This window comes from Reticulibacter mediterranei, assembly GCF_016587455.1.
Window position 1 is genome coordinate 6,799,404 of record NZ_BNJK01000001.1, and the last position, 57,671, is coordinate 6,857,074.

General features: G+C 51.8%; 53 protein-coding genes and 1 tRNA gene (2 of these 54 cut by a window edge). 29 read left to right on the top strand and 25 right to left on the bottom strand.

Annotated features, from left to right (window positions below; all coding sequences use genetic code 11):
• Positions 1-1,102, bottom strand: the 5' portion of a protein-coding gene (locus K3T83_RS29400; RefSeq protein ID WP_220206482.1) for a serine hydrolase domain-containing protein. 152 nt of this gene lie to the left of the window's left edge; the window shows 1,102 of its 1,254 coding nt (coding positions 1-1,102); its start codon is at positions 1,100-1,102; its stop codon lies off the left edge, out of view.
• Between the two features lie 835 nt (positions 1,103-1,937).
• On the opposite strand from K3T83_RS29400, the gene K3T83_RS29405 reads away from it, so the two are divergent.
• From K3T83_RS29405 to K3T83_RS29425, 5 genes are all read left to right on the top strand, one after another.
• Positions 1,938-2,960, top strand: coding sequence for a glycosyltransferase family 2 protein (locus K3T83_RS29405; RefSeq protein WP_236065140.1), 1,023 nt, complete (start codon positions 1,938-1,940; stop codon positions 2,958-2,960).
• A gap of 511 nt (positions 2,961-3,471) precedes the next feature.
• Positions 3,472-3,876: a choice-of-anchor Q domain-containing protein gene (locus K3T83_RS29410; RefSeq protein WP_220206484.1), complete on the top strand. Its 405-nt coding sequence runs from the start codon at positions 3,472-3,474 to the stop codon at positions 3,874-3,876.
• Positions 3,857-4,276 (top strand): hypothetical protein, encoded by a 420-nt coding sequence (locus tag K3T83_RS29415; RefSeq protein ID WP_220206485.1) that lies wholly within the window; start codon positions 3,857-3,859, stop codon positions 4,274-4,276. Before K3T83_RS29410 ends, K3T83_RS29415 begins: the two co-directional genes overlap by 20 nt.
• Positions 4,277-4,451: 175 nt before the next feature.
• Entirely contained in the window at positions 4,452-4,730 is a 279-nt protein-coding gene (locus K3T83_RS29420; RefSeq protein ID WP_220206486.1) for an SHOCT domain-containing protein, read from the top strand.
• 28 nt (positions 4,731-4,758) lie between these two features.
• Positions 4,759-5,187, top strand: coding sequence for a DUF302 domain-containing protein (locus tag K3T83_RS29425; RefSeq protein WP_220206487.1), 429 nt, complete (start codon positions 4,759-4,761; stop codon positions 5,185-5,187).
• Between the two features lie 507 nt (positions 5,188-5,694).
• On the opposite strand, the gene K3T83_RS29430 is transcribed toward K3T83_RS29425, so the two are convergent.
• Positions 5,695-6,156, bottom strand: coding sequence for a hypothetical protein (locus tag K3T83_RS29430; RefSeq protein ID WP_220206488.1), 462 nt, complete (start codon positions 6,154-6,156; stop codon positions 5,695-5,697).
• Positions 6,157-6,169: 13 nt separating this feature from the next.
• Here K3T83_RS29430 and K3T83_RS29435 point away from each other — a divergent pair, with 13 nt between their 5' ends.
• The gene (locus tag K3T83_RS29435; RefSeq protein ID WP_220206489.1) at positions 6,170-6,595 is read left to right on the top strand and encodes a nitroreductase/quinone reductase family protein; all 426 of its coding nucleotides are present in this window, start codon (positions 6,170-6,172) and stop codon (positions 6,593-6,595) included.
• A 202-nt stretch (positions 6,596-6,797) separates the two neighbouring features.
• On the opposite strand, the gene K3T83_RS29440 is transcribed toward K3T83_RS29435, so the two are convergent.
• Positions 6,798-7,277 carry an anthrone oxygenase family protein gene (locus K3T83_RS29440; protein WP_220206490.1) on the bottom strand — a complete coding sequence of 160 codons (480 nt, stop codon included), beginning with the start codon at positions 7,275-7,277 and terminating at the stop codon, positions 6,798-6,800.
• A gap of 357 nt (positions 7,278-7,634) precedes the next feature.
• On the opposite strand from K3T83_RS29440, the gene K3T83_RS29445 reads away from it, so the two are divergent.
• Positions 7,635-7,808, top strand: coding sequence for a hypothetical protein (locus K3T83_RS29445; RefSeq protein WP_220206491.1), 174 nt, complete (start codon positions 7,635-7,637; stop codon positions 7,806-7,808).
• A 194-nt stretch (positions 7,809-8,002) separates the two neighbouring features.
• Here the strand turns inward: K3T83_RS29445 and K3T83_RS29450 are convergent, their stop codons facing one another.
• Complete coding sequence (locus K3T83_RS29450) at positions 8,003-8,917, bottom strand: NADP-dependent oxidoreductase (protein WP_220206492.1); 915 nt, start codon at positions 8,915-8,917, stop codon at positions 8,003-8,005.
• A gap of 93 nt (positions 8,918-9,010) precedes the next feature.
• On the bottom strand, positions 9,011-9,838 hold the full coding sequence (locus K3T83_RS29455; RefSeq protein ID WP_220206493.1) for an SDR family oxidoreductase: 828 nt from the start codon (positions 9,836-9,838) through the stop codon (positions 9,011-9,013).
• Between the two features lie 164 nt (positions 9,839-10,002).
• Between K3T83_RS29455 and K3T83_RS29460 the strand changes: the two genes are divergently transcribed.
• Positions 10,003-10,590, top strand: a complete 588-nt coding sequence (locus K3T83_RS29460) for a TetR/AcrR family transcriptional regulator (RefSeq protein ID WP_220206494.1) — start codon at positions 10,003-10,005, stop codon at positions 10,588-10,590.
• A gap of 501 nt (positions 10,591-11,091) precedes the next feature.
• Entirely contained in the window at positions 11,092-11,244 is a 153-nt protein-coding gene (locus tag K3T83_RS29465; protein ID WP_220206495.1) for a transposase, read from the top strand.
• Positions 11,245-11,301: 57 nt separating this feature from the next.
• On the opposite strand, the gene K3T83_RS29470 is transcribed toward K3T83_RS29465, so the two are convergent.
• The 3 genes from K3T83_RS29470 to K3T83_RS29480 are packed head-to-tail and all read right to left on the bottom strand — an operon-like array spanning position 11,302 to position 12,744.
• Positions 11,302-11,613 (bottom strand): hypothetical protein, encoded by a 312-nt coding sequence (locus tag K3T83_RS29470; RefSeq protein WP_220206496.1) that lies wholly within the window; start codon positions 11,611-11,613, stop codon positions 11,302-11,304.
• Positions 11,614-11,666: 53 nt separating this feature from the next.
• A complete protein-coding gene (locus tag K3T83_RS29475) occupies positions 11,667-12,068 on the bottom strand; it encodes a nitroreductase/quinone reductase family protein (protein WP_220206497.1) in 402 nt (133 codons plus the stop codon).
• A gap of 43 nt (positions 12,069-12,111) precedes the next feature.
• Positions 12,112-12,744 (bottom strand): hypothetical protein, encoded by a 633-nt coding sequence (locus K3T83_RS29480; protein WP_220206498.1) that lies wholly within the window; start codon positions 12,742-12,744, stop codon positions 12,112-12,114.
• A 59-nt stretch (positions 12,745-12,803) separates the two neighbouring features.
• Here K3T83_RS29480 and K3T83_RS29485 point away from each other — a divergent pair, with 59 nt between their 5' ends.
• Positions 12,804-13,136: a hypothetical protein gene (locus tag K3T83_RS29485; RefSeq protein WP_220206499.1), complete on the top strand. Its 333-nt coding sequence runs from the start codon at positions 12,804-12,806 to the stop codon at positions 13,134-13,136.
• Here K3T83_RS29485 and K3T83_RS29490 read toward each other — a convergent pair.
• Together K3T83_RS29490 and K3T83_RS29495 are read right to left on the bottom strand one after the other, a co-directional pair.
• Positions 13,133-13,348: a hypothetical protein gene (locus tag K3T83_RS29490; RefSeq protein WP_220206500.1), complete on the bottom strand. Its 216-nt coding sequence runs from the start codon at positions 13,346-13,348 to the stop codon at positions 13,133-13,135. The two genes, K3T83_RS29485 and K3T83_RS29490, sit on opposite strands and share 4 nt — an antisense overlap.
• Positions 13,349-13,631: 283 nt before the next feature.
• A complete protein-coding gene (locus tag K3T83_RS29495; protein ID WP_220206501.1) occupies positions 13,632-14,279 on the bottom strand; it encodes a DsbA family oxidoreductase in 648 nt (215 codons plus the stop codon).
• A 541-nt stretch (positions 14,280-14,820) separates the two neighbouring features.
• Between K3T83_RS29495 and K3T83_RS29500 the strand changes: the two genes are divergently transcribed.
• Positions 14,821-16,071: a PD-(D/E)XK nuclease family protein gene (locus tag K3T83_RS29500; protein WP_220206502.1), complete on the top strand. Its 1,251-nt coding sequence runs from the start codon at positions 14,821-14,823 to the stop codon at positions 16,069-16,071.
• Positions 16,072-16,108: 37 nt separating this feature from the next.
• Here K3T83_RS29500 and K3T83_RS29505 read toward each other — a convergent pair whose 3' ends face one another.
• Both K3T83_RS29505 and K3T83_RS29510 read right to left on the bottom strand, forming a co-directional pair.
• Entirely contained in the window at positions 16,109-16,423 is a 315-nt protein-coding gene (locus K3T83_RS29505; RefSeq protein WP_220206503.1) for a DUF7007 domain-containing protein, read from the bottom strand.
• A gap of 158 nt (positions 16,424-16,581) precedes the next feature.
• Positions 16,582-18,531 (bottom strand): protein kinase domain-containing protein, encoded by a 1,950-nt coding sequence (locus K3T83_RS29510; RefSeq protein ID WP_220206504.1) that lies wholly within the window; start codon positions 18,529-18,531, stop codon positions 16,582-16,584.
• Between the two features lie 368 nt (positions 18,532-18,899).
• Between K3T83_RS29510 and K3T83_RS29515 the strand changes: the two genes are divergently transcribed.
• Positions 18,900-19,886, top strand: a complete 987-nt coding sequence (locus K3T83_RS29515) for a hypothetical protein (RefSeq protein ID WP_220206505.1) — start codon at positions 18,900-18,902, stop codon at positions 19,884-19,886.
• Between the two features lie 74 nt (positions 19,887-19,960).
• Positions 19,961-20,413 (top strand): HIT family protein, encoded by a 453-nt coding sequence (locus K3T83_RS29520; RefSeq protein ID WP_220206506.1) that lies wholly within the window; start codon positions 19,961-19,963, stop codon positions 20,411-20,413.
• Positions 20,414-20,511: 98 nt separating this feature from the next.
• Here K3T83_RS29520 and K3T83_RS29525 read toward each other — a convergent pair whose 3' ends face one another.
• Positions 20,512-22,122 carry a class I adenylate-forming enzyme family protein gene (locus K3T83_RS29525; RefSeq protein ID WP_220206507.1) on the bottom strand — a complete coding sequence of 537 codons (1,611 nt, stop codon included), beginning with the start codon at positions 22,120-22,122 and terminating at the stop codon, positions 20,512-20,514.
• 226 nt (positions 22,123-22,348) lie between these two features.
• Between K3T83_RS29525 and K3T83_RS29530 the strand changes: the two genes are divergently transcribed.
• The 4 genes from K3T83_RS29530 (at position 22,349) to K3T83_RS29545 (ending at position 26,769) form a co-directional block, all read left to right on the top strand.
• Positions 22,349-23,941 carry a GxGYxYP domain-containing protein gene (locus K3T83_RS29530; protein WP_220206508.1) on the top strand — a complete coding sequence of 531 codons (1,593 nt, stop codon included), beginning with the start codon at positions 22,349-22,351 and terminating at the stop codon, positions 23,939-23,941.
• Between the two features lie 36 nt (positions 23,942-23,977).
• Complete coding sequence (locus tag K3T83_RS29535; RefSeq protein WP_220206509.1) at positions 23,978-24,361, top strand: VOC family protein; 384 nt, start codon at positions 23,978-23,980, stop codon at positions 24,359-24,361.
• A 119-nt stretch (positions 24,362-24,480) separates the two neighbouring features.
• Positions 24,481-25,578 (top strand): acyl-CoA dehydrogenase family protein, encoded by a 1,098-nt coding sequence (locus K3T83_RS29540; RefSeq protein WP_220206510.1) that lies wholly within the window; start codon positions 24,481-24,483, stop codon positions 25,576-25,578.
• 6 nt (positions 25,579-25,584) lie between these two features.
• The gene (locus K3T83_RS29545; RefSeq protein ID WP_220206511.1) at positions 25,585-26,769 is read left to right on the top strand and encodes an acyl-CoA dehydrogenase family protein; all 1,185 of its coding nucleotides are present in this window, start codon (positions 25,585-25,587) and stop codon (positions 26,767-26,769) included.
• Positions 26,770-26,846: 77 nt separating this feature from the next.
• Here K3T83_RS29545 and K3T83_RS29550 read toward each other — a convergent pair whose 3' ends face one another.
• Complete coding sequence (locus K3T83_RS29550) at positions 26,847-27,062, bottom strand: hypothetical protein (protein ID WP_220206512.1); 216 nt, start codon at positions 27,060-27,062, stop codon at positions 26,847-26,849.
• 665 nt (positions 27,063-27,727) lie between these two features.
• On the opposite strand from K3T83_RS29550, the gene K3T83_RS57600 reads away from it, so the two are divergent.
• Complete coding sequence (locus tag K3T83_RS57600) at positions 27,728-28,273, top strand: methylated-DNA--[protein]-cysteine S-methyltransferase (RefSeq protein ID WP_220206513.1); 546 nt, start codon at positions 27,728-27,730, stop codon at positions 28,271-28,273.
• A 103-nt stretch (positions 28,274-28,376) separates the two neighbouring features.
• Here K3T83_RS57600 and K3T83_RS29560 read toward each other — a convergent pair whose 3' ends face one another.
• Positions 28,377-28,790 (bottom strand): hypothetical protein, encoded by a 414-nt coding sequence (locus K3T83_RS29560; protein WP_220206514.1) that lies wholly within the window; start codon positions 28,788-28,790, stop codon positions 28,377-28,379.
• 402 nt (positions 28,791-29,192) lie between these two features.
• On the opposite strand from K3T83_RS29560, the gene K3T83_RS29565 reads away from it, so the two are divergent.
• Positions 29,193-29,264 (top strand) — tRNA-Val (locus K3T83_RS29565).
• 170 nt (positions 29,265-29,434) lie between these two features.
• Positions 29,435-29,953: a hypothetical protein gene (locus tag K3T83_RS29570; RefSeq protein ID WP_220206515.1), complete on the top strand. Its 519-nt coding sequence runs from the start codon at positions 29,435-29,437 to the stop codon at positions 29,951-29,953.
• Here the strand turns inward: K3T83_RS29570 and K3T83_RS29575 are convergent.
• From K3T83_RS29575 to K3T83_RS29585, 3 genes are all read right to left on the bottom strand, one after another.
• A complete protein-coding gene (locus K3T83_RS29575) occupies positions 29,950-31,719 on the bottom strand; it encodes an ATP-binding protein (RefSeq protein ID WP_220206516.1) in 1,770 nt (589 codons plus the stop codon). The two genes, K3T83_RS29570 and K3T83_RS29575, sit on opposite strands and share 4 nt — an antisense overlap.
• A gap of 22 nt (positions 31,720-31,741) precedes the next feature.
• A complete protein-coding gene (locus K3T83_RS29580; protein ID WP_220206517.1) occupies positions 31,742-32,119 on the bottom strand; it encodes a hypothetical protein in 378 nt (125 codons plus the stop codon).
• A gap of 447 nt (positions 32,120-32,566) precedes the next feature.
• Entirely contained in the window at positions 32,567-35,155 is a 2,589-nt protein-coding gene (locus K3T83_RS29585; protein WP_220206518.1) for a CDC48 family AAA ATPase, read from the bottom strand.
• Positions 35,156-35,601: 446 nt separating this feature from the next.
• Between K3T83_RS29585 and K3T83_RS29590 the strand changes: the two genes are divergently transcribed.
• Both K3T83_RS29590 and K3T83_RS29595 read left to right on the top strand, forming a co-directional pair.
• Positions 35,602-36,174: a TetR/AcrR family transcriptional regulator gene (locus K3T83_RS29590; RefSeq protein WP_220206519.1), complete on the top strand. Its 573-nt coding sequence runs from the start codon at positions 35,602-35,604 to the stop codon at positions 36,172-36,174.
• A 62-nt stretch (positions 36,175-36,236) separates the two neighbouring features.
• Entirely contained in the window at positions 36,237-37,334 is a 1,098-nt protein-coding gene (locus K3T83_RS29595) for an aldo/keto reductase (protein WP_220206520.1), read from the top strand.
• A 132-nt stretch (positions 37,335-37,466) separates the two neighbouring features.
• Here K3T83_RS29595 and nrfD read toward each other — a convergent pair whose 3' ends face one another.
• The 4 genes from nrfD to K3T83_RS29620 form a co-directional block, all read right to left on the bottom strand.
• The gene (gene nrfD, locus K3T83_RS29600; protein ID WP_220206521.1) at positions 37,467-38,603 is read right to left on the bottom strand and encodes an NrfD/PsrC family molybdoenzyme membrane anchor subunit; all 1,137 of its coding nucleotides are present in this window, start codon (positions 38,601-38,603) and stop codon (positions 37,467-37,469) included.
• A 40-nt stretch (positions 38,604-38,643) separates the two neighbouring features.
• Complete coding sequence (locus tag K3T83_RS29605) at positions 38,644-39,498, bottom strand: 4Fe-4S dicluster domain-containing protein (RefSeq protein WP_373324621.1); 855 nt, start codon at positions 39,496-39,498, stop codon at positions 38,644-38,646.
• A gap of 131 nt (positions 39,499-39,629) precedes the next feature.
• Positions 39,630-42,845 (bottom strand): formate dehydrogenase-N subunit alpha, encoded by a 3,216-nt coding sequence (gene fdnG / locus K3T83_RS29610; RefSeq protein WP_268963484.1) that lies wholly within the window; start codon positions 42,843-42,845, stop codon positions 39,630-39,632.
• Positions 42,846-43,106: 261 nt separating this feature from the next.
• Positions 43,107-44,360: an L-lactate MFS transporter gene (locus K3T83_RS29620; RefSeq protein WP_220206523.1), complete on the bottom strand. Its 1,254-nt coding sequence runs from the start codon at positions 44,358-44,360 to the stop codon at positions 43,107-43,109.
• A 618-nt stretch (positions 44,361-44,978) separates the two neighbouring features.
• Between K3T83_RS29620 and ftsH the strand changes: the two genes are divergently transcribed.
• Positions 44,979-46,736: an ATP-dependent zinc metalloprotease FtsH gene (gene ftsH, locus K3T83_RS29625; protein ID WP_236065019.1), complete on the top strand. Its 1,758-nt coding sequence runs from the start codon at positions 44,979-44,981 to the stop codon at positions 46,734-46,736.
• Between the two features lie 102 nt (positions 46,737-46,838).
• On the opposite strand, the gene K3T83_RS29630 is transcribed toward ftsH, so the two are convergent.
• Entirely contained in the window at positions 46,839-47,402 is a 564-nt protein-coding gene (locus tag K3T83_RS29630; protein WP_220206525.1) for a hypothetical protein, read from the bottom strand.
• 270 nt (positions 47,403-47,672) lie between these two features.
• Here K3T83_RS29630 and thpR point away from each other — a divergent pair, with 270 nt between their 5' ends.
• Positions 47,673-48,248: an RNA 2',3'-cyclic phosphodiesterase gene (gene thpR, locus K3T83_RS29635; protein ID WP_220206526.1), complete on the top strand. Its 576-nt coding sequence runs from the start codon at positions 47,673-47,675 to the stop codon at positions 48,246-48,248.
• Positions 48,249-48,333: 85 nt separating this feature from the next.
• Here thpR and K3T83_RS29640 read toward each other — a convergent pair whose 3' ends face one another.
• Both K3T83_RS29640 and K3T83_RS29645 read right to left on the bottom strand, forming a co-directional pair.
• Positions 48,334-48,747 carry a response regulator gene (locus K3T83_RS29640; RefSeq protein WP_220206527.1) on the bottom strand — a complete coding sequence of 138 codons (414 nt, stop codon included), beginning with the start codon at positions 48,745-48,747 and terminating at the stop codon, positions 48,334-48,336.
• Between the two features lie 126 nt (positions 48,748-48,873).
• Positions 48,874-51,087 (bottom strand): ABC transporter substrate-binding protein, encoded by a 2,214-nt coding sequence (locus K3T83_RS29645; RefSeq protein ID WP_220206528.1) that lies wholly within the window; start codon positions 51,085-51,087, stop codon positions 48,874-48,876.
• Between the two features lie 1,256 nt (positions 51,088-52,343).
• Between K3T83_RS29645 and ilvB the strand changes: the two genes are divergently transcribed.
• The 5 genes from ilvB to thrB all read left to right on the top strand — a co-directional run.
• The gene (gene ilvB, locus K3T83_RS29650) at positions 52,344-54,122 is read left to right on the top strand and encodes a biosynthetic-type acetolactate synthase large subunit (RefSeq protein ID WP_220206529.1); all 1,779 of its coding nucleotides are present in this window, start codon (positions 52,344-52,346) and stop codon (positions 54,120-54,122) included.
• 3 nt (positions 54,123-54,125) lie between these two features.
• The gene (gene ilvN / locus K3T83_RS29655; RefSeq protein WP_220206530.1) at positions 54,126-54,680 is read left to right on the top strand and encodes an acetolactate synthase small subunit; all 555 of its coding nucleotides are present in this window, start codon (positions 54,126-54,128) and stop codon (positions 54,678-54,680) included.
• A gap of 110 nt (positions 54,681-54,790) precedes the next feature.
• Complete coding sequence (gene ilvC / locus K3T83_RS29660; protein WP_220206531.1) at positions 54,791-55,822, top strand: ketol-acid reductoisomerase; 1,032 nt, start codon at positions 54,791-54,793, stop codon at positions 55,820-55,822.
• 37 nt (positions 55,823-55,859) lie between these two features.
• Complete coding sequence (locus K3T83_RS29665) at positions 55,860-57,038, top strand: 2-isopropylmalate synthase (RefSeq protein ID WP_220206532.1); 1,179 nt, start codon at positions 55,860-55,862, stop codon at positions 57,036-57,038.
• A gap of 374 nt (positions 57,039-57,412) precedes the next feature.
• On the top strand, positions 57,413-57,671 hold the start of the coding sequence (gene thrB, locus K3T83_RS29670; protein WP_220206533.1) for a homoserine kinase. It continues 767 nt past the right edge of the window; the window shows 259 of its 1,026 coding nt (coding positions 1-259); its start codon is at positions 57,413-57,415; its stop codon lies beyond the right edge, outside the window.

Sequence of the window (57,671 nt, forward strand, 5' to 3'; positions counted from 1 at the left end):
AGGAGCCAACAGAAGGCCCGAGTCCAAGACGCCTGGTCCTGACCGCCACCCCATAGCCAAAGCCCCGGTTGTCCCACATTCCGGCTGATCGATCCATATCGTATCGATCAAAATCAAAATCAGCGTGTGTGTGCTGCTCAGGAGTGAGATAGTCAGTCGTCATCGCCTCCACTGCCTTGCGTGAGAGGAGACGAACTCCTTGCAGTTCCCCCTTGTTCAACAGCATACGTCCGAACCGCTGGTAATCGTCAACGGTGGAAAGTAGGCCACCGCCCCCAGATGGGAAGAGCGGCGGCTCAGCCCAGAGCGTGGTCTGAGGATGGTCATGTACAGTAAGTCCCCCTTCAGGCGTTCGCGTGTAGAGCGTTGCCAACCTGCTGCGTTTTTCTGGGGGCACTGCGAAGCTCGTATCAACCATCCCCAGAGGCTCGAAGATGCGCTCGCGCAAAAACATTTCCAGCGGTTTGTCTGCGACCCGCGCAATCAGCACCCCCAGAATATCAGAGGCTATCTGGTAGAGCCAATGCGCTCCAGGCTCATAGAGCAAGGGAAGTTCGCCGAGACGGGCCATCCAGGTGTCAGGATCGACGGGTTCGGCCTCTGGTGCTAATGGTACAGTTATCAGGGCAGAGATGCGGGAATGCAAGCTGGATTTTCCCCAACCTATACCCAGACGATATGTCAGCAGGTCGTGCAGGGTAATAGAGCGCGAAGCCGGGGACACGTCGTCGGGTGAGCCATTGGCGTCACGCATGACCATCCGATGCGCGAGCTCTGGGAGCCAGGCATCTACCGAGTCATAGAGACGAAGCTTTCCTTCTTCCACCAGCATCAGGGCCGCGACCGTGGTAATAGGTTTTGTCATTGAGGCTAGACGAAAGATCGTATCTCGTTTGATAGGAAGCTGTGCCTCTTTATCCTGCCAGCCAATGGTTGCAATGTAAGCTTCTTTGTCATATCGGTGAATGAGAGCGACGATCCCAGCGATCTCACCGCGTTCGATATATCCGTGCAAGGCTTTGTCCAAGTGGTACAGACGTTCAGGAGAGAGTCCGCTGCTCTCTTGTGTGTTTGTTTTCTGCATAAAAATGCCTGCCTTCATCTATTTCTTCTTCGGGCGAGTTCGTCCACCGGACGAACTCGCCCGCTCGTGAGTTATTTTGTCTCTTCAAATGATAGAATCGAATTTGACTGAGCGGGTCGTATTTGATGACGTCATGCTGTCTTCTCCTCAAGACGTATTTGAACTTCGCTGACAATGCTCGGTTCATACAGAGAATGTACTGGAGAAAGCGTGTGAGAACAAGAACGCAATTTTATGTGACAAAGCAGAACAGCATGTCCTCTTTTATTGTTCAGCTATGAAATCTCGTTGCGCATCTGGCGGGCTGTTCAATGGGACAGAAAGCGTGCTGCTCGCAGTTGGCATTCTTGGGGCCATCATCTGCCTCGTCGGAAGTATGGACCATCTACTGTCTCGACTCATGCTTGCACAGTATTTATAGTAGCTATTCTGAATTTAAAGTCGAGCTTGCACAGTATTTATAGTAATGGTAGTCTATCCTCATAAAGCAAGCATCCATTATTTCTCTGCAAAAAATCTGAAGAAGCATTGGAACGCCAGAAGAGCGCCTATCCTTTCTTGGTCAGAATACAACTTCATGGCTGCTCATTATAGCTAGCACGGTTGTTTTTGATGTCGTTGCTATCAGATTTTCGGCTTGGCTTTCACATGCATCAATAGATATCTGACTTTTATTGTTTCTTTTATACTAACCGATACTGCTTTCAGCATAAATAAGTGATGTATACGTACCGGATGCTAACACAATGATCGGTGTCAGTATTTTTTGATGCGTTCTCGCTGAGAACGCTGACAAACGCTATTTTTACTCCTGATTAATTCATCTGGTATTAAGGAGAATTCTGTGGAGAAAATGCTTGATGTAACAGTTATTATTCCGGCGTATAATGAAGCCGGCAGCATTGCTGATACAATTAAAAGCTTGCAAGAGCAGACCTATGCACCAAAGGAAATTGTTGTCGTGGATGACTCTTCAATGGATACTACTGGCGATGTTGCCCGCTCTTACAACGTCAAGGTGCTTCGTCCTCCGAAAAATACAGGGTCCAAAGCAGGTGCCCAGAATTTCGCGCTGGCATATTGCTCAACCACGTATACTATGGCGATTGATGCCGATACCTGCTTAGCTCTGGACAGTATTGAAAACCTCTTTTCAGCGTTTTCTGATTCTCAAGTCGCAGCGGCATGCGGTTTTGTCGTACCCCGATATAAAAAGACACTTTGGGAACGCGCCCGCTATATCGAATATTTGATTGCTTTTACTTTTTATAAACCAATTCAGGATTATTTTACAAAACCGTTAATTTCATCAGGCTGTTTTTCTATGTATAATACACATATATTGAAAGAAATGGGAGGATGGTCTGTGCGTACCTTGGCTGAAGATATGGATCTCACCTGGAGTCTTTATGAGAAAGGGTATCGTGTCAGATTCATCTCATCGGCTGTTTGTTATCCGATAGACCCACATAACTATACATTTATGAGCAAACAGCTTAAACGCTGGTCTCATGGTTTTGTTCAAAATCTCAAACTGCATTGGAAAAATATTTTGCAGATCAGCTTTCTAAATTTTATTATCGCAGTCGCTACATGGGACGCAATTATCGCTTCTTTGGTCTTTTTATTTGTTCTCCCACTGCTAAGCCTTATTTTACATAACGTGTATTTACTGCTCGGATACATTGTTGATGCACCCGTTATTTTTGTTCCTGTCGTATATGCTGGTATTTTAAGAAAGGAACTGAAACACGCTTTATTAAGTTTTCCAACATATTTTCTTCTGCGGATTTTCAGCGCGTTCTTTATCTTAGAAGCCTTCTGGACAGAAATAGTCATGAGAGAAACCCTGAACGTTTATGAGAAAGGGCATTAATTTATGACGGCAGGCATTCCGGGAGTCGGTCTAGGCGGATTTTTTTATCTGCTTTGCGTTCCTATTATGCTTATTTATGAACTCAGTCTATTACTGCGCGGAAAAAGCAGCAAAAAACGGTGGCACATTATTTTTCATCAGATTTGCATGACAATTTTTATGATCATAGGAATACTTTTCATTGATAAGATCATTGATTTTATCCTTCTCCCGCATGATAGAAAACTCCCTCTCTCAGTTCATGCCGGTACTATTTATATATGTCACAATATATATGTACACCCTGTTTTTATACCATTGATACTTCTGGCTTTTATTCTAACAATTGTAATATTTTTGAAGATTTTTATCTCAATTTATCGCTACGCGCGAATTATACTTTTCTTATTTCATAAACCATAACATCTTCTTCTACCTCATCTTGCCATCAATGCTGGCAACGGCTTCCCAATCGCTCCTCGATGTGACGGTGGTTGCTAACAACCTTTCCTTTGGAAATAAAACGCATGGGATGAGTATTGGGACCGAGATTGATAATACCGATGGGGGACTTGGAGATAATTTTATCGTCGCCAATAATATTAGCATTAATAATGCCCTCTTAGGCATTCGAGAACGAGAAGGCGTCGGGCCAAATAATCAGTTTGTGAACAACATCGTGTATGGCAATGGGAAAGCAGTCTTTGGCGAGGAGGACTATGAGTGGCCCTCGGCGGCTGAAAGCACAGATCAGGGAATAATCATGCAAAATGTCCAGTTTGTGCAGTTCCAGGCCGATGGGAGTGGCAATTATCGTTTGCAATCAAACAGCCCAGCAATTGATGCAGGCATCGCTATCAGTATTCTCTCAACCGATTTTGATGGCAGGCCACGGCCACAAGGAAAAGGGATTGATATTGGACCTTTTGAATCTTGAGGCGGCGGTCACCTCTCTTTTCCCACGGCATGGAAAACCAACCTCTCTTTCAAGCCTGGCGTTCTTTCTGCATGTTCAGGAACGCCAGCAGATCTTTGAGGCGCTGGCACGCAGCCAGAGAGAAGAACAGTTGTGGGAAGAAGCACACGCGCTCTTGAGTACGTCCATTGAGCATATGCTGACTGCTGAATATACAGGCAAATGGTCTCCAGAGCTTCCGGTAGAAGTGGTCGCTCACTATCTGACAGGTGCCTTTCTCATGCTCCCTCATCTCACCCTCCCAGCCGAAGTGCGCAACTCATACACATCAATTGATCGAGAGTGCCATGATGAGTCGCGCATAGTGAAAGTATCCATTGCGATAAAACGTGGCCCATGTGCTGATGGAAAAAGAGAATAGTCTTCCAGAACACACAGGGAATTTGTGAGGAGACCGAGAGGAGATATATCGCTGTTGTAATAAGCCTGTGACCCCCACCAGTGATACTCATTCTATGAAACATTGAAGACCACTATTTCGTGTCCTCTCTGTTAAGGATAGGAATGAATAAGGTGAAGAAAGTGAGGAGAAGACCATGATGATGTGGGGATACGGCTACGGCTGGTCGATGCTCTGGATGGTGTTCTGGAACCTTCTCTGGCTGGTGCTTTTAGGGGTACTCATCTGGGGAATTATTCGCTGGTTGGGCGGGCACATGTTCCGCTGGGCGGGTCATGATCTCGGCTCGACGCCTCGCTCTGCGCTGGACACTCTCCAGGAACGGTATGCACGTGGGGAGATCAATGAGGCCACCTTTGAGCGCATGCGTGAGCGTCTGATGGCCTCTGAGGAGAGGTTCCCTCGATCCAGCTAGATGCGCTCTCGCGAAAAGGAACCCATCTATGACGACCAAAACATCATCCTATACCTTTGGAACCACAATTGAGGCTCCCTTTGATGAGGCTGTGAGGCGCATCACTGAAGCTCTCAAGCAAGAGGGTTTCGGTGTGTTGAGCACCATTGATGTGAAGGCTACCATGAAAGCGAAGCTCAATCAGGACTTCGAGCGCTATATGATCCTGGGAACCTGCAACCCCCAGCTTGCGCATCAGGCATTGGAACTCGATCATACTGTCGGGGCACTCCTGCCCTGCAATGTGGTCGTCCATGAAGCCCACGGCCCACGAGGGGCGACATGGACCCAAGTAGACATTGCAGACCCAGTAGCCATGCTCGGTGTGACCCAGAATTCCGCGATGCAGGAACTTGCTAGAGAAGCCCGGGGCCGCCTGGAACATGCGCTCGTCGAACTGCAAGCAGGGAAAGAGTGAGTGAAGTACTCCTATCCTCGTCTCCCAGACGTGCCCGATTGTGCTCTTAAAAATATGCTCTTCTCGCTCGTCATCCAGGACGCCTCATCTTCCACCAGTGGAAGCAATGAGCTTATACTTCAGAACATAATCAAGGCATGAAAAAAGCAGGGGAGTTTCATGTGTTCCCAGCTTCCCACGAGAACCGAAAGATTTCTGTTGTAGTATACTGCTTGAATGTAAGGCCAGCAATTCGCCCTGCACTCGTCAGTGTTCTTGTGTTGGCTTGATCGTGCTATCGCCTTCTAAAATGAACACGATGCGCTCGCACAGGTTGGTACGGTTCTGCTAGAATGAGCACACTTGGAAGACGCACATGGAGATGGGAGCGAAGCCTGTTCTTCACGCTCGCCCGCTCCCCCATTTGAGCACTACTGCACCTGTCTCCCATGCACTACCTCCCCGCTGGCAAGTGGAGCAGGAGTGAAAGGAAACGCATGCCACGTTCACCACACGACCAAGCCATCGTTATGCTTCCAAGATGATGATGCGGCGAGAGGATTGAAAGCCAACTCTGAATAAGGTCGCAGCGTTCTCTCCCGCGGTAACTATTTCGTCCCGAAAGCCACCCGTTTTCGCCTCTGGGCGACGCTTTGTTGCCAGCATCGTCTCACGCTTCGTCCCACGAGGGACGCCTGCACAGTCGGCGATCACAAGCAAGAGCTTGTGTTGCGTTTGAGAGACAAGGGTGAGTTTCGTGATGCGGATGTGACGGGCATGAGATACAGTTTCTTTGAAGAACTCTTCTGCAATGGGCGTGGGTTCTGAAACCGCAATCAAGTGCTTGAAAAGAGAAAGGACTGAGATGACTCGCAGCAACTTCCATACATGGTTATACTGGAGCAAGAGATGGTTGTATTCTGGGCAGCACCCCAACTGGATTGCGAAGATAGCCAATCGGGTCTGGGCCACGATCGCCTCTTGGGGCATCTCCTCCAACTTCGTGGTCACCCTGGAAGTGGCCGGACGAAAATCCGGGCGGACCGTCTCGTTGCCAGTAGTCGTGGCGGTCGTCGATGGAGAGAGGTATCTGGTGTCAATGCTGGGAGAGAACGTCAATTGGGTTCAGAACGTGCGGGCAGCCAGTGGAAGAGCGGTCCTCCACAGCGGCAGGCGTGAGGAGGTCCACCTGGAAGAGGTTGCAGCCTCAAGGCGCGCTCCCATCTTGAAGGCGTATCTGCAGCGGGCACCAGGAGCGCGGCCCCATGTCCCCGTGAACAAGGATGCACCTCTTGCGGAATTTGAAAAAGTTGCTCCGACACTGCCAGTCTTCCGGGTGATGAGCACCGTTCCTGATCCAGCTCCAGCGAGAGCCAGACGCTCCAGAGTGGGATCGGCCCTGGACGCCACCGCAGCAGAAGGAAGGTGAACACCAATGTCAGACTGTGGGGAGCGACCAGGAAAACAGGGATGCGTGGACCGACTGCCCAGTGATACGCTCTGAATTCCGCCACTCCGACCAGGTATCAGGTGCGCTAGTTGACAAAGCCTTCAATAAAGGTCGCGCCCAGCGCAAAGAAGACCAGGGCGAAATCGACCAGAAAGAGCCAGGAGGAGAGGTTCACATGATTTCACCTTTCCGCTAGCGATGGTGACGTCACCCGCAGCATGGCGATGAGTAATGAGGTCAGGGCGAGCGCTGCCAAGACAGAACTGGCGGCATGAAAGCGGTCCCAGGCAGTGCGAACCTCGCTCCATGTAACAGGCAAGCTCTCCGGCTTCCAGGATGCCACTTGCTGGTTGAGTGGGTTGTTGCCGAAGGCAAACACAGCAAGCATCCCGGCAAAACTCACTATGGCCACCAATGCCAGGATGAGGGCTGTCCGCCGCTTGCGCAGCAGATACGCGAGCAGCCCACTCGAAATCAAGCCGAGTACTTCAGCTCCTCCACCTACCACGGCGAAGCCTCCGTAGAACGTCTGTTGTACCCTCCACCACTCAGCCCCACTCAACTGCTCTTTGCCAGGGATTTCCAGATCGTGTGCGAACGTCAGTCCAAAGGCCAGGGCCGCACAGGTCATACTAACGAAGCGCACTATGTTCACAACCATACGTCTGTTCTCTCCTTTCCTCTGCTCAATCTCCCTGCTAGTGATCATCTGTGGTCTGGGTGGCCTGAAATGATCTCCAGCTTCATGGATATCCTGTTTGAACAAAAAAACGCTCCCTCTCCAACTGCACTCTTCTCGTACACGAATATGGGCGTCGTGACGATACTGAACCATCGAGGAAGCAGCAAAGAGGTGAGAGTGCACAGGAATGTGAGAGCAGTTCTTCTGAGTATATGCTTGCACTGTTGAAGATAGGTAACTGCTTCTTTCCTAATGAGCGGTGTTGGCATCTAGCGCAGTGTCTAATAGCACTAGTATGCGGTGCGAAATGCCTAAATCAGCCTGGAGAGCGGTCTTATGGCATATAAGCTTAACGAGATCAAACGGCCTGAGAAGTGGATCGAATCACTCGGTCAAATTTTCCGAAAGGCGATTGGCTTGTGGGGCGGATCGAAAGGGTCCATTTCGCACCAGCTACTAGCACTAGAGTCAACTACTGTCGCCGAGCTACAACTGGCTGCAATGCCCTAAATCTAGACAACAACGGCTCCTTCCCTTTACACTATGGGCATTCTGTGGAGCAGCAGATATCAGGTGGTGGCTATTATGGTAAAGGACAGGCCAGTGAGACACCGAACGAACCGTGGCAATTGAAGAGATCACGGCCCGCGACCGCCACGGTGATGAAAACCGTGGCGGTCGCGGGCACTCCTGATCGCGCGTGTTCAGGCAGTGAGGATAATCTTGGCAGTACCACCCTTTTCGGCGATTGCCTGTGCTTCGGCGGCATCAGCGAGCGGCATGATACGCTCGACTGGGATCGTCAACTTGCCATCGCGTACTGCCTCTGCATAGTGCAAGATCGTTGCGGAGTTGACTGGCGCGATAACAATATTGATCTGAATAGTAGGATGCAGCGCAGCGTTTCGCGGGTTTTGCGTTGGGAAACAACCAAACGTGCCACCTTCCTTGACCCTGGCAAGGAGCCGGCCGGCGCGCTCCCCACCGACGGTGTCGGCGACGCAGTCGAGAGGACCGAGTTTCTCAATCTCTGCATCATCATCGATGGCGATGGCCTCGCTCACTCCGGGAAGGTGTCGAGCAGCGTCCAGTCGCTTGCCACGAACGCCAGCAATGATGCGAGCTCCGATCTGCGATGCTGCGAAGACCGCTGAGCGACCGACGCCACCTAAAGCCCCGGTGATGAGGACGGTCTGACCGGGTTGGACCTTGGCACCAAGCCGTATCATCGCATCACCCGTGACGTTGACCAGTGGAAGCGCGGCAGCGGTGGTCATCTCCAGGCCATCGGGAATCTTGACGAGGTCGGTGGCTTTGACGGTACAGAGTTCGGCGTAGGTATGTCGAGCCACAGCCATGACGCGGCCGCCAGGCTCGAAACCGGTGACGCCCTCGCCCACCTCGACAACGGTGCCAGCGAGGTCGAGGCCGGGGATGTAGGGGAACGCTATGGGAATGAAGTCCTTGACTGCGCCAGAGCGTACCCGCCAATCAGCAGGGTTGATGCTGGTGGCCGCGACGCGCACGAGCACCGAGCCTTCGGAGGGTCTGGGGTCTGCGATATCTTCATAGGCGAGATTTGACGCAGGGCCGTACTCGTGGAGAACGATTGCTTTCATGCTTTCCCTCGATTTCTTGAGAACTGTTTCTGAATCTCCAGGTCCGTTTCTCCTCATGACCTGTTGCCATAAAGAGTGGTCCTGAGCCTTATCTCAGTTGTTGACATAGTGCTGTTCGATGTCCGCGAGCAATCCCGGATGCACAGGCCGCCATCCCAGGAGTTCCTGGGTCTGGGCACTCGACCTCGGGAAGTCGCTTGCCACCACGTTGCCCAGAAAAGAGCCGAAGTGAGCCTCTGCCTCTTCGCGGGCAATGCTGACCACTGGCAGGTTCAGATTGCGACCGATGACCCCGGCAATGTCGTGGAAGGGGACACCCTCGTCGCCGACTCCGTTAAGCCGTGACCCCGCCGGGGCGCTTTCCAGGGCCAGGCGGTACAGGTGCGCCGCGTCGAGGCGATGAACGGCGGGCCAGCGGTTGGACCCGTCGCCGATATAGGCCGAGACGCCCTTCGCGCGTGCGATGTTGATCAGTCTCGGTACGAAGCCGTGCCTGTCATCCTCGTCGTGTACAGATGGGGAGAGAGAGACGACCACTGATCGCACTCCCGCCAGGGCGAGCAGCGCGTTCTCCGATGCCTCCCCGCCCAGGTGCGCAGTGATCACGAATGGCTTACCTGTGCCTGCGAGCGCCGTCCCCATCGCCTCGACGGCGCGCAGATCAGTGGTGAGCGAGGCCGCGAAGTCCGAGAGGTTGTGCTCAAACGCTAGGTGAATAACGCCGTCCACCGCCGCCGCAGCGGCGCGCAGGGTGTCGAGGTCGTTAAGGATACCGCGCTGCACCTCGGCCCCAACTTCCTTCAAGGCCTCGACACCCTTGTCTGAACGGGTAAGGCCGACAACGGTATGGCCAGCACCAATGAGCTCCCGGACGACGGCGGAACCGATGTAGCCTGTTGCTCCTGTGACAAAAACACGCATAGGAAAGTTCTCCTTCTCCCTGGAAAATGAATCGTGACTGTGATAAAATGAGGGTCCCTCCTTATAATAAACGGAGGGGCCCTCAGGTTTCCCTCTCATATAATAACGGAGGGACCCTCACTTTGTCAAGGACCAGTATCTCCAGGAGAATGGAGGAACATGAAATGTACGAGCCAGCACCAGCCAGCCGCCCTATGCGAGCTGATGCCCAGCGCAACTACGCCAGCCTGCTGAACACGGCGCGAGTCGCGGTTTCGGAGCGTGGCACTGACATCGTCCTGGAGGACATTGCCAAATCGGCTGGGGTCGCCATCGGTACGCTGTATCGCCACTTCCCCACGCGTCAGGATCTCCTTGAGGCTGTGTTCCTGGATGAGACCAATGAATTGAGGGCGCGTGCTGAAGCACTCGCCAGCGCTCCGGTCCCTTTCGACGCCTTGATGAGCTGGCTTCGTCTCCAAATGGACTTCGCGGCTTTCGGGCGGAGCATGGGAGCAGTCATCATGGCTGCCAAACATGTTCCGGGAACGAGAATCTATGAGGCGAACAAAGCGATGCACGAGGCGGGAGCAGTCCTCTTGCAGCGCGCCCAGGTCGCAGGAGAGATCCGCCCGGATGTCCATATGCTCGACGTGATCCGACTCGTCTACGGAATCGCCCTGGTGAATGAGCATGCATCCGACCCTGATGGGGCCAACCGCATGCTCGATCTCGTCATCGCCGGAATCAGAACAAAGCCGAGTCGGGATTGAAAGATGGTGTGTCACCTCTCGGCCAGGAGTCGATCCTGCTTTCCAACGGCATACGCCAGTTGAGCATGCGCACCGGCTTCGCTGGGAAGTTCAAGGCAATCTTGGGGGGAGGGCCAACATGGTAACGTTCTCTCAGCAGGCATGAAGGCCCAGTACCAGCGAAGCTGACACAGACCGCAAAGGAGATGGGAATAGTTGGGAAACGTCCAGCACCTGTTGGAACCACAAGATGTCCCCTGCGCTGCCCTCATCCATTTCCCCAAATAGTGCGAAACAATTCGTCTCTGGGGCTCCTACTCTCGATTCTCCAGAGCCAATTTCCCTGTTTCGCGCTGATGTTATCAGTTTCGCTCAAAAGGTGTGCTGATGCGCACCCACTGTACTATTTGGATGCATTCCTCCACCTTGGCAATCCTTGAGAGAGGATTGCTGAGTTTATTTTAGTTTAAACGTCAACTCAAACAAATCAAGGAATATGATAACGAGATCAAGCGCCTTTTTTTGAGCCATGCCGACAGCGAGCTTTTCCTGTCTCTGCCGGGAGCTGGAGTACGTCTCGCTCCTCGTCTGTTGGCAGAACTGGGTGACGACAGGGACCGCTATGAGAGCGCCAACAGTTTGCAGCTCTCGCTGGCACCTCGCCTTACTCAATGATTTCTCTTCCTCGGCACATTGGCTCTAAAAATGCTTGACATAGAGAGTCTTTCATCCTCAGAGCAGGTTTGTAGTCGAACCCACGACGCTCAATCTGGTCGGTACGGGAAGCTTCACTTCAGGAGAACTTTCGACCAGCGCCGCTCTCCATGCTTGGAGCGATTCGTGCTGGAAAAACGTCTGTTCCGCTTCTTCATGCTCGCAGAAAAGGAAGTGGAGAAATGTCTTTCCGTCCTCTTTGACAAAGATGCTCGATCTGATCTCTGTCTGATCTAAGGCTCGCAGGGCCTCCAGAATTTGACGCACGTACTGTTGATTCTCTGCCGCGTACTCGGCTCGTACCGTGTACTGAATGTGTGTGATGATCATTACTCTTCATCCCCTTTTGCTCTTTCCCTCAGACGTTGAGAAACGCTGAGGCGTCAGCAGACTCGATCCAGGATCACGACCGGGATGACGTGTGTCGTGTGGCGCTGGTACTCAGCGATGTTGGGCCAGAAGGTCGTGTGCGCATCGAACAACTGATCTCGTTCACTTCCTTGCGCGACTGACGCTCTGGCCTGGCAGCGCTCTGGTCCGACCTCAACAGTCACGACCGGGTTAGCAATCAGGTTGTGATACCAGGCTGGATACTCAGGTGCCCCAAGCTTGGAGGCTGCGACGATGTATCGGTCGCCCTCGCGCGTATTGACGCGCGTCTTGCCACTGCGCGCCCCGATAGTGATCAATAAGAGGATCGGTGTTCCCTGGAACAAGCCCTCAACGATCGTTCCATGGTTGGCACGGAGCTGGTCAATCTGCTCCTGGTCTTCGTCAGCGAGCACGCACTCGAACGCTCCTCAGTGAAGATAGAGATTCACCACATCGTCAGATGAGCCGAGCATGCTGGAGCACCTCTTGCGCTTTTTTCGCGCCTTTTTCTCCCCCGTACTTCTTGAAAATCTCGACGAATGCCTGCTGGGCGGTTGGATCGGATGGAACATGGCACACTTTTCCACAGATGGTCTGATCCAGCCAGCGAAAGATGACCGCATGGGCATAGCTCAAGCCGCCCATCTGACAATGGCTCGAAGCCCCTTCACGCCTCTGAAACAGGTGGACAGAACGTTCGCACGGTAGCGACAAGATGAAATCCAGCAGACCGACCACAATGGTGGAGGTCGAGGCGGCAGCATCCACAATGTCATCCTCGCTGAACAAGAAGAGCCTAGGGTTTCTGAAATGGGACTCCAGCCCTTTCAGTGTGAAGGACGTGTAGGCGTCGGGCCACTCATGCGGCTTGCGAATGCCCAACGTCCATTGGGAATGCTGGAACCACCAGCGAGCCGCAGGACTCAGCCGCATCAGGATGCTGAACAGAAGGTCGATCATCTGGGCATTGTGCAGGCCCTTGAGCCCGGCCCTGGCCGCTTCTCCGCAGTCTACCACCAGCGTATTGGCGATGCAGGCTTTGATGCGCGGCTCTCCTGCCGCCGCTCTGTGGGAAGCCGAGGGCGGCAAACGCAGACGCCCTTGTTCGGGCGCGGCTGGTCGATGCCATCGTCATCGAGCGGCTGCTGGTGCTGGAGCGGGCCGACATCGACATGAAAAACCGGGTCAGGACGACGCTGGAGCAGGTCTATCACCAGCGATCCGAGGATTTTATCAGCATTCCTCAGCAGATGGAGGGTATCCAAAACCAACTGGTGGAAAACGCCAAGAAGCGCATGCGAACCAGCGTGGACGATCCCATGTACGACCTGTTGGAGGAGGAAAAGCGCGATTTGATGGAGCGCCAGGGGTGCTTGAAGCCAAGAAAGAAAAGCTTGGTATGGTGGACAGCACGGAAGACATCAATCGATTACACCGCTTACTGGGCGATTTTGAAGCAGTATGGCCTACCTTTGACTTAGCCCAGAGGCAGAGGGCCTTCAGCCTTCTCGTCAACCGGATAGAAGTCGAAGTGATTTTGCCCCACTGGATACGTCTGTCCATTGTGACCGGCTGGATGCCGTATGCCCGCGCTTGGACGTGGCGTACCTCTGGAAAGCAGTGCCGGGACGCGGGGGAAAGCTCTGCGACGAGGAAAAGGATTTTCTCTGGCAGCATTATCCTTGCTCGCCACGACTAGAGCTCTTAAAGCGCATGCCTGACCGGAGTTGGCAGACTCTACAGCAGGTGGCGAGCGCCATGGGTATAAAAAGGAAACTCTACTTGAACGAGGATTTACATCCGAGCGCATGCTACCGTGACCTTTTCCCCAAACTGGATGGACATTATCTGCTCAGGGACTATGAAACCACACTGGCGTACATCAACGCTGCCAGCCGCAATACCGCCAAAGGCAAAGCCCCGCTATACGCGCTTTGGTTGCTCTCGGAAACGGTAGAGGACATGGCCGCTCTTATTCAATGGGATTTAGAGGAGGAAGACCAGGCCCGTTCAAGTACCTCTTTGAGAACCTCGGCGGGTTGCGCTCCTGAAACGCCGTATTTTTCGTCGATGGCAAAGAATGGCACGCCTTGAATGCCAAACATTCTTGCCCGCTGAATGTCTGCTCGCACCTCACTGGCATAGGTATCGCTGGCAAGCACGCCGCGAACTTCATCCTCATCCAATCCAATTCCTGTGGCAAGCTTTACTAGCGTCTCAGTCTCGCCAAGCGCTAACCCTTCCGTAAAGTATGCTTTGAAGAAGCGCTCTTCCATTTCGCTCTGAAGATGATGGGTGGCGGCCAGATGGATCAGGCGATGAGCATCAAAGGAGTTGCCATAACGTGCATGTTCCATATGATATTCTAGCCCCTCTGCGGCGGCTAATGAGCTGACGCGTTGATTGGCATCTGCCGCTTGCTGCTCGCTCATGCCGTATTTTTGGGCCAGGATTGCGTTGACCGTCTTATCGGAGACGCGGGGAGCCTGTGGATCAAGCTGATAGCTGCGCCAGATAATCTCAACTTGATCTCGCTGCTCAAACTGATCCAGCGCTGTTTCGATACGTCGTTTGCCAATATAGCACCAGGGGCAGGCAACATCCGACCAGATCTCAACCTTCATGAAATTCTCGCTTTCTTAAAGATAAGGTAAAAACTTGTCAGCATCGAATGGCCTGAAAAAACGCATTCGTAGCTTTTTCCTGAGAGGGGCCATCGATCAAAGGCAATAGATACTCTCGACATTGATAACAATAATGCCCATGCTAGAAATTTCCTGATTGCCTGGTTATACAAACACTAATGATTGGTATATTATTTGTTAATAATGAGAACCACTATTCCAGGAGGCAATGTTTTGATAAATGTTTGTGAAATATTTTGTAACACTATGAAAAGGGTTGACAAATGATGAGAATAAAGGTATAGTTGAAATAGGAGAGCTTATAGCAATATGAGATAGGATTTGCATCTGTATATTTCATAATGCTATCGTGGTAAAGCGAGCATGACGCCTACTCAATTATGAGCAAAAAAAGTGAAGGCGAAAACCTCTTGAGGTTGTGGCATCAAACACACTCAAATAGAGCTTCGATAAAGCTCAATCTCTTTATTATCCAGAGAGAGATTTGTGCTGTGGAGCTTCCCCGGATAAGGAATGAGGCATGCTGATAAGTACGCTACACCTTTTGCATTCCTCTGAGGCGGCGACGCGATCAATGCCGTACTACGTTCATTTGAATTACGCAAATCTTTTTAAAATACAACATGTTCGTAATGCATTTCCCCTAAAACCAGTCAGTTTCTCCCGTCTGGTTTCTTATCTTGAGTGTCCCGGTTGTGCGCTTGACCAGAAGCCCGCTAGACGAAAGAAAGAACCAAGGCATTTTACCAACATTCATCAGACTGCACTCTTTGGCGGGCGTCAGCCTGACCCACGCCTTGTTGGTACACTGTTGCATCAGATCATCAATCTTCTTCATGATAATCGTGGACCTTTGGCGGAGGAACAACGCAGTACCTTACTCGCATGTCCCGACGCATTGGCAGACTTTTTGAGGTCTGATGTGCTAAAAGCACTGCAATTAGCGGAAAAGCTCAAATTGGCGATCTTTTTTGATGAGCTAAGTGCATATAAAAACACATTGCAGAGATCGGTCATTGAGCCGCTTTTGCGCTACCAACAAGAGCTTGTGCTGAGCGGGGCAAAAGTCTTTGCCATATCTGAGCGCTTTCAGTTCAAGTTGCTTTCAACAAGCAAGACATTTGCTGGTCATAATGATTGGGGAGGCGAGGTCGCTATTGTTGGAGAGTTTGATCAGATTCGTTTGAGAAATGTTGGGAGCGAGCTAGCTCCTGGAGGTACGCCAGCTATTATAGAGTTTAAGACGGGATTGGGGAAGAAGAAGATCTGGGATACGCTGGATCTGGCCCTAGAAGATGGCGACACAGATGATGTCTCTGATGGGCTACTACAGCCTGGGATGGCGCATGCATTGCAGCTGGCGATTTATTGGATGGCTTTTCAAACGCGCTGGGATCTGTTGGAGTATGTGCAGTTGGTCAAGGGGAGAGGCGAGGACGTACCAATGTCCCTGGATCAGAATCTCGATCTGATCCTATATAATCTCCAGGATGGTTGTCAGTATCAGCTGATGTTTGCCGATCAGTCTAGAGCATTGCTTGCATTAACGAATTGCATTTTTTATCTCAACTGGGCTATGAAAAGTGGCTACGCCTTGCAGGTGCCCGACCATGAATGTAGCAAAACGACACTTCTCGCAGAGGTGCCGCAGCGTATTGTGCAGGTTGGCTATGAGGCAATTTCGGCTGAAAAATGCTATGAGCTTGCTAAAGAGGCTTTTCTCGTCTTCAAGGATCTGGTTAGTTGGAAGAAGTTGGACGCTTCGACCTAGATTACTGTTCGTGGATCTGGCGGTTGATGGATAGGTATTATGGGCCAAAGTATTGGGGGTGATGTTGGCGAAGGCTGTCCTCTGCTAGCTTTTCTGTCAGTTCTTCTTCAACCCAGGGATACCATTCGGGATGCTCGTAGAAGACGACCATCATGTCGTGTTCTTGTTCAAAGGCGATGAAATCGTGCCAGGATTGACCTATTTCCAGGGCTTTCTCGCTCAGCATAGTTTTTGCTTGTGCGTTTTCGATGAGGAGACCGCCATGTGTAGCTGTTTCCACCCAGAACACGCCATTCTCAAGTTGTTGTGTCATCTGAGATGTTCCCCAGGGCGTCTGCATCTTCCCGCTCATAAGCTTATCCTGCTTTCTTCCACAGCAATAGAACGCCTGTAATATGGCCCCGTGCGTGAAGGTATAGAATGTAGTGTAACATATTGGTTTCAATACTGGGAACTCTTTTTGTCACAGAAATCAGAGCGTGTTGAAAGAGTCTTCGTCGTGAGAGTATGTTATTGTACCCGTATCACGATAGCGCTGACATTCCCCAAGCCGCCGGAGTTGTTGGCCGCATCGACAAGTGCACGAGCAATATTTTGTGGATCGCCACCACGCGCTATAATCGCTTCCTGACGCTCGTCACGCACCATATGCCAGAGACCATCAGTACATAACAAGATAAAATCTCCTGGCTCAACCTCACATTGGAAGAGGTCTACGGTGACATGATAGTCGTGTCCCAGATAGCGATAATGCTGGTCTCGTTTAGCGCTATCGTAGAGCTCATCAGGATCGAGCAGGTTCGCTTCGACAAGGTTTGCCGCCAGTGTATGGTCGCGTGTGAGACAACGCAATCCCAGGCCCGATCTGAATTGATACGCTCTGCTATCGCCCACGCTGGCAACGTAGAGATGGTTTTTATACATCAGTGCGGTTGTTAACGTGCTGCCCATTGTCGCGTCGTAGTCGGCGTTGCAGTGGTAGATAACTTGATTGGCCTGTCGTACACCATCGCGCAACCATTGCCCTAATACGGCCTCCGTTGGCGGAGGTGTGCGAAGCGCTCTGCTGGAAGAGTTGCCTGATAGCCGTTGCCTGCCAGGGGTGGCGTTGCCAGGGGTTTGCAGCGAATGTGAACGCTGATTGCCGGAGAGCAGAGGAACCACCACATCGGCAACCGTTTCTACCGCGAGACGGCTGGCCTCGTGTCCTCCCGCTACTTTCCCCTGGGGACCGAGCAGACCATCGGCAACGGCGAAAAGGGCAAAGGGGCGTGGTGGTGGCTCAAGATTGATACAAAGTCCCTGCACTATCAGCAACATATCCTCATTCGTGACGGCCTTGCGACCGCGATCACTGACATAGCCGATCTGCCCGATATCGCCGATAACCGGGGCTGTTTCGTCGAGGCTATGTCCACAGTGGCGACAGAAGCGCGAGCTGCTGCGATTCTCCCGACCACATTTGGTGCATGGGTTTTCCGGGGTCATCATGCGAACAATGATGTTGGCGCTGCTGGTGGCAACGCGGGTGCTGGTAACTGTGGGGGCCGAATAGAGCGATTCCGTTTTTAATGCGTTCTCAAGCGCTTCGGCGAAGGCTCCAGCAGTTTCAAAGCGATTTTCTGGCTCGATATCCATTGCGCACATGACTACCGGGTCTACGGAGGGTGGCAGTGCATGGTTGAGGCTGCTGGGCATCGGCAATTCGGCGGCGTGGCTGCGAATTACCGCCTGAAAGGGCAGCAGTCCAGTGAACATTTGATAGACAACCACCCCCATTGCATAGATATCGCTTGATGGTTGGGCGTTGCCTTGCTCTTGCTCTGGAGCAATGTAATGCTCTGTACCAAGCGACCAACCACGCTGGGTGAGCGCCTTTTCCTGTTGCATTGCTCGTGCAATGCCAAAATCGGCCAGCACCAGCCTGCCATCGTCCTGATGAATGAGCAGATTGGAGGGCTTGATATCGCGATGGACGATCTGTTGTGGGTGAGCATGGACAGCATCGATGGCAGCGGCCATATCTTTGACATAGTTCAATGCTTGCAATGTGGGTAAAGGATGCTCAGCTTTGAGCAGCTCTTTCAGCGTTCCACCTGTTACAAGCGGCATTTCGAGATAGAGAAGATTGCCGTCCTGACCAAAATTGATGACCGGCACGATGTTGGGGTGGCGCAACTGATGGGCATAGCGCGCCTCGCGTCGGAAGCGCTCCACCGCTATCTCGGTATCCATAATGCTGTGTACAAGAGCCAGCACTTTTAACGCGACCTGTTTCATTTCAAAGGTATCGCTGGCTCGATAGACGGCCCCCATGCCTCCCATACCAATCAGGGTTTCGACGCGGTATCGCCCCGCAACCACCGCCTCTGGCAACAGGCATTGGCAAAAGGGATTGGTGCATTGCATTGTTCCAGATGGGTAGTCCAATTGACAACGAGGGTTAGGACAGCGTGGCATGGCATCTCTCTCTACGTGCAGATAAATATGTCCCATTTGCTTTTGTTGCTAGGGCTTGTGCTACAGTGTATGGCAATATGGAACATTTTGTCAATATTGTATAATTCTTCACCAGCTCCCCCGATAGTGTGACGGTGAAGATTGTTTTCTATCTTCTATACGTTCTGATGGCTGTTTTGTTGTTGTGCATTTTACCGGAAATAGTTGGTCTATCAGGGACAGGCGGAATGAATATTTTGCACGTATCTCAATGTTGTTACATCTCTTTGCTAGATGTATAATCTGACGTGGTTGTGGAAAGGGTTTCGCTAGTATCCTTCCGTCCCAGCTTGCAATGATAGAAGTAATTAAAGGATAAGCAAGATATCATGCTACAAACGCTACCTCTGGTTCTCTACATATTGATGGTGGAGGTCTCGATTGGCTCTATGTGCGTTCTAGTCTTTCTCGACTGGCGCAATGAAGTCAAGCGCGGTTTCCTCGTCTCCTATGCCTTCATCTATTTATTCCTGACAGGATTGACCTATCTGTTCCAGCAAAATTTTGCGACACAGAGCTTGCTCGATTCGTTTGCTCCACTGGATAAAGCCTGGACCGGCGCACAATCGCTGCCTCTTTTGCTCTTTTTCCTGCTCATGATCCCCTATACCCTGTTTCTTTTGCTCGATAAAAGTGCTGGTATCGATGGGAAGGTCGAGCGTGAGAAGGCGGTGGCGCAGGGTGAGAAGGTTGCGCGGGTTTCGGTGGTACGGCTCTTGCGCCTGGTTAGCGGCGTTGCAACAGTCGTCGCTGGCCTCGTGACGCTGTTTGTGCTGGCGATGATCTTCCGTCCGCTCGCTTCAACCATCTTCGGGGGAGTCTTTACTGTTGCCAGCTTCTTTGCTGCGGCGTTTGCTCTTGGTGGGGTGATGACCGCGATGTGGCTTGGACACTGGTATCTGGTCACGCCTGCCCTCTCGGAGAGGCCGCTCCTGTTTGCTACAACGATAGTGCTGGTGGCCGTCTTTGCTCAGCTTATCTTTTCCTTCCTGATTGGTCCTGGCACCTCATTTGTCGATCAGCCCGCCGCCCCCAGTTCGGTCTCTGCGGCTGCTCCAACCGCTACAGCTACGACACCGCAGGGCGCGCAGGTGAAGCCCAAAGGCGCCCCGGTGGTGACGCCACTGAGTACGAACGCGATTGGCTGGATACGTATCCTGGTGAGCTTTGTGATGCCCCTGGTCCTGGGTGGATTGGCCTGGAAGCTGGTGCGAGATCGTTCCTTCCAATCTGCGACGGGCATGCTTTACCTTGTTGTGGTCTGCTCTCTCGCTGGAGAGGCGATGGCGCGCGGCCTCTTCTTGATGGGACATTGATAACGGTAATAACTTTATCTCCTCGCTTCTAGGGTGCTATAATGAATTGAGCACCTTAGAAACGAGGATGTTTTATGGAAACCTGTCTTACTTGCTTGAATTTGAGTGGCGAACGTCGCATCTCCCCCGGACCATACATCTATCAGGGAACGCACTGGATTGTCGATCACGCCTATCCTACAACTCACCTCGGCTGGCTGGTGATCCTGCCCAAACGTCATATCGAGGCTTTGCATGAACTGACGCGCGAAGAGTTTCAAGAGCTGGCAGAGATTGAATACAGGCTGCTGCAGGTGATGCATACTGATAGCTCTGTGCTGAAAGAGTATATGATGTGCTTCGCTGAGGGCCAGGGATTTGCCCATGTTCACATCCATGTCGTTCCCCGACCCGTCGATCTGCCTGCCGAAATCAAGGGGCCACGCGTTTTTGCTCTGCTTGCCGTAGACGCTGAGCATGCCATTCCAGCGCAAGAGATAACGGCATTTTGTGAAGAATTTACCCGTAAGCTTCAGGCGTTGCCTTAGTGAGAAGCCAGGTTGGTTTGGGGCGTATGTCTTTTGGCCATATACCTCGCCCGATTCCCATAAACCAACCTGGACAGCACTTCATTTTGCGTCTATCATCATTTTTGTTGAGCTGTGCGTGCCTTCTCGCGTTCTTTGAGGTCGCGCCGCAAGATCTTGCCCGAAGCTGTTTTAGGGATCGCGTCGATGAACTCGATAATATGCACGCGTTTGTAGCCTGCCAGCTTCCCATTTGCAAATGTGATGATCTCGTTCGGGGTAGCGTTCTGCCCTTTGCGCAGCACGACAAAGCCCTTGATGAGTTCGCCAGCTTCATCGTCAGGAACACCGATGACTGCCGAATCCAGTACCGCCGGATGTTCCATCAAGAGCGATTCTATTTCTGCAGGAGCCACGCCGAAGCCTTTATATTTGATCATCTCCTTTTTACGATCCACGATATAAGTGTAACCGTCAGCATCAATGTGCCCGATATCGCCGGTATAGAGCCAGCCATCGCGCAGGGTGCGTGCGGTCTCCTCGGGCGCTTTCCAATAGCCCGCCATAATCTGAGGGCCGCGAATGATGATCTCGCCATCCTCGCCGAGCGGGAGTTCGCGCTCGCCAGTCTCGATATCCATCACTTTCTGTTCTGTGTTGTGTGTTGGCATGCCAACGCTGTCCAGGCGCACAAGCGAAGGATCTCCGGGCTGTGAGTGTGTGAGCGGCGAGGCTTCGGTCATACCATAGCCCTGCACAACCTGTATCCCTGTCTTCTCTTGCAGACGGCGCGCCGGGTCCAGCGGTAATGGTGCTGCACCTGAGAAAATGTACTTGAGCGACTTCAACTTTCCCAAATCGACCGGTGCATTTGCGAGTGCCAGGATGATAGGAGGTACGGCGAAGTAGTATGTCACCTTATGCTTCTCACATAGCTCCAACGACTGCAAGAGATCGAAACGTTCCATCAAGACCTGGGTGCCGCCACAGGCCAGGAAGCTGCCAGTGAGCATCACGCCATAGATGTGATAGAACGGGAGGAAGAGCAGGGCGACATCGTTTGGATCGGTGCGTAGTGCCGTTGTAAATTGGAGATTGTTGGAGGTGAGGTTGTGGTGGGTGAGCATGGTTCCCTTTGGTAAGCCTGTGGTGCCGGATGAGTAGGGGAGCGCCAACAGGTCGTCTCCACTGATCTCAACGTGTTTTTGATATTTGGGGGATGAGCGCCGAATGAGCGTGGCAAGCGGGATCGCGTCTGGTAGTCCCTCGGGGGGGTGATCGCCAGTTACCAGAATGTGTTTTAGATGAGGGAAGGATTTCTGGCTCAGAACGAGCTTGAGAATGGGGACCAGTTCGCGCTGGATCAGGATGGTGCTTGCTTCGGAGTTTTCAAGCTGATAGGTGACTTCTCGCTCTTTATATGCCGGGTTCATTGGGCTGACGACCGCTCCTATCGAGCCTGCGGCAATAAAGGTGAGCGTGTATTCCGGTCGATTGGTGGTGAACAGGCAAATACATTCGCCCTTGCGGATGCCCAGTTCGTGAAGCCCATTGGCGATACAGTTGATCATTGATACCACTTCACGATAGGTCAGAATCAGGTTGTGGTAAATAATGGCCGGGCGGTCTGGCGCATGCTCAGCGGCTATTCGTACAAGGTGATCATAGGGCACATCGGGAAAATCAAGGGGTGGACGGAAGAGTTCGGGGGCAACCATTTTCTCTGTCATTACCGGCTTCCTTTCTGCCTCAACTCGACTGTGAGTTATTCAGAAGTTCATGCGGAGTGGTAGTTGTGCTAGATTGGCATTGCTAGCAACGTCGTTGCTTTCTGTAATGTAGCATACGTTAGTTGTTGTTGAAGGTCAAGTATAGAGAATAAATTGGAATATCTTATGATACAATTCAGCTGAGACTGGCAATAGAGCTGTTCGAGACCAATCATCAGGAGAGAAAATGAGCAATGAGGTTGCTGGCCTGCTCTGGCCTGCTGGAAATATGCTGCCTGTATTTCAGGCACCACAACATCTGGATATTTATGATATTCGAAGTGCCTCACATGAGGTCCAACTTGCTGCTACGACGATGGTGGGTGTTCTCAATCGGCCTCAGCCGCGCGTCTATTTGATTACAGGCGATGACGATCTCTTCTGGTTGAAACAGGTATTGCATGAACTGCCTCAAACTACTGTTCCACAGAAGGGAAATAATGTCATCACAGCAATGCTCACTGCGTATCGTCAATATATTCAAGGATTGATTATTTATGATCCCGCATTAATTGATACTGTGAATGTGGCGACGACGCTTGCAGGGCAGCGCGATGCAATGGTGGTGGCACCCTCGCTGGCGCAAGAGCTGGAAAGTACCTTTGAATTGCCTGTGCTGGTTGATTTGCGCACCTATCAATGGCGCAATCGTGTGCAAGCCTATCGGTGGGCACAACAAAATCTGCTGGTTGATGCCTCGTCTCATCTGGTGGCGGGTATGGCTCCTGAGACGATGACCGGGTTGCGCTCGTTTCTGGTTGCTACACGCACATTTGTCTACTGGCTCGATTCCCGTAAATATTGGCCTGTCCGGAACGAAGGTTTTTCAGAACGCCGTCTGATGCAGCAAATATTGCAAGCTTTCTCTCCTGGCAGCCTGCATCTTGGCTGGTTTATCGATGAGAGCAGCGGTGTCTATCTAACCTCGCGAACAGCTATGGGCGTGCTGGCTTCTGACTATTGCACAAATCTTGAGGTCTTGAGTGCTGTACAGCCACAATCGGTCCCTGCGGTTCAGCAATCTATGCCAGTTGATGTACCCATAGTGACGAAGAAGGTCTATCTCTCATTTACGATCAGCGATGGCGATAACCTCCAATATTGCCAACATCGCATGTTGCGCTTATGGCATGATCCTGTGCGCGGCTCTCTGCCTATTGGCTGGACGATTGCTCCAGCGTTGCTGGAAGCCGCCCCATCGCTTGCCGCCTATTATTTAAGCACAACCACTCCCAATGACGAGCTGATTGCTGGTCCCAGCGGAGCATCGTATATGTTCCCCGCGCACTGGCCTATCGATCACCTATCGCCATTTCTTCAGCGCACGGGCCAGTTGATGCAGAAGATGGGTTTGAAGACGTTGGCAGTGCTGGATAGCGGCTTGCTCCAGGCTTCTGGTTTGCCTCTGCTTTCGCGTATTCGCTTGACCGGAATGTCCTTTACCAGCAGGCCACACCAGCACCGCTTGATACAAGAGTTGGCACAGTTTGGTGTGAATGGGCTGCTTAGTGGTGCTGGTGTCGTGAATGCTAGCTGGAAAAAGGTTGGCGATGTTCCGCTTTATCGCAATCTCGGCCTGGCAAACAATGCCACAACCGCCGTGAGATTGATCAAAGCCGCTGTGTTCTTACATCGAAATCGACCACTCTTTTTGAATATCTATATGCTGGCGTGGACAATCACACTGGCTGATCTCAAGCAGGTGATGGAGATGCTTGGAGATGGGTATGAGGTGGTGCTGCCCGGAACGCTGTTGGCGATGCTGGCAGAAAATCTGTAAGCCAATTCTTATAGTCTTTATAAAGGAGGCACAACTATGCAGATTGAAAGTATTGATCATCTGGTGCTGACTGTGCAGGATATTGCCCGAACGTGTGTATTTTATGAGCGCGTTCTCGGCATGCAGACCGTAACGTTTGGCGATGGGCGGAAAGCGCTGCGCTTTGGTTCACAGAAGATCAACTTACATGAAGTGGGGAAGGAGTTTGAACCAAAGGCGCTCAAGCCGGTAGCAGGCTCAGCCGATCTCTGTTTTCTCACTCCGCTACCCCTGGATCAAGTTATAGAGCATTTTCGCGCCTGTGCTGTTCCTATAATCGAGGGGCCGGTCAGGAGGACGGGCGCGACTGGAACCCTGTTATCCGTCTATATTCGAGATCTTGATGGCAATCTGATTGAGGTAGCAAACGCTATAGCATAAGCTGATGTCTGTGTTACAATGATTTGGAAAGAGCATATTGCTCTCTTCTGGCCGTTTTCTCTCGTGAAAGATTGCAATGTAGCAAGCTCCAGGTCGCAAAGAGCGAAAGGACGGAGTTCATGATTGATTTTTCTCCAACGGTGGAACAGGAAGAGATACGCCAACTGGCCCGTAGTCTCGCCAGTGATCGGTTGCGTCCAGAGGGGCACAGCGCCGAGCGGAGGGGCGATATCTCGGTTGAATTGATGCAAATGCTGACACAGACGGGCCTCACCACCCCTTTTTCTGAAGATCTGGGCGGATCGGGTCCGCTTGATGCCATCACCTATGCGCTTATTGCTGAAGAGCTTGGCTTTGGTGATGGCGGACTGGCGATGAACATCTTCGGTTCAATGCTGGGACCGCTAGCTGTTGCTCTTGCCGGTAATGAGAGGCAGCAAGAACAGCTTGTTTATCCATTTTGTGATGTCCAGGAAGGCTATAAAGAGCGCGGCAGCCTGGCTTTTGCCGAGCGAACGGGCGGCTATACTGTAGCTGAGATCAACACTACTCTTCGTCGCGATGGCGATTATTACATCATGAACGGCACGAAGCGTGATGTGATTCATGGCGCTCACTCTCATCCGCGCGTTGTGTTGGCACGACTTGCTGACACAACTGGCAGCGAGGGAGTATGCGCCGTCGTTATGCCTGCTCAGATTGAGGGATTGCAGATCACACCTGATGCACAAAAGCTGGGTTTGCTGGCGGCTCCGAGCGCGGCCTATACGTTGAATGATGTTGTTGTTGCTCCTGATGCACTGCTTGGGGAACCAGGAAATGCTGGAGTGCTGCGGGTCGCGTCCCTCTCCGCGCTGTTGCGCGCTGCCGTCACCTGTGGCATGGTTCGCGCCTCCCTTGAATACTCTGGTCATTATGCAGAGGAGCGGATCGCTTTTGGACGCCCAATAGTGTCCTATCAGGGTATCGCCTTCCTGCTCGCGGAGATGGCGATGAAGCTTGATGCGGCTCGTCTGCTGCTCTGGCATGCTGCCGCTCAGTGGGATCGTGTGCTGGCACCTGAAACGTTGTTGCGAGACGCTGAAGCTGCCCAGTATCAGGCCGTCAAACTGGCGAAATCGGCAACCATCGATGCCGTTCAGATCATGGGTGGAGCCGGTTTTATGCAGGATCACCCCGTCGAAATGTGGATGCGCAACGCCGCTGCAATGGAGTAAGAGCATATGATCAACATGACACTCAGCAAAGCGCAAGAAGCTTTCCGCGACTATGTCCATCAGGTTGCTTTAGAAGAGATGAGGCCGATCTCGCTTGAATGTGACCGCACGGAGCAGATACCCAAGTCGTTTTTCTGGAATATGCAGAAGCGTTTCCGAGCTGGTGCGGCTGCTCAGGCGCGTATGCAGGCTCAAGAAGGAGAGGCACAACAGGAGAATGTGTTTTCGATGCTCTCGCAGGAGGAACTGGCCTGGGGCGATGCTGGCCTCTCTACGGCAATTCCCGGTCCCGGACTGGCAGCTCCTCCAATCCTCTCTCAAGGCTCGCCCGAACAGCAAGCAAAGTTTCTCAGCATTTATGCCGATGATCGGTTGCATTGGGGCGCTCTGGCCCTGACGGAGCCGGGGATAGGCTCAGATGTTGCTGGCATGTCCACGACGGCGGTTCTGGATGGCGACGAGTGGATAATCAATGGACATAAGCATTATATTACCAATGGTGCGCGTGCAGATCTGATTATCACTTTCGCAACTGTCGATAAAAGCAGGGGGCGCGAGGGCATTCGGCCCTTTGTGGTACCAGGAGGCACGCCGGGTCTGATCGTCGGGCGAATTGAGGAAAAAATGGGGTTGCGCGCCTCTCAGACCGCTGAACTGATCTTTGAGAACTGCCGAATTCCGAAGGATCATTTGCTTGCTGGTCGCGAGAGAAGCACAAAAGCCGGTTTTAAGGCGGCGATGGGAACGCTCGATGCAACACGTCCGATGGTGGGAGCTATTGCGCTTGGCATTGCACGTGCCGCCTATGAAGCGACCTGCCAATGGGTGTCTGAGGAGTTGCCCATCGGCTTTTCGGCATATAAGCGTCGTGCGATAGATGAAGAGTTAGAGGAGTTGCGGCAAGAGCTAGAGATGGCGCGTTTTCTGGTCTGGCGCGCGGCGTGGATGGCCGATCAGCGCATTCCCAACTCGAAAGAAGCCTCGATGAGTAAAGCTTATGCTGGTGGGTTGATTATGAAGATCACGGCAGCGGCAGTTCGTATTACTGCTCCCGGCGAGCATTCGGAGACGAAACAGTTTATTCAGAAGTGGTTTCGCGATGCGAAGGTGTTCGATATTTTTGAGGGAACAGCGCAGATTCAACGTCTGGTTATCGCTCGGCGCATGTTTCCAAAGGTGAATATCCCGTAGCAAACAAAAAGGAGTAGGGCCGATATTCAGCTCTACTCCATGTTCTTAAGGTGCAGGACTTTTCGCAAGATTCCGTCCTACTTCTTTTGCGAGGCCTCGATTGTTGTTTCCTCTTCCTCCTCCTCTTCGAGTTCTTCATCTTCGAGATCAAACTCGAAATCGTCCTCTACCTGCAAACTTAACCGAACCATTGAGCGATTGTCGCGTTTGACCGGTCGCTGGCGCTCGGAACCATCGCGTTTGGAAGTATCACGTCTAGTTGTTGTGCGCTTGTCGCGGAGCTTTCCTCTCATGCTGTCACCTCCTCTCCTTTGAGGTTGTGATGGGGTGCTTCTGAATAGACAGAAGTGATGGGTAGCAAGTGTTTTATGCCCTTTCTTGTATTGCTTGTAGTTTGCTAGTATAAATAGCACAAATCTGGTATGAACTGATATATATTGCCCAGGGAATAGCAAGGAACACGAGTTTCATACAGCATTCTCGATATGTGCAGTGTGAATGTTTGGATTATGAGGGATAGCGGCACATTGTGAGGAAAGGTTGTGGCGATCAAGAACACCCGGACAAATCCGAGCCGCAACATTTTGAACTCTAATAGAAGAGATGCCTGCTAGACACCTATGTTGCTGGACGGATGAGTTCTGTTGTTTCGCACACAATGCACGACGCCTGTAAGCATAGCTTGCATAGAACTCACCTCCTTCAGTTATCTGTACTATCATTTCTACGAACCAAAAAACAGTGGGCCTGTCAACTGTTACTGAGTGTACTTGTTGGCCTGGTAAAAGTCAAGTATTTTTGAGAGCAAAATCATCGGGGGAAGTGGGGATAGCCCTATATTGCTACCTTTCTTTGCAATGAAAATAGCTGGAAAAAATGTCAACGCATGCTTCTTGCATCCCCTGGCTTCTGATGCTACACTCTCAACGACTACAGCATAATTTTGAAGGAGTTGGTGATGTTGGTTGTACGGCAAAAACTATTAACGCTCTATTGGACCAGTGTTTCCTCTTTGCGCGGAGATTGTATTATTATTGGGACTGATGCTGGTGTGTGCTGGACCGGGACTCCAGGCACGCCGATAGATGATGGATTGTTCTGGGTGAATCATCGGCTGGAGGTTGGCCGTGTCATCAGGAGCGAGGAGCCTGCACCGGTGCAGCAGGCAGCCGCTGAGCTGAGGCGCTATTTTGCCGGGGAACAAGTGCGCTTTTCTTGCTCGCTTGATCTGCACGGAACCCCTTTCCAGCTGGCTGTGTGGCGAGCTTTGCAGGATATCCCTTATGGTGAGACGCGTAGTTATGGGCAGATTGCGCAGCTGGTTGGTCGCCCGAATGCTTCGCGAGCGGTTGGAGCCGCCAACGGTGCTAATCCTGTTGCGATTATTGTTCCGTGTCATCGTGTGATTGGTAGCAATGGGACATTGACTGGTTATGGTGGTGGTGTGCCGACAAAAGCCTGGTTGCTCTCTTTAGAGGGGGCGGCGGACGTGAAATATAAGTAATGATCGATTGCGAAGAGAGGCATGGTTCGCAAACCCATTTTAGCAAATAAAGGTTTGCGAACCATGCCTCTCTTCGCGTCATTTCCTTGTGTATACTGGTTTGTTAATGTGAATAATTTTGGGCCTGGGTCATAAAGATGCGCAGGAAGCCTCGAATGGCTATTGTGGCGGCTCCCAACACGACAATTATCATAAGAATCCAGAGCCATGTCAGGTTGGCGTTGTTGGAGGGAGTGCCGGGTTCGATCGATGTAACAAGCAGTGGGATTAAAATAGCGAGCGGAATTATCAATAGCGCCAGACAGCAGAGAATCACGAAGGTTGGCAGGATGAAGCGCCAGAGGCCGGAGTCGCGGAGATTTTCGGTTTTCGCGGTCCCATACGCCTGTCGTGGTTCATCTGTGGAACGAGCGCTTGTTTGTACAGAGGCAGCTTGTTCTGTTGAAGATGTGTCTATCTGCTGCTCAGCGTTAGACTGCCTGGCCGACACGCTGGCATTTGCGGGTTTATCGTCCATATGACATCTCCTGAAGATACGAGAATTATTTCTTTCCTCCCAAGTATATCATACAGAGGGAATCTGGCACCGGCTCAAGGCGTCTCTGAGGCTGTTTTTCGTCTACATGTGTTCGTCGATATATTTGAAGATGCGTTTTTGCAGTGCCAGAACGATTGCTGGCAATACAACGACGCTGACGATCCATTTTGTTACTGTTTTTCTCATTGCTCGTTTCTCTCCTTCGCTGAATAGCGGATCATTCTCTCCATGTAATACGTATCAATCCCCATGAGAGAGGACATCTTCTAATAGCCTCTTCGGTGTGAACGAAGCGCTCTCCCGCTGAAAAATCCCTATCAAAATGCTTGACAATCTCCGCTACTAGTGTTATAGTGCATTTGTCATAAGACACCACCACAAGGGCGCTTAGCTCAGCGGGAGAGCGCTTCGTTCACACCGAAGAGGCCACTGGTTCGATCCCAGTAGCGCCCATTAGATAAACCAGAAGAAGTCGCCCCTTTTCCAATCCTTCAGCTACATATCCCATAACGATTGCGTAGAAAAGCATGTTTAGCTTATAATAGAAATAAGAAATTTTGTTATAGCAAGCCGGACTGAATAGTCTGTGCTGTTTGCCTCCTTGTTAATGAGGTGTTTAGAGCATGCCAGATATTGTAAGCCGTATACACATTACCAATGTCTGGGGAGTGTGTATCCTGTTAGTCCTCTGGATTGTCCTTTTCAAGTGTGCTCATTTGCTGGTTATGCTGATCCGTCGTGAACCTGTGATAGGTTGGGCAGTTGGCCCTCTTGGTATCACTTTAATGGTCTTACATGAACCCTCAACTATACGCATCTGGTTGGATGTACTCGGGCCGGCCCTGGTTTCAGGAGGCGTCCTCTACATGGGGCTATTTACTTCGCTTAGCCCAATTACTCTCCCACAACATCCGTTGGTGCCAGTTGTGGTGATTACCTGTGGTGTGTTGATTTCCAGTACAGGGGACTTTGTCAACGCCTGGCGTGATTTGCGCCATCCTCTCTGGGGAGAAGCACGCATCCTGCGTAGCATTCAGTTTTTACGTGCAACCTGGGCCAAAATCCATTTCACGCCATTTGGCCACTCGTACTTGAGCGATCACTTTAAAACGACGCCAACCGATCTGTTGCAAGCCCTTTAAGCTTTGGCAAGCGGGCCTGTACGTGGGCGCCCTGGCAGGGTGAAGGAAAAGGTTGTGCCTATATTCTGGTTATTCGTGAACCAGATACGTCCTCCGTGCCGGTCTACAATTGCTTTGGCAACGTAGAGGCCCAGACCAATCCCTGAATACTGGCGAATCGCCGTGTTATGCACGCGGTAGAAGCGCTCAAAAATGTGGTCATAATATTCAGGACTAACCCCGATTCCCTCATCGATGACGTTGATCTGGAATTCCTCATCGTGCTGCTCCAGGCATACCTTGATGAGACCTCCATGCGGTGAATATTTGACCGCATTATCGAGGATATTTCCCACCACCTGAGCTATGCGTGCTCGGTCTGCCAGTATCTTTGTGTCGCGCGCCTGAACCTCTAAGGTAATCGTGTGTTGCTCCGTGCTGGCCTGAACTGAGCGGACGCTATCGGCCAGTTCATCGGCCAGATAAAAGCTTTCGTAGTGCAGATCCAGATGGCCCCACTGAACCTGCGAGAGATCCAGCAGATCATTGACGAGTCGCTCCAGATGTTCGGTCTGACTCTGAATAATATTCAAGCTCCGCAAATCGTAGCTCTCGGGTGGCTCTGGTGCCGCCTCTGCTGGCTGATTGCTCTCTGGCTGCGGTCCTCGTAATTTTCGCAGGCGGCGTTCAATGCGTCGCACCAGATGTTGTGTATAGCCTTTAATTGCTGTCAAAGGGGTGCGCAATTCGTGCGAAACCACCGAGACAAACTCGTCTTTCAGGCGCTCAATCTGTTTATTTGATGTGACATCATTGATGACAGCCACAACGCCGATTGGTCGGTTGGGAATGCTATTCGCATCATGAAGTGGAGCTGCACTGATACTCAACGTGAGCGGAACCGTTTCATCATCGATACCAATCATCACTTCCTGGTTGGTCACTGTCTTACTGCGCTGCGCCTGCCCTATAATTTCGACCAGCCGGGAGACCCAGGGAGCATTGTTCGTCTCGGCCAGTTGATACAAAGGAGTTGGCAACTTAAAATCGATCCCGACCTGGGAGAAGAGCAGACGGGCGGATTGATTGAGCGAAGTCACGGTTCCGCGCGCATCGGTAATCAGCAGCCCTTCCGCCATACTTCTCAGGATCAGTTCCAGGCGTTGACGCTCAAATTCGGCCTGTCGCCAGAGTGCCGTTTCGCGTTCTCGCAGGCGTACATTCTCCAGAGCAACAGCCGCATAGTCGGCAATCATAGTGGTGAGTTGCAGCAAGTTAGTGTCGAAGCTGCCGGGGCGCTCGTCAAACAGGCTGAGAAGTCCGATGATACGATTCTCAACAGTCAAAGGGATATTTAAACAGGAGCCGATTTCTGTGCCTGCAATCTCCTTTTCTCCTCGTGGTCGTGCCAGTTCATCAGGAGCATCGAGATAGGCAGTTCTTGCAAGTTGTTCGGCATCTACATGAGGAAAATCAATAACATTCGCGGCATTGGCAATACGCTGGATCATTCCTTCTAAGAAGGCTGTACTGAGTGGATAGGAGGGAATGATGAAAAGCTCAAATGGATCACCCTTCAGGAGGATACAACATGCGGAGAAATTGTATATCTCCTGGAGAGCAGCCAGCAACGCACGATGAACCTGGAAACGATCAAATGCGGCAACGAACCGCTTCCCAATGGTGTTAATGTATTCCATTTCATGACGGATAGCACTTAAACGATCCACATGCTGTCCATTGGAAGAGCGGTGCGCGCGTTCTGTGGTCCGAGACTCCGATTGCACGCTGCTCTCCATGTTCTTCCTTTTACTGTTGCTGGTTCAACTGATGGGTGACTTCTTCATGGAGTGGGGGAGCTATCAGATCATCGGTTAGTTCTCTCAGTCCAGCGAAGCACTCATCTAATAATGCATTTAATCCGGCGGCCAGCTCAGTTGTTGAGACGCCAGAGAATTGTTCCTGGATAACTGATGGGACAACATCGGTATAAGGCCGTTTGACAAGACAACCTAGAAATGGATACTGGTCCATTACTCTTTTTGCGGCACCTTGTACCAGAACGCGGGTCGTCGCTTTACCAAGTAGCGGCGCGACACGCCGATCGATTAACTGGATTGCTTTCAGGTACGCCTCAGTTACTTGCTCACGGGAGACGGAAGAGGAGTTGTCAGAAATGAATGACACCTTTAGCTCCCTTCACTTATCGAATACGCTCTCCGTTTTTATTATAGCATAGTTGCCTATATATTGTAAGTGGATAGTACCTACAATGATAGAGTTTGTTAATGGATAGTACCTACAATAGTGTTCGTATGTACGTTGATACGTTGCGTTTTGCGCATTTTTTTGTCATAACAAACAATTACTATTGTGCTTCCTTGCTGCTCTACGATGTTCTAAGCTGGTCCCGTAAAAACTCTTTTGCTCTCATTTTATACTAGAGTCACTATGAACAAGATTATCTTCACTAATAATAACGCATTTTGCTGTGTGAAGGTTACACATTTCAATAGAAATCGTTTTTTGTCTATTGAAGTGAATGGAAAATGAAGGTTTGGGGATGAAGAAGAGAGGACGGGCAACACGGTCTCCATGTCGCCCGTCCTCTTCTTGAATAGATGGTGAATTTGTCTATACAAGCCCAAAAAGACGTGCCAGCCAGAGGCGGAAGCCGGTCAGAGGAGGCTTTTCTTGCTGATCGGCAGCAATTTCGAGCAAGCGTTGGCGGCCTCGCTCCATACGCGTCTGCTCTTCTTCCGCGACTTCCTGGGTTGCATAGCGCTCGCGCTGCTCATCGATCGCGCGGGCGAAGTGTTCCGCGCGGATCTGGAGGCGAGCGGGCGGAGTCTGAACTGGCTCATGCTCCGTTGCCTGTTCTTCCGCCTGGGTGCTTTGAGCCTCTCCTGTTGACTGAGTTGACTCCGCAATCTCTTCTGTTACATGGACGTGGCCAAGGCTCAGTTTAGGTGCAATCCATTCGCGCAATGCCAGCAGGGAAGCCCGGCGGCAGATAGCCTCGATATCCGCACCGCTCCTATCGATGGTGAGCCGGGCCAATTCTTCTGCTGTGACCTCTGGTGCAATTGGCCGCCCGCGCATATGAACCTCGAAAATCGCCCGGCGCTCCTCCTCATTGGGATAGCGCAGATCCACAACCAGATCGAAGCGACCAGGACGTAGCAGCGCAGGGTCGATCAATTCCGGGCGATTGGTCGCTGCCAGCACAATCACGCCCTCACGCCCTTCGATACCGTCCATCTCGGTGAGCAGTTGTGCAATCACGCGATCACCCACATTGCCATCGTTTGAAAGGCCACGACGGGGAGCAAGTGCATCCAGTTCGTCAAAAAAGACGAGACAGGGGGCGGCTTGTTTGGCATGGCGGAAGACCTCTCGAACACCCTTCTCAGACTCGCCAACCCACTTGGAGAGCAGCTCTGGCCCCTTAATGGAGATAAAGCTGGCCTCGCATTGATTGGCGAGCGCCCTCGCGATCAATGTTTTGCCCGATCCTGGAGGGCCGGAGAGCAGGATGCCTCTTGGTGGCTCAACGTGGGCATTCGCGTATACTTCCGGGAAACGGAGCGGCCATTCAACGCCTTCCGTGAGCGTTTCCTTGATATCGACCAGGCCGCCGATATCGTCCCAGCTCGTCTCGCTAACCTCAACATAAACTTCACGTGTCGTCGATGGCTCGATCTCACGTAGAGCAGCCTGGAAGTCGGCCATGGTGATGTTGAGATTGACCAGCGTTTCATAGGGGATGTAACCGCGCTGATAATCGATATGGGGCAGCACGCGGCGCAGCGCAATCATAGCTGCTTCACGACAGAGCGCTTCCAGATCGGCACCAACAAAGCCGGGCGTGAGTTGAGCAATGCGGGCAAAGTCAACATCATTGGCAATGGCGGCATCTTTGCTATGGATGCGCAAGATCTCGGTACGCCCACGCACATCGGGGACGCGCAGAGCGATCTCGCGATCAAAGCGTCCAGGGCGACGAATAGCGGGATCGAGCGCATTGGGCTGGTTGGTTGCGCCAATGAGAACGATCTGTCCACGTGAGGCCAGACCATCCATGAGTGCGAGCAACTGGCCGACGATACGGCGCTCTACCTCACCGCCACTTTCGGCGCGTTTCGGGGCGAGGGCATCAAGCTCGTCGATAAAAATGATGCTGGGCGCACGTTTCTGGGCCTCCTGGAAGACGCCACGCAGCCGCGATTCGCTTTCGCCATAAAATTTATTGATAATTTCTGGTCCATTGATGACAAAGAATGCTGCATTTGTCTCAGCTGCCACTACACGTGCAATCAGCGTCTTGCCGGTTCCCGGAGGGCCGTAGAGCAGGACGCCTTTCGGTGGTTCGACGCCTAAGCGGTCAAAGACTGCCGGATATTTGAGCGGCAACTCGATCATTTCACGGATGCGCTGCAACTCTTTGCCCAGTCCGCCGATATCTTCATAGCCAACTCTGCCCGGACTGCCGTGAGCTGCGCCTCTGGCCTGCGCTCTAACGATCGTACCGCTATGAACCAGCACTGCCTCGACATCTGCTTCCGGTTCTGGCGGCTGGATAATTGGCAGTTCGCCGGTAGTTCGCTTGCGTATTCCATAGCTGGGCGTTGCTGGCGTGGTGCTGATGATGAGAAATTCTCGCGGAGCGGCTCCCGGCGTGCCTACGCGTAGCAGATCGCCTATCGTGACCGGGAGGCCAACCAGATAGCGAGCGATATATTGGAGATCGCTCTCTTGAATCGGTGCGCCTCCGCTGAGGGGCAAGAGCGTAATTTTATCAGCATTGCGCACTTTAGCTTTGCGAATGGTGACGTGCTCTCCCAGCCCGGATGCGCTATTTTGGCGGACCTGGCTATCCATTTGAATCGTTTGCTGCCCACGATCCACCAGCGCGCCTGGCACGACTTTTGCGGCTGTCGTCCGTGCACCTATAATCAAAACGATATCACCTGATTGACAGCCCAGGCGCGTGATATTTGCCGGGTCGATTCGTGCGACACCGCGCCCGACCTGGATGCCTTCGATAACCGTCAGTTGTAAACTTTCGACGGTCTGTTCGTCCTGTGATTGCCCATTGAGAGGACGTGTGTTGGTGCTGGCTTGTTCTGTATTGTTCACTGTACCTTCTGGTGAAAGCTTCGTTGTTGTTCCTGTATATGGAGCTTTATTGCCGGGACTACCCGGTGTTCGCGACTCCTCCATGCACTGCCTCTTTTCCCTACAGATATCTCTTGCCTGTCTGTAGCATATCACATGTACGAAAGAGGGCTTAGAAAGTTTGAGTCCATAGCATTGTCTGTATCCCCTATGTGATTCGTACTGTAAAGCTGAACCGTTTGCCGGTGGCGCTAACTGAGCAAAAAGCGATGGCCCAATTCACGCAGGAGGCAAGTTCTCGCGCTGTGTTGGTGTAAGAGAACACCTGTTAATCTTTTGAGGCGAGGGAGCAGCCGGCAAGCATTCCAGTACGTGAGCGCCTCGCTACTGTGCCCGACGAAACAGGTCGAAATCATGGAAGCAGTATCCCCTTGCTGCAATAACCTCGCCGAGATTGATTCAGGCTGAGATAGTCGCTCAGCCTTGCAAAAAGCTTTCCTTTACATTATAATGAGTAAGTACTCAGTTATTATTCATGTGGTGGTAGATATATGGCAAGACCCAAAAGTCAAGAGAAACGCGACGCTATTCTGGCGGCAGCCATTGAGTTGATTGCCGAGCAGGGCTTGAGTGTTCCTACGTCCAAAATCGCTCAGGCGGCAGGCGTCGCAGAGGGGACTCTGTTTACCTACTTCGAGACCAAAGGGAGGTTGCTCAATGAGCTGTATCTGACCCTAAAGCGTGGGGAGCGCGAGGAATTGATGCGCGATTATCCCTTTCAGGCGAGCTTAGAGGAGCGTGCGCATCACTTCTGGAATACGTATGTTGCTTTCGGAGTGAATCATCCAGACAAATATAAGGTGGCGGTCCTGTTACGCTTTTCGGATCACATCAATGAACAGGTCAAGCGTCTGGGGGAGGAGGGATACGAAGCGCTGGCGGCGATGGTGCTAGAGTGCCTCAGTAGCGGTGCGCTCAAGGATCAGCCGACTGAATTTGGTGCTGCTATACTTATCTCGCTTATGAATATGACGGTTGAGTTGATTCTCCAACATCCTGCGGAGGCCGAACGCTTCCGTGACGCCGGTTTTACAGCTTTCTGGCATGCAGTGACAACGACTTAAAAATTTTTTACCGTATTAAATGAGCGCCTAATCACTCATTTAACTAAAGAAAGGAAAATTCGATGTCTTTAAACTCCTATATTACGCTGGGAACATCTGGCTTGCGGGTAAGTCCGTTTACTCTTGGGACGATGACGTTTGGGGATGATTGGGGCTGGGGCAGCAGCGTATCCGATTCCGAGGCTATTCTTGCCCGTTATCTTGAGCTTGGTGGCAACTTCATTGATACCGCTAATCTCTACACTGATGGTCATGCGGAAAAGATCATTGGCGACTTCGTGGCGAAAGGCGGTGCGCGCCGCGATCATCTCGTGCTGGCAACCAAGTTCGCCTACAACCTCTATCCTGGAGACCCGAATGGCGGTGGGGCAAGCCGTAAGGCAATTATGGAGCAGTGTGAGCAATCGCTCAGACGTTTGCAGACCGACTATATTGACCTGTACTGGCTACATATTTGGGACCACTTTACACCGATTGAAGAGACGATGAGAACGCTTGATGATCTCGTAAGCGCGGGCAAAATTCGCTACATCGGTTTCTCCGTCACTCCAGCCTGGAAAGTTGCGCAGGCTCAAACCATCGCGCATTTTCGGGGATGGTCCCCAATTGTTGCCGTGCAACTCGAATACTCTCTGCGGGCACGTACCGTCGAAGGCGAGTTGATCCCGATGGCGCAAGAACTTGGTCTGGCAGTGACTCCGGTTGCTCCGTTGAGCAACGGGGTGTTAACAGGAAAATATACGCGCCAGAATGACGGAATGGCAGAGAAAAGCCGAGGAGACATCAGAGAAGATATCAAACGCCTCGCGGAGAAAGATTATGTATTGCTTGATACGTTGAGCGAGATTGCCAATGAGTTAGAGACGACGAGTGCTGCGGTTGCCCTGGCATGGGTACAAGGACGCCCAGGCGTCACTTCAACCATCATCGGAGCACGTACGCTCAAGCAACTGAATGAGAATCTGGCCGCACTTGATCTGCAACTTTCGCCTGCCCACATTGCGATGCTTGATAAGCTGTCAGAGCCTACCCTCGACTTTCCGAGTCATGTCATCACGGCATTCGCGCCGAGTGGCTTACATGCTGGTGCTACGGTCAATGGCATACCCTCTACTATTATAATTCCTACGCTGCAAAATAACGAGAGGGAACGATACTAGCCGTCGGGCGGGAAAACAACCGCTCCCTCTGACAAGTTGAACGGCCCGTTTTGTGGTCACTCATCTGCGTCTGGCTCCTGCTCGCATAGCACTACTCTGTTTAGCGCTTTATCAGAGTAGTGCTTGCTCTATTTATCTCTGGGCGTTCCATAATGTTGTGCGCGCGTCTCTGCTGGACACATGACCGGCTTTGATTATGGTGCGACGGAGAAAATAGCCGCCTAGCAGTACCAGTAGCGAGATCAATAGCCCGCGACCTTCTCTATTGCTCTGTTCTGTATCTGTGCGCTGGTTAAAGAGCAGCGCTAACCCTTGCAATAGCCAGGGAAGCAGCAAGCCGAGACCAAATTCAACGCGCCAGAACGTGGGGCCATGTTCATTTGGTCCCGTGCCAACCAGCGGACGGGCTGCACGACCTGTGTTGCGCAAAAATGCCAGTAGCCCGGCAATTTCGACGAAAAGCGTCGTCCATTGCATCTTTTCCAACTTATGCAAGGTTTTTCCAGGGGCACCAGCCAGACGTATGATAGCTGAAACGAGAGCTGTACTGGTGGAGAGTGCCGAAGAGAGGAAGATCGCGCCCAGCAGCCTGCTGCGCGACCAGAGTGGCACGCTTGTTGCCGCCAATAATACTCCAGTATAGCCGCCAATGAAGAAGGCAAAGCTGCTCCCGGGCAGAGCGAGCAACTTTTGTGGGAGAGCGGCCAGCAATCTTGCTCCCCACCATTTACCTAAGAGACCATCTCTAGCGGCCTGAATGATGGTCGTTATCCCGCTAAAGAGCGAGAAGCCGACCAGCCCCCAAACGCCCATCGACATTGGTGATTTGACCTTGAAGATGCGCAACATATTGAGGAAGCGCTCAGGCCGCCCCAAATCTTTCATCAGAAGCAGCGGGCAAGGGATCAGGGCAAGCAGAGAGAGATAGTAGCCAGTTCGCACCACTGCCCGGTCTTCTTTGGAGCCAAAGAAAGAGGCGATGCTGGCGATGACGTAACAGCCAGCAGCGAGACCTCCAAGAAAGAAATACCAGATAATCTCCCAGTGCCAGAAAGGTTGTTTGAGTACCGGGTAATCGTAGTAGCTGATCTCCTGGCTCTCTTGCTCGGGATCAGGCGTGTATCCTGTCGTCAGCGAAGAGAGCCGCTCCATCAGGTCTGTTGTGCTTTCCTGTCCGACTGGAAGCCGGTAGAGCGCATTCCAGACTGTCGGAATACGCTCCACTATGGAAGGAAGCAGGCGCTCCTTTGCAAATCGATGTTGTTCCATACTCGTATTCCTTCAAGTTTTTGTTACAATTCATAAAGCCTTAGCGCCGGAAGAACAGCATGCCCATAAAGCCAAGAATGGCAGCAGCGAGAATTGTCCACAGGGAGGCCGGGGCAACGTTGTTCATCGGGCGCTGGGGATTGCTTGGCAGATTATACGCTTCCGGCTCATCTAAAAGCAGGAACGATGCGTGCAAGCCCCCATCAAGAATGTTATCGTCTACCCCGTAGAGTCGCGCCTCGCCAACTCCGCGTTCGTGCAGCAGACCCAGGCGCTCGCGGGCATGTTCTTTCAGTTTTTGTACTTCACCAAACACGATTGAGTCGGTGGGGCACGCTTTGGCGCAGGCAGGCTCTATACCATCCTTGAGGCGATCATAACAGAGCGTGCATTTGTGGGCCAGATGATCTCCCTGCTCGTCGCGGGCGATGACTCCAAACGGGCAGGCAACGATACAGTAGCCACAGCCGTTGCAAATATCCTGCTGCACATATACCGTGTCAAACTCGGTCCGAATAATCGCTCCGGTCGGGCATGCCTCCTGACAGGGTGCGTTGGCACAGTGTTTGCAGACATCGCTTTGCATCAGCCAGCGATCACTATTAAAGAATGGTAGAGCTGTGCCTGGAGGGGTCGCGGGAATGGTCCCGTTATTTCTGGCCTCATCCACGCGATCGGTAAAAAGCGGGATTGGGGATGCTGGCTCCTTGCTGCGCCGCCCAATCTGCTCAATAAATTGCACGTGTCGCCAGGTGGTGGCACTCAGTTGACGCGTATTGTCGTAGCTGGTGCCGCTCCACTGCGGGTCGGGTGCCGGGAGCTGGTTCCATTGTCTGCATGCCACCTCACAGGCTTTACAGCCGATGCACAGACTGGTATCGGTGAAAAAGCCCATCGCCGGTTGCGTTGGTGCTGGTTCTTCTTTGCGCAGAGGCGCGATCAGTTCTGACAGGGCCGTGATGCCAAGTTGCGCGGCCCCGTTATGACCATTTACCTGTTGATGTGATCGTGATTGTGCGATCCCCATCATGTACCTCCTTCGTGCAGGCGACCGGGACGTACATTGCATAGAAATGCTTTGGCCTCTTCGATACTCACATTGGGTTCCAGCACCATATGTGCCAGATCGTTAGTGATACTGCCTGTGCTTTTGCCCTGGAAGCCCCAGTGGAACGGCAGGCCAATCTGATGCACGACCTTGCCCTTTACCCAGAGCGGTCGCATACGCCTCGTGACCATCGCACGGGCCTCGATTGCTCCACGTGGCGTGCGGATCACCATCCAGCCACCATGCTTGATATGATGCTCGGCAGCCAGTTCTGGGCTGAGTTCGGCAAACAATTGCGGCTGTAAGGTATTGAGCCAGGGCATCCAGCGCGTCATCGGGCCACTGACGTGATGCTCGGTGAGCCGATACGTCGTAATCACAACTGGATATTGCTCATCTCCCACCGTTGCCAGCCGATTATCCTGTCGATCCTGGAAGTATTTGGCCGCCGGATTGCTTTGTTGTCCATATAGCTCGTTATGCACGGGAGCCTCGGCCGCTTCATAATGCGCCGGGAGCGGACCATCCTTGAGGCCTTTTGGCGCAAAGAGCCAGCCGCGCCCATCCGGTTTCATGATGAACGGATCGCTGCCTGCAATCGCATCCATTCCGGTTGCGCCGGGTTGTGGCGCATAGTCGGGCGGCTTGTTGAGCGGAAAATCAGGGATATCGTAGCCGGTCCACTTTTTCTGCTCTTCATCCCACCAGACATACTTCTTGCGCTCAGACCAGGGACGCCCCTGTGGATCTGCCGATGCACGATTATAGAGGATACGTCGATTGGCGGGCCATGCGTAACCCCATTGTAAATTCGTATAGTCGTCAGAGATGCGCGACGCCGCCCGATTGTTGCCCGGTTCTGGATAGACGCCGCTATAGATCCACGAGCCACAAGCCGTGCTGCCGTCATCCTTCAGCACTGCAAAGCCCGGCACATGCTTTGCTTCTCGCAGTGAACGAGGTCGCTTTGTCTTGTCATTGCTTGTCTGATCTCCATCAGCCGCCTCGTAGACGTAATAACCGTTGATCTCTTTAAGGACGAGCTGCGCATCAGGCTCATCGAGCAGGCGTGATTCTGGCTCCGGCTCTTCGCGCTCATAATCCCAGGTAAGAGCCTGGATTGGTAGGTCTTTCGCCTCTTTGCTGTCGGCATAGAGCGCCTTCAGACGTTTGCCGAGGTGATAGACGAACCAGAGATCTGAGCGTGCGTCGCCGGGAGGATCGACCGCTTTGTCGCGCCACTGTAACATGCGCTGCGTGTTGGTGAACGATCCTTCCTTTTCCGTTGAGGCGGCGGCTGGCATCAGGAAGACTTCGGTCTTGATCTCGCGCGGATTGACCGGCTCCGGCCCTTTGTGCCAGAAAGCCGCCGATTCGACCTCGTAAAGATCGCGTACCACCATCCAATCAAGCTGCTCCAATGCCTTGCGCTGCATTTTCGCATTGGTGCTGCCTGCTGCCGGATTCTGACCAAAGAGGAGATAGCCCTTGACCTTCCCATCCAGCATGGCGTAGCTGGTGACGAGATGCGAATGGTCGCCTATAACTTTTGCTAGCCAGGGATAGCATGAATCGTTGCCTTCTTCGTGAATCGCTTCGCCATACCAGGCTTTCAACAGACTGATGATATACGCAGGGAAGTTCGCCCACCAGCCAGTTTTGGCTCCCGATGTCTCGATATATTCCGCCAGCGTTTGCTGAGAGAGGACATTGGTTTTCCTATCTACGCGTTCTCCCCACGTGGTTGCACTCTTGCTCTGCTCTGTTTGCGGTTGTTCCGTGATCATCGCTGCTGGTTGAGGCATATAGCCAGCAAGAAGATCGTAGAGCGTGGGTACATCGGTCGAACCCTGGATGGAGGCATGACCGCGCAAGGCCATAATGCCGCCGCCTGGACGTCCGATATTGCCCAGCAGCAGTTGCAGCATAGCGGCTGTACGAATAATTTGCACGCCTTTCGATTGTTGTGTCCAGCCAACCGCGTAGCAAAGGGCTGAGGTGCGTTCACGTCCAGAGTTCTCGACGAGTGCACGCACGACCTGCATCCATTGTTCGCGCGGCACGCCACAAACGTTCTCGACCATTTCCGGCGTGTAGCGTGCGAAATGGCGACGCATGATCTGCAGGACACAGCGTGGATGTTGCATTGTTGGATCGGTGAGCGGTCGGCCATGCTCGTCTCGCTCGTAATCCCAACTGCTCTGATCGGCATAGGTGCCTGTTTCGGGATCGTAGCCGGAGAAGATACCATCCAGATCTTCGGTATCCTGATACTCTTCGCGGATGAGCATGGGTGCATTGGTATAGTTCGCCACATACTCATGGAAGTAGGCGTTGTTCTCCAGCAAATAGCGAATGATGGCCCCTAAGAACACGATGTCACTGCCTGCTCGTGTCGAGATGGACAGGTTAGCTAGAGCTGAAGTGCGCGAATAATGCGGATCAACGTGAATGACCGTCGCACCGCGCTCTTTCGCCTTCACAACGTTGGCAAACGCGATGGGATGGGCTTCAGCCATATTGCTGCCAATAATCAAGATACAATCGCTATTGACGAGATCTTGCGGAAACGTTGTCGCTCCGCCACGTCCTAATGAAGTACCCAGACCGGGTACAGTGGAGCTGTGTCATATACGTGCCTGGTTCTCGATGGAGACGATGCCGAGAGCGCCAGTCAACAGCTTTTTCATGACATAGTTCTCTTCGACATCGAGTGTTGCTCCACCGAGCGAGGCGATTCCTAGTGTATGATTCACCTGGCGTCCATCGGGCAGGTGCTCAACAAACGTCTCATCGCGCGTCTTTTTAACACGTTGCGCGATCCGTTCCATTGCCCAGTCTAACGTCACGGTTTCCCAATGATCGCTGTAAGGTGCTCTATAGAGGACGTGTGTCAAACGGCTGGGATTGATTGTGTATTGGAAGGTTGCTGATCCTTTGGGGCAGAGGGTGCCGCGATTGACAAAGCTATCAGGATTGCCTTCAATATCCAGCACTTTCCCGTCCTTGACATACACATTCAGGCTGCACCCTACCGCACAGTAGGGGCAAACGCTGTGTACCACTTTTGCATCGCGTATTCGAGGCGCTTTGGTCAGGCTCTCTTTACTGAAAGGTTGAGTTTTGGAGCCTACTTGCAGAACCTTTGAGACGACTGACTGCGCCGCTTTGGGCAGTAACGAACGTTCTTGCATAGGTGCATCCCTCTTCCATTAGAAACATTGGTACAAGGGTACTGGTTATGATGGAGTGCGTGTAATCAGCAGAAGCTCAGCTATTTCAATGGCTACCAGTACTAATAGGTATTGTATCATAGCGCTTTCTTTTTCGCCCTCTGGCGAATGGGATATTTTGCTATTCTGTTGTGTGAAAAGAAGCTGCCTTGCTGGTTTCGCTCGGCCTCCTCAATGAGAGAATCAGCAAGGCATGAATTTACGAGTGCAAATCTAAGAAGGCTATTTGCCGCCGCCAGCAACAACCTCCACAACCTCTTTCTGAGGAGAGAGGGTGCGTGCATACAGTGGGAGGGCGCAACTGATCAGCATGAGGGCCGCGAGAATGAATAGGGTTGTGCGGTAATCGATGCTGGCGATCAAGAGGGGGCCAACGATACCACCTGCGCTCCATGCTGTGAGCATTGCGCCATAGATAGTGCCGGCATTTTTGGAGCCAAAGAAGTCGGCTGCGAACGCTGGCATTGTGCCGAAGCCGCCACCATAGCATAGCCCGATAATCGACGCTGGAATGAACAGGATGGCGAAGTCGCCAATAAAGGGAGTCAGAGCGAAGGCAATAATCTGGATGACAAACATGCTCAGGAAGGCGAAGGGACGCCCGATACCATCCGAGAGCCAGCCCCAGAAGAGCCGACCAGCACCGTTAAAGATGGAGATCGTGATGACCAGTGCCGATGCGACCCCTGCTGTCACATGGGTAAATGATTGGGCCAGCGGAGATGCGACCGAGATGAGGGCCGCTCCTGCCGTCACGTTGAGGGCAAGGATGAGCCAGAGCAGATACCAGCGAGGAGAGCGCAGGGCTTCTGCCAGTGTATAGTCTCGCGTCGTGCCGGTTGTTTGCTGCTTCTCAGTTGGCGTCCAGCCGGGAGGAGCATAGCCTTCTGGAGCAGTCCGATAGAACTGAGCTGCCACAACAACAATGATCAGATAGACGATACCAAGCCAGATAAAGGTGCCGCTCAACTTTAAGGAAGGGAGGAGCAGGTTGGCTGCAATGGGACCGGTGATTGCTGCACCTGCTCCAAAGCCTGCCACTGCCAGACCAGTAATAAATCCGCGTCGATCTGGAAACCATTTGATTAACATGGCGAGCGCTACAATATAGCCGAGGCCCAGACCAATACCACCAATGATGCCATCAGTGAGATATAACAGATAGATATTGGGGGCTACAAAACCTGAGAGAAAAACGCCAAGCCCGTAGAGAATACCTGCTACGGTGGCAATGACGCGAGGGCCGAAGCGACTATTGAAATAGCCACCAAAGCCAGCAGTAACACCGAGTGCTAGCAGGACGATACTAAATGTCAGGTTCGCTTCTGGCTGTGAGACGTGGTAGGCGTTCCTGACGGGATTGAGGAAGACGCTCCAGGCATAGACCGCGCCCAGAGCAAGCTGCATACAGAATGCTGCAATTGCCAGAACCCAGCGGTTCGTGTTTGGGATACTGCCAGCGGGGGTGCTGTTCATGGAATACTCCTCTCTGAAATTCCATCATAAGAGAGTTGCCACTACTGGTGTGAAAATATCCTACATAAGAAGACGCGAGGCGTTACAATGGCTGAATACTTGCCTCATAAAGCTAGTATACCCGCTAATATACTTGCAATGCAATTGCACGGTTTATAACAGCGTTTCTTCTATTTTGTTGAGTTTTTCTTCTGCAAAATCTAGGACTTTTGGGGGGTAAGTCTGGCTGGTTAGTAAGAGATTTGTTAAAAATCAAGTACATTATATGAGATGCAGAAAAGTGACGGCGAGAACGTCTATTTGTGGAAAGCAAGCGCCGACCTATCCAAAATCATCGAATATGAGGCAAGCTTCTAATTTTTCTAATCTTTCTAAGCTTACCTTCATCTTGCTAAAGTAATTCTTATACGTTATACTAATCCACAAGCGTTAACCTGAAACGGAAAAATATACTGAGACACAATCTGAAACAGTTGTGACTAAGAACTATAGATATTGGAGAATATTAGAAGAAGGGTCTGACGGTACTGCATGGAAATACCTCCAAAGGATAACCGAAAAACAAGAAGCTCGAACACTCAGGGTTCATCGCCCAAAACCAAAAAGCGCAGCGCTGTGGTGCGTTACCTTGTACCTGTAGCCTGCATCGTTTTAGGCATTGCCCTCCTTGCCTTTGCCGGATGGCGTTTCGTCAATATTACGGTGAGTAGTACTACGACGATTGAGCGCCCCATTAGCGATATCCTCAACATGGCAGACAAGGGGCAGATCAAGTCCGTGACGATTAGCGGCAACGATGTGACAGCCACGAATGCAAAAAATCAAGAGTATCATGCCGTCAAAGAAGATGGACAGTCCGTCACCGAGATCTTGCGCAAAGATGGCGTACAGGTGAATATTGATAGCGGTCAACGCGGCCAGTGGGCGCAGGGTGTGTTGGATGTGTTGTTGATCGTGTTGATTGTTGGTGGAATGTATTTTTTCATCAGGCGCAGTGGTGTTGGTGGGCAGGCGCTTCCGTTCTCTCGTTCCAAAGCCAAGCGCTTCAACGAATCGCGCCCCTCTATTCTTTTTAAGGATGTGGCGGGTGTTGAGGAGGCGAAAACGGAGCTTCAGGAAATCGTTGAGTTTCTCAAACATCCTGAGCGCTTTACGGCGATGGGTGCTCGTACTCCGAAAGGTGTTCTCCTGGTTGGTTCGCCCGGTACAGGTAAGACGCTTATCTCACGTGCCGTTGCGGGTGAAGCCGGGGTGGCATTCTATAGCGTGAGCGGCTCAGAGTTCGTGGAAATGTTTGTGGGTGTTGGTGCGGCACGCGTGCGCGATCTCTTCAAAGAGGCTAAAGAGCATGCACCCTGTATTGTGTTTATTGACGAGATCGATGCTGTCGGTCGCCAGCGCAACAACTCTGGCATGGGCGGCAACGACGAGCGCGAGCAAACGCTCAACCAGTTGCTTGTTGAGATGGATGGGTTTGATAAGCACACCAACGTTGTTGTCATCGCGGCCACGAACCGCCCCGATGTGCTTGATCCCGCGCTGCTCCGTCCAGGCCGCTTTGATCGCCGCGTGATGCTGGATAAGCCCGACATTCGCGGTCGTGAGGCCATTCTGCACGTCCATGCTGAGGATAAGCCTCTGGCCGATGATGTCAATCTGATGGATTTAGCTCGTCAGACGGCGGGCTTCTCGGGTGCCGATCTCTCCAACCTGTTGAATGAAGCTGCTCTGTTGGCGGCACGTAATGGGCAGAAGATCATTTGCCAGCCACAACTCGACGAGGCTATTCTGCGCGTCATGGCTGGTCCTGAGCGCAAGAGTCGCCTGATCACTGAGGCGGAGAAGGCCATCATTGCTTATCATGAGGTGGGCCACGCAATTGTTATGCGTTGTATGCCCGGTGCTGATCCGGTACAGAAGGTCTCAGCGATTTCGCGCGGTATGGCGCTCGGTATCACCGTTCAGGCTCCTGCTGAGGATCGTTACCTGATGCGGCGCTCAGAGTTGCTGGCGAAAATGGCCGGTGCGATGGGAGGCCGTGCTGCTGAGGAGATCATTTTCGGCGACATCACGACCGGTGCCAGCCAGGATATCGAATATGTCACCAATATCGCCCGGCGCATGGTCTGTGAGTTTGGTATGACAGCACTCGGGAATATCGCGCTCAAGATGGACCCCGATGGATCATCTTCGATCAGTGCAGAGACTGCTGCAAAGATCGATGCTGAAGTGTCGGTATTGATCGATCAGGCCTACGTTAAAGCGTTGTCTATCCTGCGCGAGAAACAGGAGAAGTTGATTGCTATCTCCGAGCACCTGATCAAGGTTGAGACCATTGACGGTGCGGAACTGGATGCAATCCTGTTCGCCGCATAAGCAAGAGCCTTTTATAAAAATTGAAACGCAGTCGGCAGAATAATGATATCCTGCCGACTGCGTTTTTTCTATCGAGCTTTTGATGAAATAAACAATTGGCAGTTAGGGAGTGGGTGGGTTGACTGTTATAGGAAAAGACTGGATCGTGGCAAGAACAGGGCCGGGATTGTTCACATCCTCAAGTTCCATAGGTTCGACTAGACTGTAGACATCGTTTTGAGGTGGAAAGTTAGTCACGTTCGAGTTACGCAGGATCGCTGGCCCTGGATTGGGTGGAATCTTGTTTCTCAGGGTAATGCCAGGGAGGAGATTAGGGATCGTGACATGGATGTTGGAGATGATGTCCTGAATGGCTGGGAAAGGGACTCCAGGAACAATGGCGGTCAGCGTGCTTTGTGGCGGTTCGCGATCAGGGTCTTTACGAATCGTAATGGGTCCGATGATATTGCCGATGCCGTCAGATACATGCTCCTGAAGCAAAAGCGGCACTAGAGAAACAGCGCCGCTCAGAAATTGCGAGAGCACATTGGGGTCTAGCAAGAAGCTGAAGTGGCCGTGAAAGTCAGCGAGATAGCTTGTTGGTCCAACGATCACTTCGACCCCTTGACCAAAATGACCACAACTAAACAACCCGCTGGTAGAACCAGTGATTCCAGATAATGACATCGTGGAAATCTCTCTTTCTTTTTCGTTTGCAAGTAGAATTTGCTTTATGAGGAACACGATGCGTTCAGATTGCTTTTGAGACGTGAAAATATCCTTGTTTCCTCGTTGCATGCGCATCTCACGCACTCTGGTTTCAGTCTAATCAGGGGCGCAAGATGTGCATTTCACTGCCTCGATATTTCTGGATAGCAGTTAGTATTGTTCGGATACAGCCTTCAGGCGCTATAATGGAAAGGAAAAGGTATTCAATCGGGGAAAAGAGCGTATATTATGACAAGAACCTTCATCGCGCTTGAAATGAACGAGGTCCAGCAGCACCATCTTGCGGAGGTGATCCGTCGGATGTCAGCAAGATTACCGGGCGTGCGTTGGGTCAATCCTGCTGGCATTCATCTTACTCTTGCCTTTCTCGGCGAATTGACCGATGAGCAGCTCGGTGGTGTGAAGCATGCAGTAGAGAGCGCCGCCCGTCAAAGCAAGCCATTCTCCTATCGTCTTTCGCGTCTCGGCTCTTTTGGCTCACCACGACAGCCGCGCGTTATCTGGATGGGGATCGACGAGCCTACCGGAGCGCTCTCGCATCTGCATCGCGTGCTGAACCATGAATTGGATCGGCGCGGATTCGAGGTGAATAAGCGTCCCTTCTCGCCACATCTCACCCTTGCTCGCGTACGTGATCCCCTTTCTGCCGACGAGTTACAGCAATTGCAAACGATACTAGCAGGCAGACAGGAAGGTCTTGTCGCCACTGATTCATATGTTGTAGCGCATCTTTATGTGATGAAGAGTGAGCTATCGAGGGATGGCGCGCAATATACCTGCATGCAATCATATACGTTGCAATAAACACGACTATCTGCTCTTAGGAGCCGTCAAAATTGCACCTACTATGCTTGCTACGGCGTGGTGGCTCCTGTTTGTTGTTCTATTGTTAGATCGCTTCCACTGGACAACGGGGAAAAAGAAAGAGCGTATCAAGCGTTTGCAAGAGAAGATCTCTATCAAGCGGTTGTGTCAAACAGATGATATTTCGTCCATGCAGATCTTCTCCAGTCAGATTCGTGTTGAGAAGAATTGCAGGTACGTTCTGTCGTCCATTCATTCTGTCCATCTCATCATATAATGTTGGCCCCGCCATATCGGGAAGATAGTAGCTGAGTATGAGTAGATCGATTTGATTTGCCCTGGCAAATTGTAGCGCGTGTGTTCCGGTGAACACACGCTGTACATCATAGGGTGTTTCTTTTTGAATAAAATCGAAAAGTTTTGTTTCTAATACATCATCTGCCCCGACTACCAGTATTGATTTTCTATAATCAGGTCCAATACGTCGATATTCTTCCATGTGTGCCTCCTGGCCTTGCTTTACTGCATTGTATTACCAGTATTGATAGTATCTTTACGGTTCTTCCGCCGGGAACGTTTCAGACTGCGAAATTGTGAGAAAAAGCCATAAATGTTCAGATAATCTTTATCCGACAGCAGTTGTACATGTTTGCCCATTGTTGAGTTGATCGGGCGGTGTAAGCTTCCCGGCTAGAAATTGCCCATAGAGCCAGATGCAGTGAAATTTATTGCTGTTGTCAATCGAAAGCACAACGATGGCTTTGTTGACGGGATCGCCGTTACCGCCAACCGAAATTTGCCCGGTGATTCCCTGGATCGCCTGTTTTCCCTGGATCTGGAAGAGGGCACGCTCCAGATTTTGTGGCGTGTGTGCTTGCTTGCCTATGACAAAGGCTCGCGTGGCCGCTGTGGTGAGCGTAAGCATAGCATCGTAAGCTACCATGATGCCGGGCGTGAGGTGTGTGAAGCCGAAGCCGTCAGCTGCATAGAGGTTGGCAGGCTCAAACAGTTTGCCATAATCGGCAAAGAAGGAGACATTGGTCATTGGTAGATCGCGCCAGATTTCGGGATAGGCCAGTGCGGTAAAGCGTAAGCGCGAGAGGTGGGTGAGCGCGCCGGGCGTGAAATCTCCGGTTTCAAAGAAAGCATCTCCACCCAATACGAGGAGGTGGGCAAAAGGCCCGGTTGTTGGCAGATGTTCCAGAATAACGCTCACCTCATTGCTATAGCAGGCGCAATAAATGAGGTCTGGTTTCAGCGCAAGTACGGTTGAGAGTTTATCCTGTAAGACACCCGGATTTCTCCCTGGATATGCTTCAACTGCAACCACCTGATGGTTTGCGTCCTGGTATTCGTTAATAAAATCATCTTTGAGATTGCCACTATAGGTGTTTTCTTGACGATAAAAGATGGCGACCCGGTTAGATTTGAGCTGCATTTTTGCATATTTCGCCCCCATCTGTGCTTGCAGGCTATTTGGCGGGGCCACACGCAAGAAATGGGGCATTCTCGTCAAAAAATCGCTGGTTGCTTTGGCGGCGACCATTGGTAGAATATGGTTAGGATGAGCCATCACTTCGTCGTTGATATCAAAGGTACTCTGGCTCGCCAATCCATCCATAATGGCAACAATGGTTGGATCTTTTTTGGCCGCTTGCATGATCTGGACAGTGACATCGTGGGTATATTGTGCTTCGTCGGTGATTCCAGATCCCGTATTGGCGATCAGTATATTCAGCAGCGGGCAATCTGACCCCTGGAGCTGGCATTTGTCGTTATACTCCTTCTGCGCGACATAGACGCCCTGCAACGTATCGCGCCCATCGGTGATGTACAGCCCTGAGAGCGTCGCCGCAACAACGATGGTAATATGTGGAGAGTTGTTAACCCAGAAATCCTCAAGGTAAATCAACGCTTCTGCATCAGTGGGATCGGCGGTGATAGCCTCTTCAAAGAGCGAGAGTGCTGTTGAGCGGCTTGCTCCATGACGAATCTGATTGGCGGCATTTCGTTTTAGATCGCCATTGGGTCGAGCGGCATCGAAAATGATTGAGCCATCGCTTAGTCCGATGCATTCGCGCCCTTGCACAGTAGCGCCGATACCATTGAGAGAAGACGGCGTTTGCGCTCCATCACAGACATCCGCAATCCTGTACTGTCCGATATTCCATATGAAAGAAAGCGCCAGTATCAGCAGTAGCGGCACGCGCAACCATTTTTCTAGCTCTATCTTTTTGAGTAAAAATCTGGTAGAGAGAACGTTCTTCTGCTCTACTAGTTCCGGCGCAGAGTTTGTAGGAGGAACTGCGCTCTGTGATTTTCTAGAGAGAGAGGGAAGAAAGTACAGCAATGTGATGGCGATGCCCAGCAGAAACAGAAACACGCTGATCAGCATGAAACCAATGTCGAGTCGATAATAAAGATCGGTGTAGAAATTCCATATTGCCAGAAACAGGATAATTACCAGTGCCAACCCGAAAAGGCCATACTTGACGAATTGTTGAAAGGAGATATGGATCTTCTGTAAAATCAACTTCAGTATGTTAGAGAGCCATGAAGGGAGCTTAATGGGAAGTTTTTCATCGGAACCGCTCTCGTTTGGACCATCCCCGGAACCTTTGCTAATGACCTCCAACAGCCCAACAGCCACACCTGCTACAGTGAAGAAGATAGAAAAAAAAGTGACTACAACATTTACATGGTAAATTTCGCTCAGAAACCAGCCTGGAATGCTGAACGCAGACGCTATGATAATCACCGTCCTGGTGCTTCGTTTGATCGTATATTGTAGTCGACCAGGCTGATTTGCTGGCAATTGTTTTTGTTCCTGTTCCTTCATGAATTTGCGCCCCCTCTTCTGTCAGCATATCATATATCAGTTAATTAAGGGATGTTTTGCAAGGGAAGCAACTCTAGATGATACTTCATGTTAGTCAATCATTCTTTCTCTATGGATGCTTTGCGGTGTGCTGGCTCTATCAAGCCTATTCGAGCAGATACTATAAACTAAGACGAAAGTAGAGAGAGAGAAATAAAGAAAAACAGGTCATATAATGAAATGTTCCTTGCAAAAATGGGAATGGAGTTCGTAGTGGAGCGATTTATCGCGTGGGAGCAGCCTATGGAGCGGTTCCACCCACGCGATAAATCGCTCCACTACGAACTCCATTCTCGGGTTTTTTCGGAAGACTTACGCGGCTATGGAACTATCGTACATAGTAGCGGGTTGTATAGCCCTTATAGCAGCCTTTGGAGCCGTGTGGCGCGGAATGTATGGGAGCGAAATAGTCCCTTGAACCTGGGGATGTGCGTGGAGGTTGTAAAAGTATGTTGCTTCTGACAATGGGTTGAGCAATATGGATAATCTGAAATGAGCAATTGCTGTCTTTTTTGGGTGGCAGAATGCTGTGATTATGTAATAAATATGTAAAATTTGCCTATAGCAAACTCTTTGTCGATGTATGCTTTTCCCAATATCATTGGAATCGGGTCGCATGGGGTTGACAAACATTTGACAGTTGGTGTATCCTGCGAAAGCAATAAAGAAACGACACAGAGTGTTCCGGCAAGGCTGCCGTTGTAGCCTCTGTGTTATTTGAAATTCTACGAAATAAAATTTTGCTGGTATCTTAGACCTTTGAATGGAGTGAGAAATGATGGCGTATTCGAGTACAATGCAAGCAGCGAAGCGAGCTGCCGCATACCGTACTGATGCCATGCCCTTTTCTTCTCGTTCTTCGTTTACGATGCCAGCCGCTTGTATGGGGATGACCGCTGCAACAGGCACCATGATCTTAGGAATCGGAACCGGCGTACTAACGTCGGTTTCTTTGTTTATACTGGTGCTTTCTGTACTTTCCCTCCTTGTAAGCCTTGTGGTACTTATTAGCCTCCTCCTTACATGCCTTACCGGACTCGTAGGGCTTGAGAGTCTGGTAGGGCTTACGAAGATGCTAGCCACAAGCACAGTACAGGGAGATTAACGGGAGCAACGGCGCGACCCAATCCAAAGAAGGTAATCTGATGAGAACCTCCCAGTCTGGGGGGTTCTTCTTTTTTTTATTCTTAATGTGATGAAAATTATTCGGAGGAATTATGGCAATCGCAACGAAAATCATTCAGCAGACAGGGAAGCCGAATCAGTCAGGGCAGCAGGAAGAAGCGCGCGTACTGAAAGGCACTCATATCGTTTGTGAGGCGCTGATCCGTGAGGGCGTTACGTTGATGTACGGCTATCCTGGTGGCGCGATTATGCCTTTCTACGATGCTCTCACCTCCTATCCCACGCTGCATCACGTTCTGGTGAGACATGAGCAGGCTGCCTCTCATGCTGCCGATGGATACGCGCGTGTAACGGGCAAAGTTGGGGTGTGTGTGGCTACCAGTGGTCCCGGTGCCACGAATCTTGTTACGGGTCTGGCAACGGCTTTCATGGATTCGACTCCTGTGGTTGCCATTACCGGGCAGGTGGCTCGTGAGTTTATCGGGCGCGACGCCTTCCAGGAGACCGACGTGATCGGTGTGACGCAGCCTATTACCAAACATAGTTTCCAGGTTCGCACGACCGATGAGATCGCAGCTGTGATCCATGAAGCGTTCCGCGTTGCTCGCAGTGGACGACCCGGACCCGTCCTGGTTGATATTCCCAAAGATATTCAGAACGGAACGGCAGAATATCGCCCATCGGATCACATCACGTCAGATGAATATCTTCAATCCATCAGCGAAAATTATCCAGATCCGTCTTCCGTGCTACTTGAGCAGGCTGCATCTTTAATTGCGCAGGCGAAGCGCCCTCTCATTATGGCTGGTCATGGCGTCATCCTATCGAATGCATATGCCGAATTGAAAGCTTTTGCTGAGAAGACTTCTATCCCGGTGATTACAACATTGTTGGGCCTGAGTGCTTTCCCCGATACGCATCCCCTGCAACTCGGTATGCCCGGTATGCATGGTCCCGCACATGTCAATCGTGCCATCAGTGTCTCCGATCTCATCGTCGCAGTTGGAATGCGCTTCGACGATCGTGTGACGGGTAAAGTTGCTGGTTTTGCTCCTCATGCTCGCTTTATTCATATTGATATTGATGCAGCGGAAATCAATAAGGTCAAAATTGCGGCGGTGCCGATTGTTTCCGATGCAAAAGTGGCCCTCTCTGCGCTGGCTGCGGCCTCAGCTCCCGCCGATCATAACGACTGGCTCAGCGAGATCCGCTCATGGCAGGCGAGCAACGAAGAGAAAAAGGATGCTGTTGAGCGTTTCGAGGGACAACCTGATCCTATCGGTATTCTGGACGCGATCCGCAAAGCCACCGATGGCAACGCCGTTGTGGTTTCGGACGTGGGCCAGCATCAGATGTGGACGGCTCGCCACTATACCTGGACCCGCCCCAACAGCCATATCACCTCCGGTGGTCTGGGAACGATGGGCTTTGGACTCCCAGCGGCAATGGGCGTGAAAATGGCGCTGCCCGATGATCCCGTCTGGGTGGTTGCTGGCGATGGTGGCATTCAGATGAATATTCAGGAGCTGGCAACACTTCAGCAGGAAGGAATCGCCCTCAAGATCGCCATCATGAACAATGGCTACCTGGGCATGGTGCGCCAGTGGCAACAGTTCTTCCATTCGCGCAACTATTCCGAGACACCTATCAGCGGTCCCGATTATGTCAAACTGGCCGATGCCTATGGCGTTACCGGAATGCGAGTGACGAAGCGCGACGAGGTTGAGTCGGCTGTGAAGCGGGCTATGGAGACCCCGGGAACAGTTATTATTGATTTTGTTATCGAACAAGAGGCCAACGTGTATCCGATGGTCGCTCCTGGCAAGGCAATTAGCGATATGATCGAAGAGACGGCGAAGGAGAATAAGTAAACCATGACCAATTTCATCAGTCCCCTGCTGGACCGACCCGGCCACTCAGATGTGCCGCATAATGTGATGCGCGAACATATCTTGATTGTGCTGGTTGAAGACCGTATCGGTTCCGTTGACCGTGTGGTTGGCTTGATGCGGCGGCGGCGTGCTAACATGCATACGTTGGTTCTGGGCCGCAATAGTCAGCCTGATATGGTGCGCGTGACCGTTGTTGTGAACGACTCCGAAGTGGCCGTTGAGCATCTGGTGGAGCAGTTGCGCAAGATTGTTGATGTCCATCAGGTCGAGTATCTCACGGCTCAAGAGGCCGTCACTCGTGAACTGGCGCTCATTCGCGTCAATAGTTCTGCTGACAATTACAATGAAGTTATCGAGACTGCTCATCTTTTCGGCGCTCAGATCGTTGATATCGCCCCGGAGACGGTGACGGTAGAGGTTGTGGGTAGCGTGGAGAAGGTTGAGAAGTTTATCGAAGCGTTGAACCCGTATGGTATCCGCGATGTTGCGCGCTCCGGGCGGGTTGCGCTGGCTCGTGGCACCGCTGCTGAGGCGTAATGATTGGTATATCCGGTAAATTTGTTGGTGAACGTAACAAGAATGTCCCTCTCTACGAATTTACCGGATGGAATGTACAACCTGATTTTTTTAGGAGGATGCGATAGATTATGGCAACTATTTATTACGATTCGGATGCGAATCTTGATTTTCTTCAACAGAAGCGCGTGGCTGTTATTGGATATGGCAGCCAGGGACACGCTCACGCTCTCAATATGAAGGAGAGCGGTTGTGATGTCGTAGTTGGTCTGCCAGCAGGCAGCAAGAGCCGCGAGAAGGCAGAGGCCGATGGTCTGCGCGTGCTGACCCCGGCTGATGCCGCGCAACAGGCCGATGTAATCATGATTCTCATTCCTGACGAACTGCATCGCGAGGTATTCGAGCGCGATATCAGGCCCGGACTGGCTCCCGGCAAGATGATCATGGTCGCACACGGCTTTAGCCTGCACTTCTCGCAGATTGTACCACCCGCCGATGTGGACGTGGCAATGGTTGCGCCTAAGAGTCCTGGCCACATGGTTCGTCGCCTTTATGTTGAGGGTGTTGGCGTTCCCGCGCTCTTCGCCGTTCTTCAGGATGCAACCGGCAGCGCCGAGGCGCTCACTCTGGCCTATGCTCGCGCCATTGGCTGCACGCGCGCTGGTGTTCTGCGCACAACCTTCAAAGAAGAGACCGAGACTGATCTCTTTGGCGAGCAGGCAGTGCTCTGCGGCGGCGTCACTGCCCTGATCCAGGCTGGCTTTGAGACGCTGGTTAATGCTGGCTATCAGCCCGAGTCCGCATATTTTGAATGTATGCACGAGATGAAGCTGATTGTTGATCTGATGTATCAGGGCGGCATGGAATACATGCGCTATTCCATCAGCAACACCGCTGAGTTTGGCGACTATGTCAGCGGGCCGCGCTTAATTAATGACAGTGTCAAGGCTGAGATGCGCAAAGTTCTGCAGGATATTCAGGACGGCACCTTTGCCAAGCGCTGGATTCTGGAGAATCAGGCCGGACGGCCTTCTTTCCTGGCAATGCGCCGCGCCAATGCGGAACATCAAATCGAGTCTGTTGGTCGTGAACTGCGTGCAATGATGCCCTGGCTGAACCCCACTCAGAAAAAGGCCGAGGCAGCCGAGACGAAGCAGAGCTAGCTTGTTCGGCAAAGATGACTAAGGAGGAAATAACATCATGGGAGATCCTGCGGTAGTAAAGATTTTTGATACAACTTTGCGCGATGGTGAGCAATCGCCCGGCGCAACTATGACCACTGAAGAGAAACTGCAAGTTGCCCAACAACTTATGCGTCTCAAAGTGGATATCATCGAGGCCGGTTTCCCGGCAGCCTCTCCTGGCGACCTTATGGCTGTCAAAGAAATTGCCCGGCTTACTCGTGGCGTTGCTGTCGCTGGACTGGCGCGCGCTCATGCCGACGATATCGATACGGCATGGGAGGGCGTTCGTGAGGCAGAGCTGCCTGTCATCCATGTGTTTCTTGCCACCTCCGATATTCATCTTCAACATAAGCTTAAATTGAGCCGCGAAGAGGCTCTACAACGTGTGCAGGCGATGGTCTCGCGTGCTCGCAACCTGTGCCCCTCCGTCGAGTTTTCGGCGGAGGACGCCACACGCAGCGATTGGGACTATCTCTGTCGGGTCTTTGAGGTCGCCATCAAAGCCGGGGCAACCACAATCAACGTCCCCGATACCGTTGGCTACACCCTGCCTCACGATTACGAGGCACTCTTCCGCTACCTGCGCGAGCGCGTGCCTGGCATGGAAGAGATCACCATGAGCGCTCACTGCCATGATGATCTGGGCATGGCGACCGCAAACACGCTGGCAGCCATCAAGGGTGGTGCGCGTCAGGTTGAAGTGACCATCAATGGCATCGGCGAGCGAGCCGGCAATACCGCTCTGGAAGAAGTGGTGATGGCTCTGCGAACCCGGCCAGACGTTTTTGGGCATGTTGATACGCGCGTCGAGGCAGCCGAACTGCTCGCCTCAAGTCAGCTTGTCAGTCGCCTCACCAGCATTCCCGTGCAGCCAAACAAGGCTGTTGTTGGTGCCAACGCCTTTGCTCATGAAGCGGGCATTCACCAGGATGGGATGCTGAAAAATCGCCTCACTTATGAGATCATGACGCCGCAGTCGGTTGGCTGGACCGATACGAAGCTGGTACTGGGCAAACATTCGGGGCGTCACGCCCTCGATGCGCGCTTGCGTCAACTGGGGCATAAGCTCTCAGCCGAGCAGTTGAAAGTTGCCTATCGCCGCTTTGTTGCTCTTGCTGATGAGAAGAAGGTGGTCATCGACTCTGATCTGCTCTATATCGTCGAGAGCAGCATGGACACGCCTGCCGCCATTTAATTTTAATAGAGGCATTCAGCCATATTGTAGCCGAGGGGTATAGAAAAAATTACCCCTCGGAAGCTTTTTTTATGTAAGAGAAATATCTCGACATCGATCCCTGTATGAGTTTATACTAAAAGAGATCACCTGCGAGGAACTCCCTGATGTTTTTCCCTTGCCAATGATGGCGAGCGCTGAGGTTTGCTGCTGCCCAAAACCAGGGGTAGAGCGGCAAGATCTGCTAGTGGCTACTCTACAGTAGTTGTTGGAAGATTTGCGTTGATATGACTTTTGTACCTCAGTGGATACTTCTGGTACGTAACATGTTAAAATAGTCGAAATCGCGAAAGGATGAGCAATGCGTTCTTCATCAGAAAGGCAGGTAGCCGGCGATGGCACTGGTATTACCTGTTTCAGTCACTGTCTTAACACCAGCTACGTCCGCTAACCTGGGACCGGGCTTTGATAGTCTAGGATTGGCATTACAACTGTACAATCGCTTTGAGGTAGAAGAGAGTGGGGTTGATCCTCTCCATCCGACCATTGAAGTGCAGGGAGAACTGGGTGCGGGCCTGTCTACTGGACCCGATAATTTGTTTTTTCGGTCGTTTGCCTTACTCTTTGAACGTGTAGAGGTTCCTTTGCCTGCTG

Excerpts from the sequence above, each read along its gene's own strand:
- K3T83_RS29550 (WP_220206512.1), bottom strand. The coding sequence starts at position 27,062 with ATGAGAGGAAAGCTCCGCGACAAGCGCACAACAACTAGACGTGATACT.
- K3T83_RS29525 (WP_220206507.1), bottom strand. The coding sequence starts at position 22,122 with ATGACAGAGAAAATGGTTGCCCCCGAACTCTTCCGTCCACCCCTTGAT.
- ilvB (WP_220206529.1), top strand. The coding sequence starts at position 52,344 with ATGGCAATCGCAACGAAAATCATTCAGCAGACAGGGAAGCCGAATCAG.
- K3T83_RS29630 (WP_220206525.1), bottom strand. The coding sequence starts at position 47,402 with ATGTCATTATCTGGAATCACTGGTTCTACCAGCGGGTTGTTTAGTTGT.
- K3T83_RS57600 (WP_220206513.1), top strand. The coding sequence starts at position 27,728 with ATGTTGGTTGTACGGCAAAAACTATTAACGCTCTATTGGACCAGTGTT.
- K3T83_RS29540 (WP_220206510.1), top strand. The coding sequence starts at position 24,481 with ATGATTGATTTTTCTCCAACGGTGGAACAGGAAGAGATACGCCAACTG.
- K3T83_RS29530 (WP_220206508.1), top strand. The coding sequence starts at position 22,349 with ATGAGCAATGAGGTTGCTGGCCTGCTCTGGCCTGCTGGAAATATGCTG.
- K3T83_RS29645 (WP_220206528.1), bottom strand. The coding sequence starts at position 51,087 with ATGAAGGAACAGGAACAAAAACAATTGCCAGCAAATCAGCCTGGTCGA.
- thpR (WP_220206526.1), top strand. The coding sequence starts at position 47,673 with ATGACAAGAACCTTCATCGCGCTTGAAATGAACGAGGTCCAGCAGCAC.
- K3T83_RS29590 (WP_220206519.1), top strand. The coding sequence starts at position 35,602 with ATGGCAAGACCCAAAAGTCAAGAGAAACGCGACGCTATTCTGGCGGCA.
- K3T83_RS29620 (WP_220206523.1), bottom strand. The coding sequence starts at position 44,360 with ATGAACAGCACCCCCGCTGGCAGTATCCCAAACACGAACCGCTGGGTT.
- K3T83_RS29640 (WP_220206527.1), bottom strand. The coding sequence starts at position 48,747 with ATGGAAGAATATCGACGTATTGGACCTGATTATAGAAAATCAATACTG.
- K3T83_RS29450 (WP_220206492.1), bottom strand. The coding sequence starts at position 8,917 with ATGAAAGCAATCGTTCTCCACGAGTACGGCCCTGCGTCAAATCTCGCC.
- K3T83_RS29455 (WP_220206493.1), bottom strand. The coding sequence starts at position 9,838 with ATGCGTGTTTTTGTCACAGGAGCAACAGGCTACATCGGTTCCGCCGTC.
- K3T83_RS29405 (WP_236065140.1), top strand. The coding sequence starts at position 1,938 with ATGCTTGATGTAACAGTTATTATTCCGGCGTATAATGAAGCCGGCAGC.
- ilvC (WP_220206531.1), top strand. The coding sequence starts at position 54,791 with ATGGCAACTATTTATTACGATTCGGATGCGAATCTTGATTTTCTTCAA.
- ilvN (WP_220206530.1), top strand. The coding sequence starts at position 54,126 with ATGACCAATTTCATCAGTCCCCTGCTGGACCGACCCGGCCACTCAGAT.
- K3T83_RS29560 (WP_220206514.1), bottom strand. The coding sequence starts at position 28,790 with ATGGACGATAAACCCGCAAATGCCAGCGTGTCGGCCAGGCAGTCTAAC.
- K3T83_RS29500 (WP_220206502.1), top strand. The coding sequence starts at position 14,821 with ATGCTGATAAGTACGCTACACCTTTTGCATTCCTCTGAGGCGGCGACG.
- K3T83_RS29440 (WP_220206490.1), bottom strand. The coding sequence starts at position 7,277 with ATGGTTGTGAACATAGTGCGCTTCGTTAGTATGACCTGTGCGGCCCTG.
- K3T83_RS29585 (WP_220206518.1), bottom strand. The coding sequence starts at position 35,155 with ATGGAGGAGTCGCGAACACCGGGTAGTCCCGGCAATAAAGCTCCATAT.
- K3T83_RS29470 (WP_220206496.1), bottom strand. The coding sequence starts at position 11,613 with ATGATCATCACACACATTCAGTACACGGTACGAGCCGAGTACGCGGCA.
- K3T83_RS29445 (WP_220206491.1), top strand. The coding sequence starts at position 7,635 with ATGGCATATAAGCTTAACGAGATCAAACGGCCTGAGAAGTGGATCGAA.
- K3T83_RS29595 (WP_220206520.1), top strand. The coding sequence starts at position 36,237 with ATGTCTTTAAACTCCTATATTACGCTGGGAACATCTGGCTTGCGGGTA.
- K3T83_RS29410 (WP_220206484.1), top strand. The coding sequence starts at position 3,472 with ATGAGTATTGGGACCGAGATTGATAATACCGATGGGGGACTTGGAGAT.
- K3T83_RS29605 (WP_373324621.1), bottom strand. The coding sequence starts at position 39,498 with ATGGGCTTTTTCACCGATACCAGTCTGTGCATCGGCTGTAAAGCCTGT.
- K3T83_RS29570 (WP_220206515.1), top strand. The coding sequence starts at position 29,435 with ATGCCAGATATTGTAAGCCGTATACACATTACCAATGTCTGGGGAGTG.
- K3T83_RS29665 (WP_220206532.1), top strand. The coding sequence starts at position 55,860 with ATGGGAGATCCTGCGGTAGTAAAGATTTTTGATACAACTTTGCGCGAT.
- K3T83_RS29425 (WP_220206487.1), top strand. The coding sequence starts at position 4,759 with ATGACGACCAAAACATCATCCTATACCTTTGGAACCACAATTGAGGCT.
- K3T83_RS29420 (WP_220206486.1), top strand. The coding sequence starts at position 4,452 with ATGATGATGTGGGGATACGGCTACGGCTGGTCGATGCTCTGGATGGTG.
- K3T83_RS29430 (WP_220206488.1), bottom strand. The coding sequence starts at position 6,156 with ATGCCCCAAGAGGCGATCGTGGCCCAGACCCGATTGGCTATCTTCGCA.
- K3T83_RS29460 (WP_220206494.1), top strand. The coding sequence starts at position 10,003 with ATGTACGAGCCAGCACCAGCCAGCCGCCCTATGCGAGCTGATGCCCAG.
- K3T83_RS29535 (WP_220206509.1), top strand. The coding sequence starts at position 23,978 with ATGCAGATTGAAAGTATTGATCATCTGGTGCTGACTGTGCAGGATATT.
- K3T83_RS29515 (WP_220206505.1), top strand. The coding sequence starts at position 18,900 with ATGCTACAAACGCTACCTCTGGTTCTCTACATATTGATGGTGGAGGTC.
- K3T83_RS29505 (WP_220206503.1), bottom strand. The coding sequence starts at position 16,423 with ATGAGCGGGAAGATGCAGACGCCCTGGGGAACATCTCAGATGACACAA.
- K3T83_RS29545 (WP_220206511.1), top strand. The coding sequence starts at position 25,585 with ATGATCAACATGACACTCAGCAAAGCGCAAGAAGCTTTCCGCGACTAT.
- K3T83_RS29520 (WP_220206506.1), top strand. The coding sequence starts at position 19,961 with ATGGAAACCTGTCTTACTTGCTTGAATTTGAGTGGCGAACGTCGCATC.
- K3T83_RS29495 (WP_220206501.1), bottom strand. The coding sequence starts at position 14,279 with ATGAAGGTTGAGATCTGGTCGGATGTTGCCTGCCCCTGGTGCTATATT.
- nrfD (WP_220206521.1), bottom strand. The coding sequence starts at position 38,603 with ATGGAACAACATCGATTTGCAAAGGAGCGCCTGCTTCCTTCCATAGTG.
- K3T83_RS29510 (WP_220206504.1), bottom strand. The coding sequence starts at position 18,531 with ATGCCACGCTGTCCTAACCCTCGTTGTCAATTGGACTACCCATCTGGA.